The organism is Pedobacter sp. Leaf132, from assembly GCF_920984695.1.
GTDB lineage: Bacteria > Bacteroidota > Bacteroidia > Sphingobacteriales > Sphingobacteriaceae > Pedobacter.
Genome location: NZ_CAKLBO010000008.1, coordinates 1 through 57671, shown reverse-complemented (window position 1 = coordinate 57671; position 57671 = coordinate 1). Strand labels below are relative to the sequence as shown.

Genomic DNA, 57671 nt, shown 5'->3' with positions numbered 1-57671 from the left:
GATTATATTATTGATAGTTTGAAGAGTATTAATACCGATTGGAGAGATATTTTCTTCCAAAGAGGTAAATTTCAGGAACAACAGGTAAGCATCAGCGGTGGTAATGAAAACTTACGTTTCTACAATTCATTAAACTATTACAGTCAGGAAGGTGTGGCTAAGCGTACCGGTTTAGATCGTTACTCATTAAGAAGTAATTTAGATTTTAAAGATGATAAATTCAGCGGTAGCGTAAACTTATCATTGGGTTATTCTCAATCTAGCTTTACCGAAGGTGAGGGTGGAACAGGCGCCGGAACAGCAATGGCATCTGTTTATTATGCTTTACCTTATGAAAACCCTTATGCATTTGATGGAACTTTGGTGCATCCAGGAAACAGATCTCAATATTTTATTTTAGATCAGCGAGAAGGCAGTCAGGCTTTAGAGCGTTTGTTAAATTCTTCTGATAAAACAGATCAGTTAAAATCTATTATTAGTACTGCTTTTGTGTACCAGATTTTACCGGAATTAAAAATTAGTACCAGAGCTGGTATCGATTATCGCCAATCTACAGACCAGCAGTTTATCAATCCTGATTCTTATTACGGCTCTAGAAGTGTGGCAAATACTTTAGGCGGAAAAGGTCGTTTAACAGATGCAAGTCGCAGAAACTTTAATATCATTTCAACTACCGGATTAACCTTTGCTAAAAAGTTTAACGGCGTTCATGATTTAGAAGCTTCTGCATTTTACGAATACGTTTACAACAATTATAACTCTTTTGGCTTTAGTGCTTATGGTATTGATGGTCGTTTGCCAGAAACACCGGCAGGCGCTACCAACAGCGCAGTTTTCTTACCATCAACAACAGGTGGGAAAACAAAAAGTGCTTTAGCATCATTTATGGGCGTAGCCAGATATACGTACAACGATAAGTATACAGCAACGGCAAGTTACCGTTACGATGGTTCGACAAGAGTAGCACCAGAAAATAAATGGCATGGTTTCTACTCGTTCGGTGCTAACTGGAATGCCAAGGCTGAAGAGTTTTTAAAGAATAATGATTTTGTTAATGATTTGCGGGTTAGAGCAAGTTATGGTATTACTGCAAGTCCTTTTGGTGGCGATTTTACTTACTTGCCAACTTACACAGTCGGAACTTCTTATGGTGGTGTGGCGGCAATCAGACCATCGGCTGCGGGTAACGCAGATTACGATTGGGAATACGTTAAAGAATCTAACGCAGGTTTTGATTTAGCGATATTGAAAAACCGTTTGCGTATTTCTGCAGATTATTACTATCGTTTAACCACCAATATGTTTATCGATCAACCACCTTCGGCAACATCTGGTTTCTCTTTATTAAGCTTAAGTTCTGGAAAAATGAGAAACAGAGGTATCGAATTTGAAGTTAATGGAGATATTATCAAAACCGGAAATTTCTTATGGTCTGTAGGTGTTAACGCTGGTTATAATAAGAATAAAATCCTTCATGTTACTGATGTTACAGATTCTTATCCGGATGGAGATTCTCGTATTTTAAAAGTTGGTTTGCCTTACGGAACTTATTTTGCGCCAGATTGGGCAGGTGTTAATCCTAAAACAGGAGAAGCACAATATTATAATTTGGACGGAAGCATTACCACAACTTACAATGTAAATACTCAAAGCACTACAAACTCTGGTGGCTTATACCCAACATTTACAGGTGGTTTTAATACCTCATTAAGTTACAAAGGAATTACTGCTTCAGCTTTATTCTCTTTTGTCTCTAATGTTATGCGTTGGAATAATGAAGATTTTTATAATGAAAATCAGCGTTATGCAACCAGTAACCAGAGCGTAAGAATGTTAGAAAACAGATGGCAGGTTCCGGGCGATTCTGGTAATGATGCAATTCTTCAAAGATTCGATATCCCTAGAAACTTTACTTCTAAAGAAATTCAGGATGCATCTTTCTTAAGGTTAAGAAATGTAAATATCGGCTATTCTATTCCTAAATCAATTTTAGAAAAAACTAAAATTATTAAAGGCGTAAAAATCTTTGTCCAGGGTCAGAATTTATTTACATGGACAAAATGGAGAGGCTTAGATCCTGAAAACAATGCTGTGTATGGTCGTTTTCAATACCCGAATACTAGAACTTATACGGCTGGTTTAAATGTTAACTTTTAATAATTATAGCAATGATTAATAAAATATATAAAAAATACGTACTTATATTTTCGTTGTTAGTATTGGCATCATCATGTACAAAACTTGATTTAGCGCCAACGGATACAATATCGCCTGATAAGGCTTTTAGAAATATAAGTGATATAAACTTAGGTTTATTAGGCGCTTACGCATTATTAGATTATACGCCAATAAGTTTGGTTTCAACAGTTTCTGATGAAGCAACATTCCCAACAGAAAATACGGTTGGGAATAGCGATGCTTTCAGATGGCTTTATACTGCCGGAAGTGGTTCAGTAACCTCGCTTTATGCAAGTTATTACACCGCGATTGATAGAGTTAACAGAACAATTGCAGGTTTAGATGCCTTAACATTAAGTGGGGCAGATGCAACTACAGGTGCAAGATACCGCGGTGAACTTTTAGCCTTACGTGCATATTTTCATTTTGAATTGTTGAGAAACTATGCATCTGCTTATCAAACCGGAGCATTAGGCGTTCCATACATGAAAACATCAACAATTTCTTATCCTGCAAGAGATAATTTTGAAGTGGTTGTAGCAAATGCAAAAGCTGATTTAATCTCAGCCAAAGGCTTAATTCCGACAACTTTTACAGATAGAACCCGAATTACAAAAACTGCGGTTTCTGCTATTCAAGCCAGGTTGGCATTGTATGAAAAAAATTGGAGCGACGCTATTTCTTACGCTAATGAAGTGATTGCGGTGAATCCTTTAGCAACAAAAGCACAGTTTCCGGGTATATGGACAGATGCTAATGATAACGAAGTTATCTGGAAAGCAAAACGTGTTGGAACAACTGATTCGAGAATAGGAGATTTTTATTTCCGCCAAACTGGTGGCATTGTTTTATATGCGCCTGCTTTTAAGTTGATTAATACTTTTGATAAGGTTAACGATTTGCGTTATACTTCGTACATCAGATTTGATGCAACAAGAACTGGAACAAGATCTCAATATCTGGTAAATAAATATATTGGTGGTACCTCAACAGCTCCAGGTTTAACCGATATTAAATTATTCCGCACGGGCGAGATGTATTTAATTAAAGCTGAAGCAGAAGCGGAATCAACCGGAGATGCAGCTGGCGATTTAAACGCATTGCGTAATGCTCGTATCAATAATTATGTTAGCGCAACCTTTGCTGATAAAGCAACGCTTATCAATGCCATCATTGAAGAAAGATTTAAAGAACTTGCTTTTGAAGGTCATCGTTTTTACGATCTAAAGAGGAGAAATTTACCGGTAGTTAGATTGGCAGCTGATGCTGTAAACGCATCTGGAGCGGTAACACTACCCGTTACTCAGGCTCAATACTCGCTTCCTTTACCTGCTTTGGAAATTTCGGTAAATAAAAATACCGTTCAAAATCCGGGCTATTAATTATTTGGTGGTTTTACAAGAGATGCCTTTGTCATGTTGAGCTTGTCGAAACGAAAATACATATTTCTATTAACCTTCAACAAGCTCGGGCTGGCAAAATGAATTTTGATAAAGCCCATTAATATTTTAAATATGAAACAAACATTCTTTATCCTGCTGATGGCTTATTGCGTTTCGGTTATGGCTTGCAGTAAAACTACGGTTTCGCCTGCAACACCAACAACTGGAGGCGGAGGGACAACAACGCCAGTCGCGAAACCCAGACCTGCATCAATTGGTTTGGTTGGCGATAGCAGTAACGTAGTTAAAGCAACCAATGGCGGTATGGTTTTAATGGGTGGCGGAACGGATGTTGATGCCGCTTTTAAATGGATGATTGATAGAAGCGGTGGAGGAGATGTTGTGATTTTGCGTGCTTCAGGAACTGATGCCTATAACCCGTACATTAATGGTTTGGGTACGGTAAATTCTGTAGAAACTTTATTAATCAATACAAAAGAATTAGCAAATAATGATTCGGTAGCTTACATAATCCGGAATGCTGAGATGGTTTTTATTGCCGGTGGCGACCAATCTGATTACATGAGGTATTGGAAAGGAACGAAAACCGAACAAGCTTTAAATTATCTTTTGAATGATAAAAAAGCTCCGGTTGGCGGTACCAGCGCTGGTTGCGCAATTTTAGGTGGCTTTTACTATAGTGGTGAAACCGGCGGTTTAACCTCGGTACAGGCTTTGGCAAATCCATACGATTCAAACGTAACCTTATACAATAACGATTTTTTAAAAGCACCTTATTTACAAAATGTAATTACCGACCAACATTATTTAACCAGAGATAGAGAAGGGCGCTCGGTTATTTTTTTAGGTAGGATAAAAAAGGATTGGAATATAGCCGCAAAAGCTATTGCTGCCGATGAAAGAACGGCCGTTTGTATTGATAAGGATGGAAAGGCGCAGGTTTTTGGAGACTATTCTGCAAGCCGACCTTACAGTTATGCATATTTTATAAGTTCTGATGAAGGCAAACAACCCGAACAACTGGAGGCAAACAAGAAAGTTATCTGGATTAATAACGAAAAAGCCATCTCAGTTTATGAAATTCCTGCATCGGTAAATGGTGGTGGTAATTTTAATGTTGCTAACTTTAAGGCAAGTGAAGCCACAGGTGGCAAATGGTATTGGTGGTGGATAGATAATGGAGTTTTAAACAAAAAAGTTCAATAAAATAAGGATGAAAACATTAAAATTATTTTTGGTTTTTGCGTTTGCAATTTTTACAGCAAACGTTTCTGCGCAGCAGAAAAAATATGTTATGGTTATTCACGGTGGTGCAGGTACAATCTTGAAAAAGAATATGACACCGGAAAAAGAAGCTGAATATGTAAAGGTTTTAACCGAAGCTTTAAAAGCGGGTTATGCAAAAATTAAGGATGGAAAATCGAGTTTGGATGCAGTAGAGGCGACTATTCATGTTTTAGAAAACGACCCACATTTTAATGCCGGTAAAGGCGCTGTTTTTACTCACGATGGCAGAAACGAAATGGATGCCGCCATAATGGAGGGGAAAACTTTAATGGCGGGTGCGGTTGCGGGTGTTACAACCGTTAAAAATCCAATATCTGCAGCAAGAGCTGTGATGGAAAAATCAGAACATGTGATGATGGTTGGTGCAGGCGCCGATTTATTTGCTAAAGATGCTGGTTTGGAAATTGTAGACCCAAAATATTTCTGGACTAAAGAACGGTGGGATGGTTTACAACAAGCCATTAAAGAGGATTCTACAAAAGCAGTTTTAGATCACGGCAGCAAAAAATCTGAACTTTTAGGCAGCAAAAACCACGATTATAAGTTTGGTACTGTTGGCTGCGTAGCTTTGGATAAAGCTGGTAATTTAGCTGCCGGAACATCTACAGGCGGTATGACGAATAAAAAATACGGTCGCGTTGGTGATGCACCTATTATTGGTTCGGGAACATATTGTAATAACGAAACAGCAGGTATTTCTTGTACGGGTTGGGGCGAGTTCTACATTCGTAATGTAGTGGCCAAAACCATTTCCGATTTAATGGAATATAAAGGTTTGTCGGTAGATGCTGCATCTAAAATTGCCATCGAAAAAGTTGGCAAAATGGGTGGCGATGGCGGTTTAATCGCTTTAGATAAAAAAGGAAATATGTCTATGCCGTTTAATACAGAAGGTATGTACCGAGGTGCAATTACCGCTGACGGTAAAATTGAAGTAAGCATTTATAAATAATGAAACCATCATGATTTTCAGGTCACACAGTGGAATGAAAATCTGATAGCTTTATCATCATTAAAACAATTACATACAGATGAAAAGAATCTTTTTATCGCTGATTTTTATAGCCAATGCATTTATTTCAAATGCCCAAAATAAAGGTAGCCTGTTTATTATCGGTGGTGGAAATCGCTCAGATGCTTTGATGCAGAAAATGCTTCAAACGGCAAAACTAAGTCCAACAGATTACATCATTGTATTGCCAATGTCGAGCGAAGCGCCAGATGCTGGCTTTGATTTTCTTGCTAAGCAAATAATAAAGTTGGATAATCGGGTTATCAGAAACTTCAACTTTGCAAAGCATGATGTAAATGATAAAGCCTGGACGGATTCTTTAGCAAATGCAAAGCTGATTTACATACTAGGCGGCGACCAAAGCCGTTTCATGAATGTGGTTTTAAATACGCCTGTTTATGATGCAATCCACAAAGCCTATAAAAATGGCTCAACAATAGCCGGAACCAGTGCCGGAGCTGCCGTAATGAGCAAATATATGATTACCGGTAAACAGCTTTTAGATACTGTTTACAAAGAAACCTTTAATAAACTTTGGGATAAAAACATTGAATTTTCTAAAGGATTGGGCTTATTAGAAAATACAATTATTGATCAGCATTTTTTAAAACGTAACCGATATAACCGTTTAATTTCTGCTTTGGCAGCTAACCCAAGCATGGTTGGTATCGGTATTGACGAAAGTACGGCAATTATTGTAAATGGTAATAAAGCTACGGTTGCAGGCGAAAGCCAGGTGATTAGGATTGCTAATCCGCAAAATTTAAAATATACCGATAGTGGATTGCTCAAATTTTCAAAAGCCGAATTTGGCATTTTTACCGATGGTGATGTAATAGATATTAAACCGTAAATATTTTAGTTTTACTTTTCTAGGCTGTGCCTCGCAATGACGACCATTTCATGAAGGCTATTGGAAAGGGTCTCTCCTGCACAAACCTTTGTAACTAAACCCCTGCCTGCGGTAGGCAGGCGACATGAATGAGTAAAGTATTTGGCGAGGCCGAAAGTGCCATGAAATTAGTTCATTCATTTCCAAATATTTCGATTTCCAGTTTATATCTAGTTATTTGAATGAGTTGGTTCTCATTAAAAATTCCAACATCGAAAAAAAATAACCTATATTTCAGTCTTCAAAACATATAGATGAAATCAATCCTTTCCAATTTAACCTTTCAGGTAATTGTAGCTATTATTATTGGAATATTTGTAGGCACCTACTTTCCTGAATTTGCTTCAACTGCAAAACTGATAAGTCAGGGTTTTATTAACCTGATTAGCATGCTCATCGCACCTATCATTTTCTTTACCATTGTGTTGGGCATTGCACACATGGGCGATATGAAAAAGGTGGGAAGGGTAGGTGGAAAAGCACTATTGTATTTCGAAATTGTAAGTACAGTAGCCATAGCAGTTGGTTTATTGGTGGCAAATGTTTTAAAACCTGGTGTTGGCGTTGCGGCTAAAGTTAGCGATGCAGGTAAAATCTCTGATTATGCCGATAAAGCCAAGGATATGAATTGGGCAGAATTTTTCCTTCATATTATTCCGCACAACGTTATAGCTGCTTTTGCCGAAGGAAATATTCTACAAATTTTATTATTCGCCATTCTTTTTGGCTATGGTTTAAATAAATTAGGTGGCGAAGGAACCTCAGTTTTAAATGCTTTTGATAAAATATCGAAAGTGCTGTTTAAAATTATGAAAGTGATTATGCGCCTTGCTCCAATCGGTGCATTTGGTGGGATGGCATTCAGCATTGGTACTCACGGCTTACAAAGTGTTGTGGGTATGGCAAAATTAATGGGTTCGGTATATTTAACCTGCTTTCTATTTATTTTTGTGATTTTGAATGGCATCTGCAGATACTATAACTTCAGCCTTTGGCAATATCTTAAATTCATTCGTCAGGAAATTTTAATTGTTTTAGGTACTTCATCTTCAGAATCGGCTTTGCCTAGTATGATGCAGAAAATGGAAGCCATTGGCTGCGATAAATCGGTTGTTGGTTTAGTTATCCCGACAGGTTATTCTTTTAATTTAGATGGAACAGCAATTTATTTGGCAATGGCCGTAATATTTCTTTGCCAGGTTTTTCATGTCGATTTAACCCTCGGACAGCAAATTACTGTTTTAGGTGTGTTGATGGTAACTTCTAAAGGTGCTGCGGGTGTTACAGGAAGTGGTTTTATTGTATTGGTTTCTACCTTAACGGCGCTTAAAATTATGCCAATTGAACATATTTCTATCTTAATTGGTGTAGATAGATTTATGAGTGAAGCCAGGGCAATAACCAACGTGATTGGCAATGGTGTTGCAACAATTGTAATCGCTAAAAGCGAAAACCAGTTTGATGAAGCGAAATATCTAAAGGCAATTCAGCCGGCAATGATTGAGAAAAACGAAGAAAGTTAGGTTTGACGAGTCGCCGGTTTCCTGTTTTCGGATGCATTTATGGATTTTTAGTTAGTTGCGCTTAAAACTTTAGTGGATTATCTATAAAATTTGCTTGGTTGGCACCACGACTGGTAACGGAACAACTGACAACCGATAAGCCAATTAATTATCCTACCTTTGTGGCAGAAACAGGCAACACAGCATGTTTAGTTAACCCAAATTACATTGGCAGAACAAGAACAAAATAACCGCAAAGAAAAAAGCGAGTTACACCCACGCAACAAACACCGTTCGCGATACAATTTCAAACAACTTACAGCTTCTTCAAAAGAATTGAAACGTTTCGTTTTTAAGAACGAGCATAACGATGATTCTATCGATTTTGCAGACCAAAGCGCAGTTAAAGCACTGAACAGGGCTTTGCTTAAACAATATTATAATATCTCACAATGGGATATTCCTAAAGATTTTCTTTGTCCGCCGATTCCGGGTAGAGCAGATTATATTCACTACGTAGCCGATTTATTAGGCTCAAGTAATAAAGGTAAAAACCCGAAAGGCTCAAACGTAAATGTATTGGATATTGGTGTTGGCGCAAATTGCATCTATCCGATAATTGGTCACCAGGAATACGGCTGGAGCTTTGTAGGTTCTGAAATAGATCCATTATCTGTAGAATCGGCGAAGCGCATAATTGAAGCAAATAAACCATTGCAAGGTAAAATCGAAATTCGCCAACAAGGTTCAAAAATGGGTATTTTTAGAGGTATTGTTGGCCGAACTGAACGTTTTGATGCCATTGTTTGCAACCCACCATTTCACTCGTCGCTTAAAGAAGCCGAGCAAGGTACGCGTCAAAAATGGCGTAATTTGGGTGGTAACGAAAAAGAAGTAAAACACGTTTTAAACTTCGGTGGAAACAAGGCTGAGCTTTGGTGCCCGGGCGGCGAACGTGCTTTTGTAGAGCAAATGATTATTCAAAGCGAGCAAATTAAAAACCAGGTTTTGTGGTTTACCTCACTGGTTTCGAAAAGCGCTAACTTAAAAAGTATTTACAGCACATTAATAAAAGCTAATGCATTTGAAGTTCGTACTGTGCAAATGAGTCAGGGGCAAAAAATAAGCCGTTTTGTAGCCTGGACTTACAAAGACGATGCTGCACAAGCGGAGTGGGCAAAGGGATGGAAAAGTGAAAGTGCTAAGCCTGAAGTTAAAAACGCTTAGTTTTAAAATAATTAGAAAAGCAAAGCCGGATGAACTGTTTAAGTTTTTCCGGCTTTTTATTTGTATCTTTTTGCAGCGCAGTACCATTCCTACATTCGTCATTGCGAGGAGGAACGACGTGGCAATCTTTTGCGCTAATGCTTCAAAAAGGATATCACTTCAATCCGGTTTATTTAACACGGGTTGGTGCTACTATTTAAGGTTTTTAAAACCCACTGTTAAAATTTATGTGATAAATTAATTACTACTTTTTTTCGTAAACTATCATAATTACCAAATCATTATCAGCATTTGGAGCAATACCATGCGAACTTCCTGGCCGGGTTAAAATTGCATCTCCAGGCTTTACGTTAAAGGTTTTGCCGTTCATTTTCATTATTCCATAGCCGCTCAATACATAATAAATTTCATCCTCCTTTTGTAAATGATAACCAATAGAAGAGCCGGGTTGTAGTACTCTTTTTCTGAAAGCAGTTTTAAGGTTTCTAGCATCGGCAAAGAAGTTATAGCCAATGGTTTCTCCGCCGCCTTTATGTGTGCCAGGTTCCTTTTTTGATACCTCAATATCGTTTTGTAAAATATATTTGCTGGTATCCGTTTGCGCCTTAGTACCAAAAGCAGTTATTGATAAAAGAAATAATATTAGTAAAGGTTTATCTTTCATACCCTAAATTTTTAAATGCTAATGTTAATCACTAGGTTTTACCGATGCTAAATTTAAGCTTTTGGCTGTATGTATTCTTTGAAAATTTAAGTATTAAAGCCTGGTTTTCGGCTTTCAAGCGAAACAAACATTCAAAAAACCTTCTGCAATTGCTTTTCAAAGCAAAAATATATATCTTTCAAAATAAAATTTTAATATTTATCTATCTGATAATCAGCTATTAAAAATTTATTTTAACATTCATTTAACTTTTTTTCATCTCCTATGCAACCAATGTTTGTAATCTGCCATCTTCTATATACAAACACACAATGAAATTGACGCGAAGCTATACGATAAACGATTTGATGGAAGGCTGCAAAGCAGGAGACCGGAAGATGCAGGAGCTGCTTTACAAGCAAACTGCATCGAAAATGATGGCTGTTTGTATGCGCTATGCTAAAGATAGAATGGAGGCTGAAGATGTTTTGCAAATGGGCTACATCAAGGTTTTTCAGAAAATTAAAGAGTATAGAGGCGATGGTTCTTTTGAAGGATGGATTAGAAGGGTAATGGTTAATACTGCAATTGAGAGTTACCGAAAAAATTTACGCAGCTTAAATGTTGTTGAAATTGATGAAGCTTACGAGCAGCCATCAACCGGATTTGATTTTGGAACTTTAGGCATGCAGGATTTGATGAAGGTGATACAGAAATTGGCTGATGGTTACAGAATGGTTTTCAATATGTATGTGATTGAAGGCTATTCTCACAAAGAAATTGGAGAAACCTTAGGTATCTCAGAAGGCGCTAGTAAATCTCAATTATCGAGAGCACGAGCAATATTAAAAGAAGAAATTATAAAAATGGAGGGCTTTGGTTATGCAACCTATACAGGATAAAGATTTTGATAAGTTATTTAAAAATGCTTTCGAAGATGCTGAAATTGAGCCATCAAGAGATTTGTGGAGCAGCATAGAAAGCGAAATCGAACCAAAAAGAAAAAGGATTATTCCAATTTATTGGTTATCGGCAGCGGCAGTTTTATTAGTGGTAACTGTAGGTTTTTTGATTTACAAACAACAAGATGTTACACCAAAACAATATGCCAGTAATGTTACTCCAAAGGTTGAAACGCCAGTTGTAACGGAACAGCCAACTAAAGATTCGTCGGTTTTAGTTATTAGCCCGGTTGAAAAAGCAACACAAGTTTTGCCTGTAAGTGCTAAACCAGTTACGAGTTTGGCTAAAGTTAAAACTAAAGTAACTGTAAAACCTATAGAGACATATAAGGTGGTTACGGCTCCAGAAATGCAAAAACAGGAACAGGTTATTGTTAGAGTAGAAACTCCGCAGAAGGATATCAAAACCAAAATAGAAGAGGCAATTTTACAACCTAAAGAAGAAACGATTATTGCAGCCAATCCAAGTGCAATTAAAATGGATAATGTTGATAATGAGAACAGTCAGGCTGAAACTAAAGGCATTAGAAATGTTGGCGATGTTGTAAACTTAATTGTAAACAAAGTTGATAAAAGGAAAGATAAATTTATTCAGTTCCGTACGGATGATGATGATTCTTCACTTTCGTCGATAAATATTGGTCCGTTTAAAATTGGTAAAAAGAAAAAATAGAAGAATTTATTAAGATTTAACGATGGGGTTTAATAACATTCGCTCATTCAAAAATCAATCATTCAAAATTTAGAAAATAAACACACACAAAATATGAAACGTTTAATTTTAACAGCACTTTTGGTAAGCGGACTTGCCGGTGCTATTGCTCCAAGTGTTTTTGCACAGCAAGATACGGTCGCTAAAGACTCTGTAACCAGAAAGAAGGCAAAATATACCATCAGAATTGGCGGCGGTCCGATAGTAACAAAAGGAACCGACTCTACGGATAACGCAAAGAAAGGTCGCTTTGTTGGTGGCGTTACCTTTACCAGAGTAGATTTAGGTTTCTCGAGATTAATTGATAACGGAAGTTTTAATCTATCACCAAACAACGAGTTTTTAGATTATAAAGGCGGAAAAACAAGTACATTCTCATTCGATATCCTACAATTCGGTTATCGCTTTAACTCAAACTTTAAAGTTTATGTTGCCGGTGGTTTCGATTGGACTTTAATCAGATTGAGAAGAGATATAACAATCGCTAAAAACTCAAATGAGTTTGTGTACACGGAGCAACCTGTTCATTTCTCTAAAAACAGATTTTCGAGCAGCTACGTTCACATTCCTTTAAACTTTGAATTTCGTACAAGTGAAAATAATAAAGGCAAAAGGTTTTATTTAGTGCTTGGACCAGAAGTAAGCTTCTTACTGAATGGAAAGATTAAACAAATTAGCGATGAGCGAGGCAAAGAAAAACAATATGATAACTACCACTTCCAATCTGTTCGTTACGGTGGTACTGTTAGGTTTGGCTACGGTGGTTTAGGTTTGTTTACCAAATATTATTTCAACGATATGTTTACAACTGCACAACAGGCCGGTTTAAAAAATATGAGCTTTGGCGTAACCTTCGGTTTAAACTAAAATATTACAACACACAAATTGTAAATCCTGTTTCGGTTAGACGGAACAGGATTTTTTTTATCTCTATTATTTAGCCTAATCCTTTTACCTTAAAACCCTCAAGCTTTATTATCTTTACCATGTGAGCGATAAGATAATCAGTGTAAAAAATCTAACGAAACAATACCAGATAGAACAAGCTGGAGGTATTAAAAACATTAGTTTCGATATAAATAGAGGCGACGTAGTAGCCATCATCGGCGAAAGCGGTAGCGGTAAATCAACCTTGTTAAAATCTATTTATGGTTTGCTAAAAACCGATGAAGGCGATATTTTCTTTGAAGATAAACGTGTTTTAGGCCCTGATGAGCAACTGATACCTGGGCACAAGCAGATGAAAATGGTTACCCAGGATTTTTCATTGAATATATATGCAAAGGTTTATGATAACATCGCTTCTCAACTTTCTAATTCGGATTTAAAAACCAAGGCTGAAAAAACTTTGGCGATTATGGAGCATCTGCGAATTCTGCCGCTACAAAACAAAAAAATTATTGAATTAAGTGGTGGGGAGCAACAACGTGTGGCGATTGCTAAAGCAATGGTTGCTGATACTAAGGTTTTGTTATTAGATGAACCTTTTAGTCAGGTGGATGCCCTGCTCAAAAACCAACTTAGAGCCGATATTAAACGTGTTGCCGCTGAAACTGGTGTTACGGTGATTTTGGTTTCCCACGACCCAGCCGATGGATTATTTTTGGCCGACCAGCTTTTGATTTTAAGAAATGGCGAACTTTTGCAAACGGGTAAACCAGTAGAAATTTATCAAAAGCCGAAGCATATTTACACCGCACAAATTTTAGGCAATGCGGTAGTTTTATCTCGTGGTGATGCGGAGAAAATTGGTTTAAAAACTTTTGCTGCTCATGTGGTTTTTTATCCCGAATGGGCAGAAATAAATAACGGCTGGAGTAGTAGGCGTTTTGAAGTAAAAGATGTTTACTACAAGGGTTTTTATGATGAACTTTTACTGGAAAGAAACGGTGTAACCGTTCGGGCTCTACAATTGAATAGGGGCGAACACAAAAAAAACGACCACGTTCAATTGAACATTAGTCGTTTTTTAGAGTTTTACTAAGAAATTATAAATCGTTTCCGACCAATACTATTTTAATTCTAACTGTTGAGGTTGGCTTTCTCGTTTGAAGCTGAAAGTCAGCGCTTTGAACATCAATTGCAACACCACCTTTATAAACTTCGTAGCTAAAAGCATCAATATTATAAACAAAAGGTAGGGCAATGTAACTTGCTCCACTGTTATAAGAAATGTAAACTAAAGTTCCTTCGTTATCGATGTGATATTGGTCAATTTCAGGAACAGGAATTTCGGCTGTATAAGTTTTGCTGTCGCTACTAAGCGTCCAGGCATTTGTAGAAACATCTCTAACAACCGTTAAAATTGCATTTGGGCTTTGTACGATTGTTTCTTTTTTGCAGGATGCCAAACCTAGTGTGACAATGCAAAGCATTAGGATAGTAAGTTTTTTCATGTCGATATTGTTTAATTTGTGTGTGTGCTTTGTGTAATACAAAACAACTGCCAAAAAATCAGTAAAACACAATGTGGATTAATAATTGTTTGGTTGATGTAACACAACATTGAAAATTGAATTTATTTAAGTTGAAATGAGAGTAGTTTTTAGAGTTTTACCCTGGCTGATTTTATTGATTGCAGGATACTTTTTTATCTCAAAAAAGTTTAGCATTAACACCTCTGTTGAAAGTAAACATCAGCTTTTAGTAGAAAAAATTGAGGCTATTGGTAAACTGGAGTTGGTTCGTTACCAAATTAGTGATGTTTTGGAACATAAAAACAAAACTGATTTTTTACCTGAAGCGAGTGTTTTGCTAATTGTAAAAGCAGAGGCTGTTGGTTGCATCGATTTAACAAAAGTTTCCAGAGATAATATTGAAATTGATGGAGATACTGCTGTAGTAAATTTACCACAGCCAGAAATTTGTTATGTAAAAATTGACCACAAAAACTCCAAAGTTTACGATACTAAAATGGCTTTCTTCCGCGAAGCGGGATTGGTTGATGAGGCTTATAAGGCTGCCGAAAAACATGTAGCTACCGAAGTGAAAAAATCAGATATTTTATCGCAAACTAAAAATAATGCTGCAAATGTTTTAAAGCCCTTAATTGAAGGTTTGGGTTATAAAAACGTGAGGCTGACTTTTGATTAGGAAATTTTATTTTAACATTTTCATAAATCTCAGTTTCAAAGCAAATGGTTTAGTTGTATTTGGTGGTGATAAATATTATAAAAAATCTTCGCGGTGCGGGTTAAAAATATCAATCAACAAACCATCTTCAAGGCAAACCACTCCGTGAAAAATCATGGTTGGGGCAAAAAATAGATCGCCTTCATTTAGTGTTTTCTTATTATCGCCCATAGTTACTTCAAAACTCCCTTTAGCCACGTAACTTAATTGTAAATGCGGATGGTTATGTAACGTTCCAACTGCATCTTTTTCAAAAGCAACTTTTACCAGCATTAAATTGTCATCAAAAGGCATTACTTTGCGCTTTACGCCAGCGCCTAAATCATCCCAATCCAAATCGCTATCGGTTATTAAGGTTTGGTTTTTTAGATCTTTAAAATTCATTTTTTTTACGAGATTTTGTCACGCTAAGTATATTAAACCCTGTTCTTCGGTATTTTCAGGACGACAAATTTAAAAATTGTCATTTCTTTTTCTGCAAAAAAACTTTCCGTTCTTTGCGGTTAATTAATCGAAACCTTATACCAAATACTCAAACAAAGTTTGGTCCTGGTTCAACTCAATAATTTCGAATTTAAAATCTTTCATACGCTGCAGCAAACTCGCATAATCGTCTTTATTGGTTAACTCAATTCCAACCAATGCCGGTCCGTTTTCTTTATTGGTTTTTTTAATAAACTCAAAACGGGTAATATCATCATGCGGGCCTAAAACCTCGTTTACAAATAATTTTAAGGCACCTGGTCTTTGCGGAAAGCGAACAATGAAATAATGCTTTAAACCTTCAAAAAGTAACGACTTCTCTTTGATTTCTTGCATGCGTTCAATGTCGTTATTACCACCACTGATTACACAAACAATATTTTTACCTACAATTTGGTCTTTAACCTGTTCTAAGGCGGCTACAGATAATGCACCTGCTGGCTCTACAACAATTGCATCTTCATTATACAGCTTTAAAATAGTTGTGCAAATTTGCCCTTCAGGAATCAAATAGGTAGAACTTAAAAGCTCCTGACAATATTGATAAGTTATCCAGCCCATTCTTTTTACAGCGGCGCCGTCAACAAAACGTTCAATATTTTCAACCGTAACCGGACCACCGTTTTTTAAAGCTTCACTTAATGATGGCGCACCCATCGGTTCTACGCCAAATATTTTAACATCAGGTTTTACGGTTTGCAGATATGCACTCACGCCAGATGCTAAACCGCCACCACCAACTGGTACAATTATGGCATCCAAAGAAGGCAAATCCTGATAAATTTCCATCGCTACTGTTGCCTGCCCCTCAATCACTTTTTCATCATCAAAAGGAGGAATAAATGTCGAAGATTTTTCTTCGCAGTAAATCAAAGCTTCCTTTAAACAATCATCAAAAGTATCGCCAACTAAAATAATTTCAATATTGGCGCCGCCAAACATATTTACCTGCTTAATTTTTTGCTTTGGCGTTATCTCAGGCATAAAAATTACACCTTTGATATTCAACTTTTTGCAAGAATAAGCTACGCCCTGCGCATGGTTACCCGCACTTGCGCATACAATACCGTTTTTTAACGATTCTGGATTTAAAGCACTTATTTTATTGTATGCGCCACGTAATTTGTAAGACCTTACAATTTGTAAATCTTCTCTTTTAAGGTAAATATTAGCATTATACTTAAGCGATAATCCTTCATTATACTCTAATGGTGTGCGTTTAACAACACCTTCTAAAGTTTTAAATGCACCGCCGAAATCAAAAGTATTGTTTATTGTATCATTCATTTTTTCAGTATCAAATACTAATATTTACTCAATTATTTTTTTGAAAAGCAGGTTTCTGTTCTTTTCGGTCATTTCTGCCCCGCCATTCCTGCCTGTCTGGCAGGCGGGCGTTGCAATCCTTTTTTTACTTCTGTTATTTCCTCCTTCGTTTCGTCATTGCCTGCCTGCAGTAGGCAGGCGAAGAGGAACGATGTGGTAATCTTTTTTGCTAACCACCAAAATGTATTTCCACTGCTGTCGGGTTTATAAAAACTTGGTTTGTGCTGGTTAGTAAAAAAAACACCCCGCCTTTCAGGCAACCCTCTAAAAGAGGGGAATTCCCCTCAAAACGTTCAACTTAGCTGCAAATCTACATTCTGTCAGTCTGAGCTTGTCGAAGACCATTTGTAAAAAATTGTTGTCCTTCGACAAGCTCAGGATGACATTATGCCCTCTGTCCGTCATTGCGAGGCACAGCCTGCCCCGACAATTCGGGGAAGCAATCTTATTACTTTAGTTTCTTGCTTTAAGATACCTCGCAATGACGAAGCGGCTTTTCTTTTCGCTTTAACTTTTAGTCTTTAATCTTTAGTTTTTCAGCTCTAATCTTTCAGCTTTAAACTTTCTGCTATCAACCTTCCGCTTCCCTACAAAAACTTATTAATCGCATCTAAATATGCGTTAGCAGATGCTTTCACAATATCCGTGCTGAAACCAAATCCTACAAAAGATTTGCCTTCATAATCTACTTTCATATTTACTTTGCTCACGTCATCACTTCCACCGTGCATCGCCTGTATGGTAAACTCTTTAAGTGTGATGTTTTTATCTATAATGCTCACAATAGCATTAATGGTTGCATCAACCGGGCCATTACCTTCTGCTTTTGCTTCTTTCTCTACACCTTCATATTGCAACTTAATATTGGCTGTTGGATTTGCCTGGTCGCCGCAAACTACTTGCAGTAAGTTTAATTTATAACCATTTTTGTATGATTCCGTTTCTCCATTACTCATCAAGAAAAGTAAATCATCATCTGTAATGTCTTTTTTCTCATCAGCCAATACTAAAAAACGCTCGTAAACATCATCAATATTGATTTTTTCTATATCATAATCCAAACGCTCTAAATGGTGTTTCAAAGCGTGGCGACCGCTACGAGCCGTCAAAATAATATCAGCGCTGTTTAAACCAACATCTTCAGGATTAATGATTTCGTAATTTTCCCTGTGTTTTAAAAATCCATCCTGATGAATTCCCGAGCTGTGTGCAAAAGCATTTTTACCAACAATTGCCTTGTTTGGCTGTACCGGCATGTGCATCATACGGCTAACCATTCCGCTAATTTCTGTGAAATGTTTGCTATTGATGCCGGTATGCAAGCCCAAACTATGCGTTTTTAAAATCATCGCAACTTCTTCCAAAGCCGTATTCCCAGCTCTCTCCCCGATACCGTTTATGGTACATTCAATTTGGCGGGCGCCATTAACTACACCGGCAATACTGTTTGCTGTTGCCAAACCTAAATCATTATGGCAATGAACCGATATAATTGCATTATCAATATTTTTAACGTTTTCCTTTAAATAAAGAATTTTAGAACCGTATTGGTCTGGCATGCAATAACCGTTTGTATCGGGAATGTTTACTACGGTTGCACCCGCTGCAATAACCGCTTCAATCATTTGGGCTAAAAATTCATTATCAGCTCTGCCGGCATCTTCTGCGTAAAACTCAACATCTTCCACAAACTTTTTAGCATATTTAACCGCTTCAACCGCTCTTTCTAAAATCTTTTCGCGGGTACTGTTAAATTTGTATTTAATGTGCATATCCGATGAGCCAATGCCGGTATGGATACGTGGATGCTTAGCATATTGTAATGATTCTGCAGCTACATCGATATCGCCTTTAATCGCTCTGGTTAATGCGCAAATGGTAGGGTTTTTAATCGCTTTTGATAACTCCACAACACTTTGAAAATCGCCAGGACTCGAAATCGGGAATCCGGCTTCAATCACATCAACACCTAATAATTCTAGAGCTTTGGCAATTTCAATTTTCTGATTGGTATCTAATTGGCAGCCTGGAACTTGTTCGCCATCTCGTAATGTAGTGTCGAAAATATATACTTTATTTGGGTCGTGTATCATTAGTTTTGTGTTGTAGTTAATTTTTGTGATAAGAATTTTAATACCAATTTGCCCATTTCGGCAGTGCCTAAAACTTTAAATCGGTTAGTGGTTTGGTCGGCAATGTCGTGTGTTCTAAAACCTTCTTTTAAAACGGCATCAACAGTATCAACCAGCAATTTTGCTTCTTCTTTCAATCCGAAGCCGATTTCGAGCATTAACGCCGCAGATAGGATAGAGGCTAGCGGATTCGCTAAATCTTTTCCGGTAATATCGTGAGCCGAACCATGTATTGGCTCAAAGAATCCGGTGCTTTCGCCAACAGAAGCTGATGCCAGCATTCCCATCGAGCCTGCAATTTGCGAAGCTTCATCGGTTAAAATATCTCCAAATAAATTCGCCGTTAAAACCACATCAAATTTCTTAGGATTTTTAATTAATTGCATCGCCGCGTTATCAATAAACATGTGCTCGGTTTCTACATCAGGGTATTGTTTTGCAATTTCCTGAACGGTTTCTCGCCATAGGCGAGAGCTTTCTAAAACGTTCGCTTTATCTACAGAACACAACCTTTTGCTACGTTGCTGGGCAGCTTGATAAGCCTTATGTGCAATGCGTTCAACTTCGTAGCGGTGGTAAATCATTAAATCTGAAGCAGTATTTCTATCTTCTGAACGAGTTTTTTCTCCGAAGTAAACATCGCCTGTTAATTCGCGAAAGAATAAAATATCTGTTCCTCTTAATATTTCGGGTTTAATGCTTGATGCCTGAAGAAGTTCATCAAATAGTAATATCGGGCGGAGGTTGGCGAACAAACCAAGTTCTTTGCGGATTTTTAATAAACCTTGCTCTGGCCTAACTTTTAAACTTGGGTCGTTGTCGTATTTGGCATGGCCGATGGCACCAAAAAGAATGGCATCACTTTTCCTCGCCTTTTCTAAAGTTTCATCAGGTAATGGTTCGCCAGTTACTTCAATTGCCACGTGACCCATCAAAGCTTCATCAAACTCAAATTCATGACCAAAAATTTCGGCAATTTTTTCGAGTGCTGCTTTTCCCCATGTGGTTACTTCGGGTCCGATACCATCTCCAGGTATTACTAAAATGTTCTTCTTCATTGTATTATATTTTGCCGCCATTGCGAGGTACGAAGCAATTTCATTTAGAAGGTACTGTGCAAAAATTGCTTGGTACCTCGCTATGACGAGTTTGGGTGTTTAAATTTTCGACAACTTTAACCTCGCCATTTTCTAATAGTATTCTCTTCTCTAAGCAGGCGGGCAAAGCCGATTCAAAATGACCAACATATATCAAAGTCATGCCGTTGCTACACAATTCATCAATCATGTGGTTAAATTGTTTTGTTTGCTGTTGGTCTAATCCCTGGCATGGCTCATCCAAAATCAACAATTCTGGATTTTTAATAATTGTTCTGGCTAATAAAACCAAACGCTGCTTTCCTAGTGGGAGTGATGTTAATAATTCGTTTTTGCTGGCTGATAAATTAAAATATTCAACCAGCTCATCAACCTGTAAACTTTTTGAATAAGGCAGTTGCTGGAATAATCCAACAGTATCATAAAAGCCGGATGCGATGCTTTGCCAAACGGTAGCTGAGGCATCAAAATACCAGTGAAATTCTGGTGAAATTAAACCGATGTGTTCTTTGATATCCCAAATACTTTCTCCACTTCCACGTCTGTTGCCAAATAGATAAAGCTCGTTGGCATAAGATTGCGGATGGTCGCCATTTACTAAACTCAACAAAGTTGATTTGCCTGAGCCATTATGTCCTTGTAATAACCACTTTTCGCCGGCTTTTATTTCCCAATTGATGTTTTTTAACACGTGCTTATTACCATAACTGATATTAACATCAACCATTTTAACTATATCTTTTGACGAATAAACCGGCGATTCTTTCAGAAAATCTGGTATGTCTTTTAAATTTTGCTCAATAGAAAAGGTTGCAAGTACTTTTGATTTTGAAACAGAAACTTGCCCGTCTTTTATTTCTGCGAAGCGATTAATTGATTCAGGTAACTCATCATCATTGCAAATTAAAATCAACTGAACACCTGCTTCTGTAACTTCATCTAATAGAATATTCAGATTTTTACGAGATGCAGCATCTAGACCGGTATATGGCTGATCGATGATTAACAATTGCGGTTGTAACCACAATGCTTTAACCAATTGAAGTTTTTTGTGTTCTCCGCTTGATAATTCTATTAACTGAGCGCTTGCGAATGTTGTAAAGTTAAATGCTTCTAAAATTGGTTCTACTTTATCAAAATGTAGTCCTTTTTCTTTGCCAAAACTTACTAACTCTGCATGAACAGTTAAGGTATCTTTGGTTTGCTGGCTGGTATAACGCTGTTGATAATAGAAATTAGCAACACCTTCTAAGTTTTTAAATTGGTACCAGCTTTCTACAAATAAAACTTCGGCAGGCAAATCAGTTTCTGTATTAAAATTGATTTTTACATCGCCGGCAGCACTTTGTAAACCAGCGATAATTTTGCCTAAAGATGTTTTTCCACTACCACTTTCGCCAAATAAAACGTATTGTTCGCCAGTATGGATGGTCCAATTCAAATCCATTAACACCGATTTCTGCTGGTGTTTTAGGTTTAGGTTTAGGTTTTGAATACTGACGAAACTTTCTTTCACTGTTTTATTATTTTTACCATCTTAGAAATCTAAGCTGGGTATTGATGTTTTTTGAACTATGGTTTTTCAGCGGTCGTCATTGCGAGGCACGAAGCAATCTTAAGAAGCAGATTGCTTCGTGCCTCGCAATGACGATTGTGTTAGCTTGCGGTTAAAAATTTAGCTTCTAGCCCTTTTCAAATTCTTCAATCAAATCTTTCTGTGCTAAAATGAAATCAATATCATCATAGCCATTAATCAGGCAGGATTTCTTGTAAAGATTAATTTCGAAGTTCTCAGCCCCACCTAAATCCTCCCCAGAAGGGAGGACTTTACCCTCGATTGCTACTGTTTGATTTTCTAAATCAACAGTTAAAGTAATTTCTGGGTTATTCTCCACAGCTGTGAAAATTTGTTTTAAAAATTCTTCACTCACTTGTATCGGCAACAAACCGTTGTTTAAGGCATTGCCTTTAAAAATATCGGCAAAAAAACTACTAATCACTACATCAAAACCGGCATCTTGTATTGCCCATGCCGCATGCTCACGGCTACTACCGCAACCAAAATTTTTACCTGCGACTAAAATTTGTCCGCTATAGGTTGGATTATTCATCACAAATTCTGGTTTTGGCGTATTATCACTATTATATCGCCAATCGCGGAATAAATTTTCGCCAAAGCCTTCACGCGTAGTTGCTTTTAAAAACCTTGCCGGAATTATCTGGTCGGTATCTATGTTCTCTATATTTAAAGGCACTACGGCCGATGTTAATTTTGTGAATTTTTTCATTTTATTAGTATCAAGTAGCGAGTATCAAGTATCAAGACTCGATTTTTGCATTTTTTATATCACCTTTAGCTTTTATTTTTCAGCTTTTTATCGCTTTAACTCTCAATCTTCTGTAATCCGCCATCCATTCTCCGTTGATGAAATAATTAGGTTTTAAGATTTCAACAGCCAAATTTTTAATGTCTTGAGCTTCTTTTTCTGTAAAGTTTTTTAATGCGTGCTGTGCAAATTGGTTAATCCATACGTACATCCCTTCCTCACCAATAAGCTTTGTTGGTCGGTCGAATAACCAAATCTGCTCTACTTCAAAACCTTTCGATTCTAACAATTTACTGTATTCACTAACTGATGGAAAAAACCAAAAGTTAGTGAGCACTTTATCTGCAATGCCCAATTTTTCTGAAGCACCTTTTATGGCATCTGTTATGCTTTTTACGTTTCCTTTTCCACCAAACTCTGCCACCAATCTGCCGCCAGTTTTTAAGCTTTTAAATAAGCCTTCAACTAAAGCATTTTGGTTTTCTATCCAATGGAAAGTAGCATTGCTAAAAATTGCATCGAACTTTTCCTGGTAAGGAAGTTTAGTTCCATCAACCACTTCAAAGTTTAAATTTGGATAGGAAGCTTTCGCTTTTAAAACCATCTCTTCCGAAGCATCGCTGCCTAAAACTACTGCACCACTTTCTGCAATTTGTGCAGCCAGCTGACCAGTTCCGCAACCAACATCTAAAATGTATTCTCCGGGCTGAGGCGCTAACCACTGCAAAACATCCGCACCGAAATCAGATACGAAGTGATGTTGCTTATCGTATAATGTTGCATCCCAAACTATTTCTGGCATCTTGCTTTAATTTTTAATCCATAGTTTGTGTCTCCACCAACCATTTATTTTTACTATTTAAGAAATTGAAGCATATCTAAGTTCTTTTTTTATTATCGTCATTGCGAGGCACGAAGCAATCTATTTCGTAGGAAACATTGCTTCGTTCCTGGCAATTATGAGTATATTAGCATTATGCTTTAGTCTTTATTCTTTCAGCTTTATTCTTCTGCTTTAAGCTTTTTCCAACAATTCTCTCACATCTGTAATCACACCTGTAACAGCAGCTGCGGCGGCAGTTAACGGGCTGGCCAATAGTGTTCTGGCATTTTGCCCTTGTCTACCTTCAAAATTTCTGTTTGATGTAGAAACACAATATTTTCCTGCCGGGATTTTATCCTCATTCATGCCTAAACAAGCGCTGCAACCAGGTTCACGTAATTGGAAACCAGCGGCTTCGAAAATTTTATCTAAACCTTCATTTTTTGCTTGCTGCTCCACTTGTTTCGAACCCGGAACTATCCACACCGTAACATTATCCGCTTTGCGTTTATCTTTAACAAAATCTGCAACCTCACGTAAATCTTCAATTCGAGAATTTGTACAGCTTCCAATAAAAACATAATCAACCGGTTTTCCAATTAACGATGCATCATCATCAAAACCCATGTAATCCAACGCTTTTTGGTAAGAAAGTTGTTCTTTCTCAGGCTGGGCGTTGGTTGCCGGAATATTTTCCTGAATGCCCATTCCCATTCCGGGGTTGGTTCCATAGGTTATCATTGGTGCAATATCTGCAGCATCGAAAGTTAAAACACTATCGAATTTTGCATCAGCATCGCTGTATAGCGTTTTCCAATAAGCTAAAGCTTTATCCCAATCTTGGCCTGCCGGAGCAAATTTTCTACCTTTAATATAATCGAAAGTAATCTGGTCAGGCGCAATTAAGCCACCTCTCGCACCCATTTCAATACTCATATTGCATATCGTCATTCGGGCTTCCATGCTTAAACTTTCGATTGCCGAGCCTGCATACTCAATAAAATATCCTGTACCACCAGCGGCAGAAATTTGCGCAATGATGTAAAGAATAATGTCTTTTGCGCCAACACCTTTTCCAAGTTCACCATTAACCTCAATCTTCATGGTTTTAGGCTTCGATTGCAATAAGCATTGCGTTGCAAAAACCTGCTCTACCTGCGATGTGCCAATACCGAAAGCGATTGCTCCGAAAGCACCATGGGTAGAAGTATGGCTATCGCCACAAACCATCGTTTTTCCCGGTAGGGTAATACCCAATTCCGGACCGATTACGTGTACAATGCCCTGAAGTGGGTGACCTAAGCCATAAAGTTCAATTCCAAATTCTGCACAATTTTTGGTGAGCATATCTACCTGATAACGGGAGAGCTCTTCCTTAATCGGTAATAATTGGTTTAAAGTTGGTACGTTATGGTCGGCAGTTGCCACCGTTTGCTGCGGACGAAAAACCGGCAAACCACGTTTGCGCAAACCATCAAATGCTTGCGGCGAAGTTACTTCGTGTATTAAGTGCGTATCTATGTATAAAATATCAGGAAATCCTTCTTCGCTTTTTACAACGTGTGCATCCCAAATTTTTTCTACTAATGTTTTTGACATTTTAGCCCCTCCCAACCCTCCCCGGAGGGGAGGGCTTTGCATAGTTATAAGTATTGTTTACCTCATTAGGGCAAACGTTTTAATATTAATTTTTTTTCTCTCAATTCTTATCTATGATTGAGATGTTTCGCTCCATGTCTCCTCCCCTCTGGGGAGGTAGGGTGGGGCTTTATGCAGTCTTAATCGCCTTCATTGCAGTCATCGCTTTGCGTAAAGTAGCACCAATTTGTTCTACTTCGTGCGAGCGGATGGCTTCGTTAACATCAATTAGTTTTCTGTTATCTACTGCTCCATCTTTGCCTTCGTTAAAGTTTTTACCTACTAAATCTGTATCCACTTTTTTCATGAAATCAGCTAATAATGGTTTACAAGCCTGATCAAATAAATAACAACCATATTCTGCTGTATCAGAAATTACTCGGTTCATTTCGAATAATTTTTTACGGGCAATGGTGTTCGCAATTAGTGGCGTTTCATGTAACGATTCGTAGTAAGCACTCTCTGGTTTGATACCAGCTTGTACCATTGTTTCGAAAGCTAACTCTACACCAGCCCGAACGAAAGCAACCATCAATAAATAGTTATCGAAATATTCTTGTTCTCCAATTTTAACATCGCCAGCCGGAGTTTTTTCAAAAGCAGTTTCGCCGGTTTCAGCTCTCCATTTCAATAAATTTTTATCGCCATTGGCCCAATCTTCCATCATGGTACGGCTAAATTCGCCACTCATAATATCATCCTGGTGTTTTTGGAACAACGGACGCATAATATCTTTTAACTCTTCAGAAATCTCGAAAGCCTTGATTTTTGCAACATTGCTCAAGCGGTCCATCATTGCCGTAATACCACCTTGCTTTAAAGCTTCGGTAATTACTTCAACGCCATATTGAACCAATTTAGAGGCATAACCTGCATCAATTCCTTTTTCAACCATTTTATCGAAAGATAAGATTGAACCCGTTTGTAATAAACCGCAAAGAATGGTTTGCTCGCCCATTAAATCAGATTTAACCTCAGCAACAAAAGATGATTTTAAAACACCAGCTCTGTGTCCGCCAGTGCCTACACAATAAGCTTTAGCTTGTGCTAAGCCTTTAGCTTGAGGGTCGTTTTCTGGGTGAACCGCAATTAAAGTTGGCACACCAAAACCACGAACATATTCTGCTCTAACTTCGCTTCCAGGACATTTAGGCGCAACCATAATCACGGTTAAATCTTTACGGATTTGCATACCCTCTTCAACAATATTAAAACCGTGAGAATACAATAAAGTAGCGCCATCTTTCATTAAAGGCATAATTGCATTCACAACCGCAGTATGTTGTTTATCAGGCGTAAGGTTAATTACCACATCAGCAGTAGGAATTAATTCTTCGTAAGTACCAACTTTGAAATTGTTTTCTGTTGCATTTTTCCACGAATCTCTCTTACCTTCAATTGCCTCTTTGCGCAACGTGTAGCTTACATCTAAACCACTATCCCTTAAATTTAAACCCTGATTTAAACCCTGAGCTCCACAGCCTACAATCACTAGTTTTTTGCCTTTTAATGCGCTAACGCCATCTAAAAATTCGTTGCTATCCATGAAATCGCAAACACCAAGTTGGTTTAATTTTTCTCTAAGAGGTAATGTGTTAAAATAATTTGACATCGTTTTTATTGGTTAATTTCTATTTATTTATCGGTTCAATTATCAAGATTAAAGTTCATTTATCTTGATGGTTAATATTTTATTTTATTTGAAATTCAGGTATCTGCTTTTTGGTTACTTCAGCCCCGCTTTTCCTACCCGTCCGGCAGGCGGGCGTTTCAATCTTTTTAACTCCTGTCATTCCGTCCATTTTCGTCATTGCCTGCCTGCGGTAGGCAGGCGAGGTGGAATGACGTGGCAATCTTTTTAGTAAAGCCATTAAAAAAGTATTTCCTCTTCAATCGGGTTTAAAAAAACTTCTGTTCGGTGTTTCAAACCATCATCCGTTTTCCGCCTCACATCTTCCATTTTTAAACTAATTTTTTCAATGCTAAGGCATATCCAAAATGCAGGTTGTCATGTCCTATGGTTGTAATTAAAATTTCTTCAATACTATGTAGTTGCGCACCGAAAGTTGCAGTTGAATAGGGGATGGTGTTTGCAAACAGACCCTTCGCATAATCTTCCTTTATTTTTTCGACACTTTCTAGTGCAATTGCCTTTAATTCGGCAACTTCTTCTTCGGTAACAGTATAGGTTGGTTTAGTATCCTTCCTGTAAAACTCGTTGTATTTCACTGAACTGGTATCGGCTAAAACTCCAGTGCGCACATAACAAAGCGTTTGCGTGCTAACCACAATATGCCCGAAATTCCAGATGATGTTATTATTAAATCCATCAGGAATTTTATTCAGTTGCTCAATGCTTAAGCCATCAATTAGTTTAATAAATGCCTTTCTCGAGTTAATTATAAATTCAAATACTTCGTTCATTGTTTTAATGTTTTAGGTTGTAAGTTATACGTTTTACGACCTTTACGTATAACTTACCACTTATCACGTATTACTGATTACATGGTAAATATCTTCTCGCCTTTATCTAAGAATTCATTTTCTATTAATTCCTCGCCAGGTTCAAAAGCTTCAAATTCTTTTAATTTTTCATGGAAACCAGCGCTGTCTTTAATAATTGCAACTCTGGCAGAACGTACAAATTCAATCAATTCATAAGGTTCTAATGCTTTTACCAGGGCATCGGTTTCTTCTCTGTGCCCGGTAACTGCAAAAACAGTATAATCTTTACGAATAACAACCGCACTTGCGCCGTATTGTCTAAGCAAACGCTCAACGGTTACTTTTTCGGCAATTTCATCAGTAGAAACTTTATACAAAGCCAATTCCTGCCAAATTATTTCATCATTGGTGTTGAAATATACTTTTAAAACTTCAACCTGTTTTTCAATCTGACGGGCAAGTTTACGCACCACATCATAGCTTTCCGTAATCACAATATTGAAACGATGTATGCCATCAATTTCAGATGGAGAAGTATTTAAACTTTCGATATTGATTTTTCTTTTCGAAAAGATAATCGCTATTCTGTTTAATAAACCAATACGATTTTCAGCATAAACCGTGATGGTATATTCCTGCTTACCTTCGTAATCGGCTTTTGCTATTTTATGTTCTAATGTATTTTCAGTAGTCATGATATTTTTTTTTGTGTTGCCGTCATTTCGACCTTGTGGAGAAATCTTTGTCAAATCCCGCTCTCCCGAAAGTTAGGGACTGCGCTCCAGTCTAGATGACGAATGGGTCAGGTTTTAATTATTAGCCTTTAATTACTTTAATCTAATTTCGCTTACGCTCATACCTTGCGGAACCATGGGGAAAACGTTGTTTTCTCTTCCAACCATTACTTCTAATAAGTAAGAACCTTCATGGTTAATCATCGTTTCTAAAGCAGTTCTTAGGTTAGTACGTTCTTCAACCTTATCGGCTTCAATGTAATACGCTTTAGCCAAAGCCACAAAATCCGGACTAGTAATGTTTACCGAAGAGTAACGCTTATCGTTAAACAATTCCTGCCACTGGCGAACCATTCCTAAAAAGCGGTTATTTAAAATCAGGATTTTAACGGCCGCACCAAATTGCATAATCGTACCTAACTCTTGTGGCGTCATTTGAAAACCACCATCGCCAATAATAGCAATAACCGTTTTATTTGACGCACCATACTTAGCACCTATTGCTGCCGGTAAACCAAAACCCATTGTACCTAAACCACCGGAGGTAATGTTACTACGGGTGTTATTAAATTTTGCATAACGACAGGCTACCATTTGGTGCTGACCAACATCAGTAACAATAACGGCATCGCCACCGCAAATTTCGTTGATGTTGCGCAATACTTCACCCATTGTCATTTCATCGCCTTGCGGATAAAGCTCTGGTGTGATAACCTGGTCTATTTCTTTCTGATTATATTCTCTGAATTTTGAAACCCAGTCATTGTGTTGTTTCTCATCAACTAAATTGGTTAAAAGCGGTAAAGTTTCTTTGCAATCGCCCCAAACACCAACATCTGCTTTTACATTTTTGTCAATTTCGGCCGGATCTATATCAAAATGAATAACTTTTGCCTGTTTTGCATATTTATCCAAGCGACCTGTCACGCGGTCATCAAAACGCATTCCAATGGCAATTAAAACATCACATTCATTGGTTAAAACATTGGGTCCGTAATTTCCATGCATTCCTAACATACCAACATTTAATGGGTGCGAAGTTGGAATGGCACCTTCGCCCATAATTGTCCAGGCTGCAGGAATGCCGCTTTTTTCTATAAAGGCTTTAAATTCTTGTTCTGCAGTGCCTAAAACAACACCTTGTCCAAACAATATAAATGGTTTCTTCGCCTCGTTTATTAATTTAGCTGCTTGCTCGATGTATTCTACTCTAACTTTTGGTTTCGGGCGATAAGAACGGATATGATTGCACTTAACATATTCAGGAAATTCCTCAATTTGTATTTGAGCATTTTTAGTTATATCGATTAAAACTGGTCCTGGTCTACCGCTTTTTGCAATGTAAAAGGCCTTCGCTAAAACTTCCGGAATTTCTTTTGCATCGGTAACCTGATAATTCCACTTAGTAACCGGCGTAGTAATGTTAATTACATCCGTTTCCTGAAATGCATCAGTCCCTAATAAATGTGCAAAAACCTGGCCTGTGATACAAACTAAAGGTGTGCTATCGATTTGAGCATCAGCTAATCCTGTTACCAGGTTGGTTGCACCAGGGCCACTTGTAGCGAAACAAACACCTACTTTACCGCTTGCTCTGGCAAAACCCTGAGCGGCATGGATACCACCTTGCTCGTGGCGTACCAAGATATGTTGCAATTTATCAGTGTAATCATAAAGTGCATCGTAAATTGGCATAATTGCCCCACCAGGATAACCAAAAATGGTTGTTACGCCTTCTTCAATTAATCCATTTAACAAAACCTGAGAGCCCGTTCCTTTAAAAGTGCGCTTTGTTTCAGCCTTTGCTTCGGTTTGTAATGTATCTTGTGCAGTTTCCATAATTACGTTTTTGCTGTTCTATTATTCTTTTATTTTAAATCCGATTCGCTCCCTATCTTTCCATTTCAACTGTGCAATTTTTTCATCTAAAAGATTATCCATTGCATCATAAAGCTCATTTAGTTGAACATCGTGTTCTCCAAGTCGCTCTTTAATTTCTAAGAGCTGCTCGTTTAAGTTATTTTGTTTGAGTATGATTTTTCTTACATCAACAAAAGCTCTCATTATGGCAATATTCATGTTAATTGCCTTTTCGCTTCTTAAAATTCCGCTTAACATTGCTACGCCTTGCTCTGTGAAAGCATAGGGCATTTTTCTAATCCCTCCATAACTTGATATCACAATTTGTGATATCAAGTTCGGATTCTATGTCATCACAGTTTGTGATGACATACCTTGATTGCTGTTCTCTAATTTCAAATTTTCAAACTCCAGCTTAGTAAGTTGAAACATAAAATCATCTGGAAAACGTTGAATATTACGCTTCACGGCTTGATTTAAAACCCTTGTTTCAACTTCATAAAGTACTGCCAAATCGAAATCCAACATTACTCTTACACCCCGAATTTCATAAATTCTATTTTGAATACTTTTGATTATTTGCATAGTAATTCATTTTATTATTTAGTCGGGATGACTAATGGTCAAGGTTTACATCCGCAAACCTGAACTTATTTTAATATTCGTCAGTTACGCAACCACTTGCGGCATCTGAAACGGTTTTAGCATATTTATAAAGCACGCCTTTAGTTACTTTTAACTCTGGCTGCACATATTTCTTTCTTCGCTCTGCGATGACATCATCGCTTACCTGCAATTCTATGATGTTATTAACAGCATCAATTAGGATTGGATCTTCATCTTCTACCAAACCGATTAAACCACCTTTGTATGATTCGGGAGTGATGTGCCCAACCACAAAACCGTGGGTTCCGCCAGAGAAACGACCATCGGTAATTAAAGCCACCGATTTACCCAAACCAGCACCAATAATTGCTGAAGTTGGTTTTAACATTTCCGGCATGCCCGGTGCACCAACAGGGCCAGAGTTTTTAATTACAATTACATCACCTGGCTTTACGCGACCGCTAGAAATACCCGCAATTAAATCATGCTCGCCATCAAAAACTCTAGCCGGACCTTCAAATTTTTCGCCTTCTTTACCGCTTATTTTTGCTACAGAACCTTTCTCGGCTAAATTTCCATAAAGAATTTGCAAGTGACCAGTTGCTTTAATCGGCTCACTCAGTTTTTGAATGATTTTCTGGTCGTAATCCATAATAGATTTTACATCGGCCAAATTTTCTGCAACAGTTTTTCCGGTTACGGTTAAGCAGTCGCCATGTAATAAACCTTCGTTTAATAAAAACTTTAATACTGCAGGGATACCTCCATATTGATGCAAATCTTGCATTAAGTATTTTCCGCTTGGTTTAAAATCGGCTAACACAGGCGTTACATCACTCATGCGTTGAAAATCATCTTGAGTAATTTCTACACCAATAGCTTTACCCATGGCAATAAAATGTAATACTGCATTGGTACTTCCACCTAATATAATGATTGACCGAATTGCATTCTCAAACGCTTTTCTTGTCATGATATCAGATGGTTTAATATCTTTTTCTAATAGAATTTTGATGTATTTTCCAGCATCCAAACATTCTTGTTTTTTCTCCGGACTAACCGCAGGATTTGAAGAGGAATAGGGTAAACTCATTCCTAATGCTTCAATAGCAGATGCCATTGTGTTTGCTGTGTACATACCGCCACAGGCGCCGGCACCCGGACAAGTGTGTTTTATGATGCCCTGATAATCTTCATCAGATAAATTGCCACAGATTTTTTGTCCCAATGCTTCAAAAGCCGAAACGATATTTAATTCTTCCCCTTTGTAATGACCTGGTGCAATTGTACCACCATAAACCATAATTGATGGACGATCTAAACGAGCCATTGCCATAATAGCACCCGGCATATTTTTATCGCAGCCTGGTATAGAAATAATTCCATCATAGTATTGACCGCCACAAATAGTTTCGATACTATCAGCGATTACGTCGCGGCTAACCAATGAATAACGCATACCATCAGTACCGTTACTCATACCATCACTAACGCCAATTGTATTAAAAATCAAACCCACTAAATCATTTTTCCAAACGCCTGCTTTAACATCTTTTGCAAGATCGTTAAGGTGCATGTTGCAGGTGTTGCCATCATAACCCATGCTTGCAATACCAACTTGAGCTTTTGCCATATCTGCATCGGTTAAGCCGATTCCGTAAAGCATCGCCTGCGCCGCCGGTTGTGTTGGGTCTTGTGTAAATGTTTTACTGTATTTGTTTAATTCGCTCATTGATTAGTTTATTAGTTCAGTTGTTCATTAGTTTTAGAGGTTGGTAGTTGAAAATTTTTTCTCAAATCTCAATCTCAAAACTCATATCTATATAATCACTTCGTAGTTCACTTTTTCTAGCACAAGGTTTTTATAAGCCCGTTGTATGGTATAACCGATCGATTCTCTCCATAATGAACGGAAAACGATATCATCAATTGAAGCAATACCAGCAATCTCTGTAGCTGTTCCACATAAGAAAGCGCTATCTGCATTTCTCAAATCTTCAACAGTCAATTTCTGCTCGATGCACTCGATATCTAAAACCGTACAAAGTTCTTTAACCGTTGCTCTGGTAATTCCAGGTAAAATATTTCCTAAAGATGGCGTGTAAAGTTTACCATCTTTTTCTATAAAGATGTTTGCACCTGATGCTTCGGCTACAAAGCCGTTCATATCCAAAAGCAAAGCTTCATCATAACCTTTAATATTGGCTGCGGTTGTAGCCAAAATTGAGTTTACATAGTTTCCGCTCAATTTAGCTTCCATTGGTGTAGATTTTGGATTTGGCCGCTCGTAATCTGAAATGGTTAACTTTAATAACTTATTGCCAGAATAAGCATCCCAATCCCATGCACAGATTAAAATTGAAACACCGGTTGGACCATTCAATTTCATGTTGGGGTGGCAAAAAACTAATGGACGGATGTATGCATCCTTTAGCTTATTCAGCGTAAGCAACTTATAAGTTTCTTTTATTAATTCCTGTTTATCCCAAGGGAAAGGAATATTTGCCAATTGGCAAGAACGCTCCAGGCGGTCGAAATGGGCAGCTGCTTTAAATATGCGATTGCCGTTGTGTGTTTTATATGCTCTAATACCCTCAAAAGCAGCGTAACCATAATGCAATGATTGGCCGTAAAGATCAGTGCTGCTATTTACAGCCTTTTCAAATTTTCCATCAAGGTATATAATCGTATTAGAATTATAGTATTTCATAATACTGTGTTTTATTATTTAAAAAAAAGCGCCCTGTTTTTGTCAGGACGCTTTAAGTATATTTAGTTTATATCTATTAAAAGCAACCCATCTTCTTTCCTGGTAAAATATTTAGGAGTAGTAGATTGAGCATAATGACAGGTATGAAAACAACATTACCAGCTGCAATTGCAGTAGCCTGATTTGAAATTGTGTTACTTTGATAGATCATTATTTCCTGATTGTTTATAAATACCAATTTAGTTTTTGGTTCATTAATATCCAAAGGAAATTAAAAAAAAGTGAAATTAGAATTATATTCCTTTTTTAAGTCAAATTAACGAATATTATTTCGTTTGCCGGAGCTTTTGGTGATTATATGCTGATGACCGCATACCAAATATCAAAACGGTATACGGTATGTTTGTTATGCTTGCATTGTAAATTCACCTTTTTTCTTCTTAAAACTTCTGTATTTAATCAAAAAGTGAAAATTTTTGTAGTTTTTTTATAGAACTAATCTTTACAGAAATGTCCATAAAAACAAAATGCCAATGAATTTTGCATTGGCATTAGTATATTAATTTATGTGATACTATTCTTCTTCCTTCGAAAGAACTCTTGATGCTACTTTTCCAACTGTAAGTCCTTGAACGATAATAGAAAATACAACAACAAAATAGGTAGCCGCAATTAATGTAGGTTTATATGGTCCCTCATCCATTGATAAGGCTAAAGCAATAGAAACTCCTCCGCGTAAACCACCCCAAACCAAAACTTTAATTGTTCCGTTACTAAATTTATTTTTAAATGGAATGAGTAAAACCGGAATATATATGGATAAAAATCTCGAGAATAAAACAATAACGATACTTGCAGTTCCGATTATCCAATATGATGTGATGTTTTGAATAATCAATAATTCGAAACCGATAAAAAGAAACAAAACTGCATTGAGGATTTCGTCAATAAGCTCCCAGAATTTATTCAGGTAATCTTTTGTAATGGCAGACATTGCTGTTCGCTTACCATAATTTCCAATCACAATACCAGCTGCAACCATGGTTAAGGGTCCTGATATGTGCATGGAATGTGCAATCAGGTATCCGCCCATTACTACCGAAAGTGTTATTAAAACTGAAACTTTATAATCGTCGATTTTCCGCATAGCGTTAGATGCACCTAAGCCTAAAAGCGCACCGAGGATAAATCCTCCGAAAGCTTCTTTAATCAATAACCAGGATATACTAAAAAATGAAATTTCTACTTCACTGGTTTGTGTAAGTTGAAGAATAACTGCAAATACCACAACGGCAACACCATCGTTAAAAAGTGATTCTCCGGCTACTTTTGTTTCTAATGATTTTTTAACTTTTGCCTCTTTTAAAACGCCCATCACGGCAATTGGGTCGGTAGGGGATATCAAAGAGCCAAAAAGTAAGCAGTAAATGAATGGAATATGAATGCCTAATATCGGCCCGAGAAAAAATAATATTCCTCCTACAGCAAATGTAGAAATGACAACACTAACCGTTGAGAAGATGATAACAGGTCCCCGTTGTTCTTTTAAATCTTTTAAATTAATATGGATGGCACCGGCAAACAGCAAAAAGTTTAGCATGGCGCCCATTAATACTTCGGTAAAATCTACATCAGTAAGTAATGTAGAAAAATGATTAAAGGCTTTTGGAAATAGACTTCCGGTGATAACCAATATAACTGAGGCGAGCATCGCGATAATCATGATGCCAATGGTTGAGGGTAATTTTAGATAACGTAAATTGAGATAAGCAAAGAATGACGCGATAACAATGAGTACTGAGAATGAGTAATATAATTCCATTTAAAAATTTATTGTAAAAAAAAATATAATTTGGGTATTCTGGTAATATACTCAATTCAAATTTTTGACTGGAATATATACTCGGGCTTATTGTAAATTTTTACCCAAAAAGGAGTTTAAAATGAAACTTGTAATATTAACACAAAAAAGCCTTTCTGAAATTAATCAAAAAGGCTTTTTTAAGTTCCAAAGATAAATTTAGAACTATATAATAAATTGATTAAGCAATACCTTCTGCTAAGACAACAATTTTATTATTTAAGGCTTCAACAACTCCACCTTTAATAAAAAAACGTTGCTCGTCATTTTGGTTTGCTTTTATAATAACTTCTCCATCCTCTAAAGTAGAAATGATAGCAGCATGGTCTTTTAAAATCTGAAAAGAACCTGACGTTCCGGGAACGGTAACAGCTGTTACTTCGCCTTCGAAAACTTTTTTATCCGGAGTTAATATTTCTAAATTCATTTTTAAAGTTTTACGTTTTACGTTTTAAGTTTTAAGTCAGCCGACTTGCACTTAAACGTATAACTTATTACGTACAACGTATTAGTTCGCTTCTGCTAATAATTTTTTACCTTTTTCAATAGCATCTTCAATGCTACCAACTAAGTTAAATGCAGCTTCAGGATATTCATCAACTTCACCATCCATAATCATGTTGAAACCTTTGATGGTATCTTTAATATCTACCAACACACCTTTTAAGCCTGTAAATTGCTCAGCTACGTGGAATGGTTGTGATAAGAAACGTTGAACACGACGAGCTCTTGATACTACTAATTTATCTTCTTCAGATAATTCGTCCATACCTAAAATCGCGATGATATCTTGTAATTCTTTATAACGTTGTAAAGTTTCTTTAACGCGTTGTGCTGTGTTGTAATGCTCATCGCCTAAAACCGCAGGCGAAAGGATACGTGAAGTAGAATCTAATGGATCTACCGCTGGATAAATACCTAACTCAGCAATTTTACGAGAAAGTACTGTAGTTGCATCTAAGTGGGCGAAAGTTGTAGCCGGAGCCGGGTCAGTTAAATCATCTGCAGGTACATATACAGCTTGTACAGAAGTAATTGAACCGCGTTTTGTTGAAGTAATACGCTCCTGCATTAACCCCATTTCAGTTGCCAATGTTGGTTGGTAACCTACTGCAGATGGCATACGACCTAATAAAGCCGATACCTCAGAACCTGCCTGAGTAAAACGGAAGATGTTATCAACGAAGAAAAGGATATCTTTTCCAGCGCCTTCACCATCACCATCACGGAAATATTCTGCAACTGTTAATCCTGATAATGCTACACGAGCACGTGCACCAGGAGGCTCGTTCATTTGACCGAAAACCAATGTTGCTTTAGATTCTTTTAATTTTTCAGTATCAACTGACTTCAAATCCCATCCACCTTTTTCCATTGAGTGCAAGAAATCATCGCCGTAGTTGATTACGCCTGATTCGATAAACTCACGAAGTAAATCGTTACCTTCACGAGTACGCTCACCAACACCTGCGAATACTGATAAACCTGCATAAGCTTTAGCGATGTTGTTAACCAACTCCATAATTAATACCGTTTTACCTACACCAGCACCACCAAACAAACCAATTTTACCACCTTTTGCATAAGGCTCTAATAAATCGATTACTTTAATCCCTGTAAAAAGTACTTCAGTTTCTGTTGATAAATCTTCGAACTTAGGAGGAGTAGCGTGAATCGGGCGACCGTCAGCTTTATCTACTGCAGTGATTCCGTCAATTGCGTCACCTACTACATTAAATAAACGACCTTTAATTTGGTCGCCAACTGGCATTTTAATCGCTGAACCAGTATCAACTACTTTCATTCCACGAACTAAACCATCAGTAGAGTCCATAGAGATTGCACGTACACGGTCTTCACCTAAGTGCTGTTGAACTTCTAAAACAATTTTTTGTCCATTTTCTTTTGTTATCTCTAACGCATCGAAAATTTTAGGTAGATGGGCATCATCAGCAAAGCTAACGTCAACCACTGGGCCGATAATTTGTGCTATTTTTCCTAAGTTAGGCATATCTGTTGTGAGTAAATTTATTATAGTCAACGAATTAAAGCTGTTTGTAAGGGCTCCAATTCGGTTGGCAAAGTTAAGTTATTATTAGCGAATTTTAAATATATATTACAAATTTTTCTTAGACGATTTTAATAGGTAATTTAGGGGCATATAACCACATAATGAAAACCGTTTTAACTACAGGGAGTAATGGCCTTTTGGGGCAAAAAATAACCGAAAAAGTATTAGCCGAGGGTCGGGTAAGATTGGTTGCCACGTCAAAGGGCACAAATCGCTATCCTATTAGCGAAGGCTACGAATATGCCGAAATGGATATTCTGGATGCTGAGCAGGTTGGGGAAGTTATTCTAAAATATAAGCCTGACGCTATTATTCACACGGCCGCTATGACAAACGTTGATACCAGCGAAGCCAATAAAGAACTTTGCCATCAGCTAAATGTTGATGCAACTCAGCATCTGGTATCGCTTTGCGAAGAATTAAATGTTTATTTTATACACTTAAGTACTGATTTCATTTTTGATGGTGCTGATGGACCTTACAAAGAAGAAGATGTGCCGAATCCATTAAGCTATTACGGCGAAACAAAACTTCTGTCCGAACGTGCTGTTAAAGCATCAAAAGCAAATTGGGCAATTTTACGCACCATTTTAGTTTATGGCATCACCAATGATATGAGCCGCAGTAATATAGTGCTTTGGGCGAAAGGTGCTTTAGAAAAAGGTCAGCCTATTAATGTAGTAAACGACCAATGGCGTATGCCCACACTTGCTGAAGATTTAGCCGAAGCTTGCTTATTAGCAGTAGAGAAAAATGCGCAGGGTGTTTATCATGTTTCGGGTAAAGATTACATGAGTATTGCAGATTTAGTGAAAAAAGTTGCCGATTATTGGTCATTAAATAAATCAATTCTTTCAGAAATTAGCTCAGAAAGTTTAAATCAATCTGCAAAGCGCCCGGTTAAAACGGGTTTTGTGTTAGATAAAACAATAAAAGATTTAGATTATAAACCGCATAGCTTTGAAGAAGGGTTGAAGATTGTGGATGAGCAGATGAAAAGTAGAAAGTAGAAAGTAGAAAGTAGAAAGTGAAAAGTATCAAGTAGCTAGTATTAAGTATAAAGACTATACGGATATTGAAAATGGACAAATAGGCTAATTCTTTCCTTTTGAAACTTTGCTATGAAATTAACCAATTAACCAATAACAACAATAATAATATGGCACTACAAATTGGCGATAACGCCCCGGATTTTAAATTATACAGTTCAGATTTAACTGAAGTTTCTTTAGAAGCATTTAAAGGCAAAAAGGTGATTATTCACTTTTTCCCGATGGCTTTTACCGGAACTTGTACAGAACAACTTTGTACAATGAGAGATAATTTTAGCTTTTACGAAGGCATCAATGCAGAAGTTTTAGGTATTTCTGTAGATTCTCCTTTCTCTTTGGCGAAGTTTAAAGAAGTTCAAAACTATCAGTTTCCGCTATTATCTGATTTTAATAAAGAAGTATCTGAAGCTTATGGTTCGCTTTATCCAGAATTTGTATTCGGATTAAAGGGTGTATCGAAAAGAGCAGCTTTTGTTATAGATGAAGAAGGAAAAATTATATATGCTGAAGTTTTAGAAGATGCAAAGGATTTGCCTGATTTTAAAGCAATTGATGATGCTGTAAAAGCTTAAAGAAAGCGAGAGCGAAGATTTTTGAATATTTTTTTCAAATAATATTTTGAATTTAATTATCAAATCTTACCTTTGCAGTCCGTTAACAAACGGAAATGCATTTGTAGCTCAATTGGATAGAGCATCTCACTACGGATGAGAAGGTTTGGGGTTCGAATCCCTACAAGTGCACTTGAAGGGATGATTTTTAAATCATTCCTTTTTTTGTCTACAATCATTACTCCTAACTCTCTCATTTTTAGGTAATTGATTGATAAAAGGCTCAGCATTGTAGGTGTTCGATAGATACCGTTTTCATAGTAAAGGTTTGAGTCGAACACTAGGTTTATAAATTCTCGCTTTTCTAGAGTATCAAATTTGTTAAAGACTGATTTTACGTCTGTTAATACATCCAACTGTTTGTTTAGTATTTCGAAAGCCTCGCGATGACTCGCATTTAACCTTTCTATTGCTATCTTCAGGTTGTCTATATTATCTTTGTATCTATTACACCATCTTTGATAGGTATCCCTGTCAATTTCACTTTTTATCCATTTTTCTTCTACAGCATATAGTAGTTCTTGTTTTTTTCTAAGTTCCAATTGTTTTTCTGCCAGACCCTTCTTGTTATTTTCAAGTTCTTTTTCAATCTGTAGTGCTGCGCCGTCTTTGATTTTTTTTACTAATCTGACAGGTAGGCTCATCAGTTCGAGCGCTGTGTCAAACTGCATATGCGCTTTTTTTGCGCTAATATTATTGTGTTTGGAAAACCTGCATTTATAATAATAAAAATATTGTCCGGACTTGCCGCGTGAAGGCGCTCCGGTCAAAAAATTACCACAGTGGCATTTTAAAATACCTCTCAGTGGAAGCGAATCATCGATGATGGTACGCGCTTTACATACTCTCTTAATTTTGCTGTTTACCATTTTCCATGAGATCATATCAATGATCGGCTCATGAATGGCTGGAAAGAGTCCTCCAGGATGCTCTTTATAGGCTTTAGCTTCTACTAACCCGGCATATACTGCATTCGTTAAAATCCTTTCAATAGCCATATTACCCTTTCTGTCAAATCCAAGTTCTGCAGCCTTTTGTTTAATGAGGTAGAGTGGTACATTCTTTAAGTAAGCTTCGTAGATAAACCGGACGATTTTAGCTTCAGGTTCATTGATAACTAACCTGCGGTCTCGTGGCTCGCCTATTTTTTGGTATCCGTATGGTGTAATCCGGAAAACAAATTTTCCTTCTTTTGTTTTTTTGGAATATATGCCTGATCTTATTTTGATGCTCCTATTGATGTTGTCTTCTTCCGCCAACAGTAGTTGTAGACCAGCTCTGAAGAAACTCCCAGGTTTATCGTAGTCAAATTCAATGCCCTCAGAAACGCTTATGATCTGTATCCCATATTTCGATTGTAAGGTTTTAACCATGCCCATGGCTTCACCTGCATCGCGGCTAAACCTGTCCATTTGATCAACTAATAGGTAATCAACGTTTTTATGGTAAAGGCCTATAAATTCCTGTAATTTAATAAAATCGGGTCTGTCAAATGTTTTGGCGCTTTTCCCACGATCGATAAAGGTATCTATCAGATTAATTTTATTCAATTGTATATAATGATCAGTTACAACCCGCTGACGCTCTATTGAATTTTCACTTTGTTTTTTATCGCTGAACCTTAAATATCTAATTGCCTTCTTTTCCATATAATTCCTTTAATGTCGATTTAACAATGATTTTGACTATTAAATTTAGCAATTTTTCTTCTCTACTCTCATATATTTTGTCAATATTATTGTCAGTTTTCTTTAAATATTCTCTTTCATGTAAAGTGTACTTTGAACATTCTTTGGATATGAAATCCTTTGGCTTAGTCGGTACTATTTTACCGGTTTTCTTCGTTTGATCTTCAGAACTAAAGTTTTCAAGGTTACTGATTGGCAACCTTGTTTTAAGTCTTTTTTTTTGTGTTCGGACATTAGGCTTTTGTTTGTTGATCTTCATACGGTTGATACTTAAACTCGGAAGAGTCATTTGATTTATTATTGATTTAGTTAAGCATCAATGGTCGTAAGAAAATCTGAAATCAAAAGGGTATACCGTTAGGAAGTACGACCGAAATTTGAACGTTTGAGCATTTTTGTCGTTAAACCCGAATCATATGGTTCAGTAAGCCATATCTCTAACAAGTGGTCGTCTATATCCACAAAAATATATTGTAGAAATGGAAAAGTTGAAGTGTCAATCTATCTATACTCAATTTCCTCTGATAAAACGTTCGATTATGGTAAATTCGTTCGTTTTTTGAGACGAAATTTAATCTATAGATCTTTAGGGCTATCACAAATCCACCTTCTTTGATAATGAAAAACTTTGGCCTATTATTGGTTTAAATAGATTTTTAAAGGATTTGATGAAACAGATTCATTAGAATAGCAGAACAGAGCGAACAGATCCAATAGTTTGTTGATTTTATAACTAAGTATTTTAGATTAATTCATAGCATTACCAATCTAATTGTCACCTAAATGCTTCAGCCCAACACCATGCCTTTAAATTGTAGTGGCTACACTTCTAAGAAATATTATTAATGGATCATTTGGCGAAATATACACTATCAGGTACGACTCCGAGCCAAACTGCAGGCCCTTTGTCGCGACTGCTTATTGCAACTTGTACAAACTTTGAATCGGAACTTGCCCCATGCCAGTGAGGAAGATTTGGAGGGCATTTAACAATATCCCCTTTATACAGAATCATCTTTTTTTTGCCTTTTTCCTGGTAATAGCCGACGCCTTCGGTAGCTAAAATTATCTGACCCGCGGGATGCGAATGCCAGTTAGTTCTTGCTCCTGGAGAAAAAGTAACGTTTCCTACCGTATTGCCATTTAAAGTATCTGCATCGACAAGTGACTTTAGCCATACTTCGCCTGTAAAGTTTTTACTTGTGTTTTTATTTCCCTGTGGAAATAAGGGCTGACTTTCTGACTCTTTTTTTTGATTACTGCATGAGGAAATAGCAATAACCATTGCCAGAATTAGATATTTACCATTACATTTCATAGCCATATTAAAGATTGGTTTTATAAAAATCGGTTAATTTATTAACAGCTTTACTCACGTACTCAGGCCTCCAATAAGTTTGTATGTGCGTAGCGCCTTCTATCAAGAATAGTTCCTTCTTTTTCGAGTTGGTAACTTTTGCAAATGCTTCATCTGTCATGTATTTAGTATCTGCCTTGCTCCCTGCCATCATTAACAATGGTTGATCGATTAAAGCAATTTGGTCTGTAGCATCCCAGGTCATTAAATCCAATAAACTGCTTGTCGTATATAAGAACGTTGAATTGGGATGGGCATGACTCCTGTAATAATACTCGTATCCTTCACGATATAAATCAGTTGAGGTCTTGGCGATTTCTTCATCGGTTATACTTGCCACCCCTGAAAAAATTGATTTTCCACCTGTCTCTATCCGTCCATCTTCAGGGATTTTACTACTTTCTTTTTCTAGGGTGCGAGCATCTGAAGCCTGTTTCAATCTTTCCTGAATGGTTTTAACCTGTGAGTTTTGAAAGCCGTTGCGTCTTACCTCTCCTGAATTGAACATACTCAAAGTTGCAACCGCTTTAAAACGTTTGTCTGATTGAGCTGCTTTTAAAGTATAACCACCACCTCCACAGATGCCCAAAACACCTAGGCGGTCTGCCTCAACGCCAGGATACTGGGTAAGATAATCCGCCGCTCCATGTATATCTTCAGTGCGGTATTGAGGCTTATCAGTATGACGGGGCTCGCCACCACTTGACCCCTGATACGCGGCATCGAAGGCAAGGGTAACATAGCCTGCTTCTGCCAGATGCTGTGCATATAATCCTGCTGTCTGTTCTTTGATTCCGCCATTTGGATGAGCGACTACCACAGAGGGATATTTTTCTGATGGATTATAATTGGCCGGGGTATAAACATTGGCAGCGATATTAATCCCATTGATCTTATATTTTACAGGATGAATATTGACCTTTCCTGTTTCATTTTTAGTTATAGCTCCTTTGTATACCAGTGTATAAGGGTTTGTATTCCCTGTCTTTTTTAATGATTGTGCAAGCACTGGCGATACCATAATTGTAATGCTTAGTGTTATTAATAAACCGAGTTCTTTTAAAGCTTTCATATTATTCTTTCTTTTTACTGTCTAAAACGACGTTGAGGACTTTTTGCGCTGCCTTAGATTTCTTTTTGCCGACAATTGGTTTGATCACCCTAACAAATTCTTCTAACTGAGCTGGCGTGAGCCCCACATTCATGCAAATATTCAGGTGTGAGGACAACATTGGTTCAGCCTCACCGATGCTGGCAATAACTGATACGGTCAATAGTTCACGATCTTTGAATGTTAGTACATCCCTTTCGAAAATATCTGCAAACAAATGTTCCTTCAGGAACACTTCTATAATAGGCGAGAACGCTGCATAACCTTCTTTTTGTCCGGTCTCTTTTATGCCTGTAAGCTTTTCCAGTACTATCTTTCCCCGCTCATACTTGTTAGCATTGGTGCTTACCGGAGATGCTTCCAAACCTAATGGATCGTTAAGTCCTTTAGCTTTCCGCTCGTCCAATACAGACATAAAGGTTTGTAATGCCCTGATGCTACGTGGAAACCCGCAGTATGCATAAAAGTGTACAATGGCTTCCTTGATTTCATTGATGGTAAGGCCGGAGGTTAAACCCAGGGTCAGGTTTTCTTTCAAACCCTCCAAATCCCCATTTGCGGTCTGCGCTGCAATTGCGATGAGGCTCCGTTGCTTTGCATCCAATGAACTTACCATTATATTTTCTTGTGCAGACATTTTTGAAATCAGAAAAAATACACTGCCAAGAAATATTGCCAGAAACTTAATGTTAAATATTCTCATTGCTGTTCTTAATTTTTAAACTTGATTTTTTCCAACCATTTGATGATTTCTTCTTTCGCCTTTTTTTCTTTTTCGCCTTGCATGACAAAATATACACCATCCCTTTCTTTTCCGCCCTGAATGGAAAAGCCTTCTAAGATAGTGCTCGACGGCGCCAGTTCTTTTACCGTCTGAAAAGTACTTCCTATACCATAGCCGGCATTGGTGTTGAAGGGAATAAGGGTCTTTCCTTTAAGATCGTGTTGCCTTAAAAAACTTTTCAAAGGAGGCGGGAGCTGCATGCCCCATGTTGGAAATCCCAAAAATATCACATCAAACTTTTCTATGCTATCTATTTTGGTTTTAAGAGGGGGCAGGTAACCATCAGCGTTTTCTTTTGCTACCTGATCTACAATTGCCTGATAGTTTTCCGGGTAAGGCTTTTGTAACTCCAATGAAACCAACTTGCCACCAACTTCCTTTTGAATCAATTCGGCAATAGCTTTGGTGTTATTTGTTCTAGAAAGATAAACGATCAAAATGTTTTTTCCATCTAAATTTTTCTCCGTTGCGGAAGAAGGGGCCTGGGCTTTTGTACAGCTTGAAAGCATGCTAATCACTATAGTGATCACCATGAAGGGATGAATTATTGTTTTCATAAGCGATTTCTTTGACAACAAATTTCCCCAATTTTAATGCTTCGAGGGTATATGAATTACGGAGATTGCTACCAATTTTACTTATCCAGACCTTTCTCTTTTAGCCAGGCAGATAAAAGATCTGCAATCTCAATATTGTTTAAGTCAGAAAAGGCAAAATGGGTATTGCCTTTTATCCCGATCTCCGGGAGATGCACAACTTTAGCATCTCCACCATATTTATTTATCGTTGCAGCCCATATCCTGGCCATCTCCAGGCCTGAGCGCCAATGGTCACTATTCCATACCTTGGATGGATTTTTAGCAATGTTATCACCATAATAAATAATGATTGGCAGCATTGTCAGTTTTTTAAAATCATCCAGTGGTATTTCGGTACCTACTAGTTCTCCGAACAAACCTGAGGACTTGATCGGTTTTGGCAATTCATTTTTTGGAAAAACGAAACCACTGTATGGCTCGTAGGCAACTATGGCCTTAATATTTTTATTTTGAATTGCGGTCATCCAGCCCGGGCCACCACCCTGGGAATGGGTGACCAATATACTTTCGCCGATTTTATCAAACAGGCTCGAAACAGCATTGGCAATAACCTTGCCGTCAAACGGGCCGGTATTTGGGGTCATCTGCCGATAAAACTGTTCGAGTGAAGCAGGATCTTTTGGAAATTGTACACCATTGAAATATTGCGGATAGTTGCCAATCCTAAACTGGGTGAACCAGAACTGTTCGTCAGCGAGTGGAGAAACGGTGGCTTGGACCATACTTTTACCCGCTTCGCCGCGGCGTGGCTGGTCCAAGAGATAAACGCTATAACCTTTTCGAAGAAACAGATTTTGAAATCCTTCACGTCCGTCTGGAGTAGTCTCCCAGGTTTTTTTTGACTGACCGGCGCCATGGAGTAATACCATTGGATATTTCCTTGATTGCTCGGGGATCTGGTAGAATGCGTAGGCATGGTCGCCATGAAAGGTTTGCCCCGCAGAATCGAGGGCATTACTCACGTTAAACTCCCCGGGTACAGTCTTTTTTGTGCCTCCGATAGAAAAGCTTCCCTGCTCCCTGATCACCAGGGATTGTGACATCTCATTTTGCCTATCTGACTTACATGCTGAGAAAATAAAGGGAATGAAAAATAGGAGAAATATTGATTTACTTTTTACCATAATACTCATCGTCTGAAACCTTATTTAACCAGATGGTTTTTCCTTTTGCTGCAGGGGAAGTAGCTATATAAGTTACGCCAGTTTTTGGTGTAGCACCATGCCAGTGTTCAACACCTGGCAAACACTTAATTACTTCACCCTTTTTAACTGTTCTTTTTTCTTTACCTTTTTCCTGATAATAGCCTTCACCTTCGGTGATGATTAGGATCTGGCCACCCGGATGGATGTGCCAGTTCAGGCGTGCATCGGGGTCAGATATTGCAACAGAAGTTCCATAAGAGAATACACTGTCGGGCGCATTAAGCTCGGTGAGCCATACGTTGCCCGTATGATGCACATTTGGAGATTTTTCTCCTTTTGGAAATATCGGAGTATTCTGGGCAAATGTAACTTGCGCCATTAGGCCACCCAGAAGACACGTTAAAAAAAATAACTTTTTCATATCTGATTTATTAGTCGTTTTTATTATTTATTAATCATTTGCTGTGCCTGCGCTGTATATCGATGTCCCTGAATTTGGATGTTGGACACTGCGGTCTCGATTTCCTGAAGATCGTTAGAAGATAGCTCAACATTTGCCGCTCCAATATTTTCTTGAAGACGGTTCAGTTTTGTGGTTCCCGGAATTGGGGCTATCCATGGTTTTTGCGCCAGGAGCCAGGCCAATGCGATCTGCGCATTGGTCGCATTTTGTTTTGTGGCAATTTTGCCGAGCAGATCAACCAATACCTGGTTTGCTTTTCGGTTTTCTTCAGAAAATCTTGGAACGGTATTGCGAAAATCGGATTTATCGAAACTTGTTTTTTCATCAATCTTACCCGTTAGGAATCCTTTGCCAAGAGGGCTAAATGGAACAAAGCCAATTTCGAGTTCTTCAAGCAAGGGGAGAATTTCCAGTTCTGGCTCTCTCCACCATAACGAATATTCGCTCTGCAAAGCCGTTACCGATAATACTTCATTGGCTTGCCGTATAGCAAAAACCCCCGCCTCCGAAAGCCCGAAATTTTTTACTTTTCCCTCAGCGATCAGATCTTTTACAGTACCGGCCACATCTTCCATTGGAACATTTGGATCAACACGGTGCTGATAGAAAAGGTCGATTCGATCTGTGCGCAGTCTTTTAAGCGATGCTTCAGCCACCGCTCTTATGGTTTCCGGGCGGCTATCCAGGCCTTCAGTGGTCCTGGCATTTTTAAAGCCGAATTTAGTCGCGACTACCACTTCGTTTCTGAAGGGTTGAATCGCCTCGCCCAAAAGCTCCTCATTCGTATAGGGTCCGTATACCTCAGCGGTATCAAAAAATGTTATTCCCTGTTCATATGCTGATCTAATCAGTTCGATCGCTTTACTTTTTTCTGTTGCCGGTCCGTAACCGAAACTAAGGCCCATACATCCAAGGCCCAGGGCTGATACTTCCAGCCCGTTTTTGCCCAATATTCTTTTTTCCATATTGGTAATTTTATTATTGATTTAATTTTCGCTCGCCCAACCATTTTACCATTGCCGGATCACGGTGGTCGAAGAAACTGCTGGTACCGGAATCAAGCGTTTTGATGGTTTCCATTTCTTCGGCGCTTAATTGAAAGTCGAAAATGTTGATGTTTTCCTGCATACGCTCTTTACGAACAGACTTTGGAATGGCTACGATACCGCGTTGGGTAAGCCAGCGCAATACAACCTGGGCAATCGATTTATTGTATTTCTTCCCAATGCTACCAAGTACCTCATTTTTGAACATATCGTTTTTACCTTCTGCAAAAGGCCCCCAAGATTCAATCTGCACCTTATTGTCGTCCATAAACTGATGTGCATCTATCTGCTGATGGAAAGGATGCGTCTCTACCTGATTTACAGCAGGTACAACCTCGTTATGGATGATAAGATCAATTAGTCGGTCGGACTGAAAATTGCTGACGCCGATGGCCTTTAATTTTCCTTCTTTATACAGTTCTTCCATTGCCCGCCATTCGCCATACACATCACCATAAGGCTGATGGATAAGATAAAGGTCAAGATAATCGAGTTTTAATTTTTTAAGGGAGTTCTCAAAAGCCGTCTTGGCACCTTGATAACCATTTGAATTTATCCATAATTTCGTGGTCACAAAGAGCTCTTCTCTATCGATCCCGCTCGCCTTTATTGCTTTTCCAACAGCTTCTTCATTCATATAAGATTCTGCTGTGTCGAGCAAACGGTATCCGCTTTCTATCGCATCGATTACGCTTCTTTCACATTCCTTAAGATCAGTCACCTGAAATACCCCAAATCCCAATATAGGCATCTCGAGGCCGTTGTTTAATGTTACTGTTTCCATAGATAATTTATTAATTCTAAATACAGAATACAAATATCTGCCTGGATGTAGGCTTCATAGGTATACAGATTCCTGATTTCGCTACCAATTTTACGGATTGCCTATCTGCTATCATCATAACACTATTGAAATTGTTAAGTTTGTTTAAGCAAAGCGAAAATACCATGGAAAAGGAATATAACTTTAAGTCAATCAGTGACTACAATGATTTCAATAATCATGAAACCCATCATCCGCTGGTTAGCGTGATTGACTTTTCGAAGGCAAGGGAACGCTCAGGAAGTAAAATGGATTTTGAGCTGTATTGTATATTTTTAAAGGATGTGAAATGCGGCGATCTTAAATATGGGCGCCATAACTACGATTACCAGGAAGGTACATTGGTTTTCATTGCTCCCGGTCAAACAGTCGATGTAGAAAATAAAATAGATATTTATCAGCCTAAAGGCCACGGCCTGGTATTTCATCCGGATCTGATCCGGGGTACTTCGCTGGGAAAGGCATTGGCCGATTATCATTTCTTCAGCTATCATACCAGTGAGGCTTTGCATCTTTCTGCAATAGAAAGGAAGCTGGTGTTGGATCTTTTTGCAAAGATCGATGCCGAACTTCGCAATGCGATTGATAAGCATAGCAAAAAACTGATTGCATCCACTATAGAACTTTTGCTGAATTATTGTGAGCGTTTTTATGACCGGCAATTCATTACTAGGGATACTGTAAATAAAGGCGTTCTGGAAAATTTTGAGGCCTTGATCAACAGCTATTTCCTGTCGGAAAAACCTTATTCTATCGGTCTCCCTTCAGTGGCCTACTGTGCCGAAGAACTGCATTTTTCTGCAAATTATTTTGGCGACCTTATTAAAAAGGAAACAGGTAAAACCGCACAGGATTTTATCCAGGAAAAAATTATTGACGTTGCAAAAGACAAAATATTTGAAACTGATAAATCTGTTAGCGAAATTGCTTATGAGCTTGGTTTTAAATACCCACAGCATTTCATCAGGCTATTCAAAAAACGTGTTGGCAACACCCCAAATGAGTTTCGGAATCTTAATTGATTTGTTCGTAGTACCCTTTTATTTGATCTGGAAAGAAGCAATTTTTATTTAACAAGAAATATATGAGAACCACAATTTTTAGCTTTTTGATGCTAATAACCATGCTCAAAATGGCTAACGCACAATCGACTACGACAGCTGCGCCGACAAAATCAGAACAGGAGGTCCTAGACCTATCCAGGAAAAAATGGGTCTGGATGGCAGATAAAAATGTTGACTCTTTAGAAAAGCTGTTTGATGCAAAGGCGATGTTCGTACATATGGGAGGCAGTTGGGGAACCGAAAGAGAACTCAATGTGATTAAATCAGGGGGCATTCATTACAAGAAAGCAGAAGTATATTCCGCATCGGTAAATATCATTGGCAATACCGCTATTTTATTGAATGATATTGATCTGGTTGCCGTACTTGGCAGCAATGAGGTCATCAATCCGTTTATGGTTACAGAAGTGTATGTAAAAGAAAATGGCAAATGGAAAATGGGTTCGTTGACGTTTTCAAAACTGTCAAGGGCAGTAAAACTGGCTGTCAAACCAAATTAATTTCAGCACAGAAACTTTTATATTTATGGGAGATCAGGATAACAACAAATTCTCACAGAGCTTCAATAGAAGGAGTTTCTTGAAAGGAGACTTGCGCTTGCGGGACTTTCCATGATGCAAGGCATTATACAGGCAGCTATGCTAATTCTGAATTTACGCCCTGAGTAGTAGGACTAAGGAAAAAGGATGTTGGTAAACTGCAGGTTTCTAATATCGGTAGTGACTAATTGTATCAGTATTTTAGATTATAACAGAACATATATATGATTGAAAAAACAAATAAAGACATTAAATACCATGGAGCTTTAAGATCATTATTCGTGCTCACCATATTATCTTCATTTGTGATTTTAATGGCCTTTGGAGTAGACTCTCCAATAGCCGCTAGTCGGCCAAACGAGGTTAAGCCCATTATCGTTAAGGACAGCATTGCATCGGTGACTGCTTTCAAACAGGTTTATGCCGTATTGATGAGTCCGCGATGCATGAATTGTCATCCATCAGGTGATATTCCCTTGCAGGGTGATGATAGTCACATCCACGCCATGTTACCAAAAAGGGGTGTAGATGGTAAAGGTGTGTACGCGATGAAATGTTCAAACTGCCACCAGCCCACCAATACGCTAGGTTTGCATACACCTCCAGGAAATCCTGAATGGCATTTACCTCCTGCAAACATGAGAATGGTTTTTCAGGGCAGGAGCCAGAACCAACTGGCCAGGCAGCTCATGGACCCTAAGCAGAATGGCAACAAGGATATGAAAAAACTTATTGCCCATGCAGACGATGGTCTTGTTCTTGCCGGATGGAATCCTGGCGAGGGACGTACATTGCCGCCACTTTCCCATGCAGATTTCAAAAAAGCCTGGATTACATGGCTAACCACTGGCGCTTATGCACCAAAAGAAAAATAACTGACTATATAGCATCAAACTTTTTTAGATGGAAAACAATCAAACCCCAAATAGCAGGCGTACCTTTTTAAAAACATCCCTTCTTGCAGGAGGTGGACTGATGATTCATTTCAGTGGGCTGGCCAAGTTTGCTTTACCTCATACAGATGAAAGTGTCCCAGCCGTGGTTTTATCGGGGATCAACGGCTATGTTAAAATATCGGCAGACAATATCATCACGCTGGTTTGCCCAAATCCAGAATTTGGGCAGAATGTAATGACTTCTCTTCCCATGATGGTGGCCGAAGAACTTGAAGTGGATTGGAAAAAGGTTGTTGTGGAGATGGGGCCTCACGATAATGTCAAACTCGGACCTCAATTTACCGGGGGAAGCAATTCAATGAGAATGTATTGGAAGCCATTGAGGGAGGCGGGTGCTACCGCAAGAAACATGTTGATGCTTGCAGCTGCAGATACCTGGAAAGTGCCGGTGGAAGAACTTTCCACTAAACTCGGCATCATAAAACATGAAAAGAGTGGAAAAGAAGCAACTTATGGCGATTTTGCAGCTAAGGCGTCAGGCATTCCTGTTCCGAAAGGAATAAAGCTTAAAAATGTTAAAGACTTTACCGTTGTCAGAAAATCGCAAAAGAACGTAGAGGGCGCCAAATTGGTGAGTGGGAAGCCGCTTTTTGGTCTTGATTATAAACATGAAGGCATGCTTATCGCAATGATACAGCATCCACCAGCATTTGGTTTGAAACTAAAATCTTTTGATGCTGCTTCCGCTTTGAAAATGCCTGGTATCAAAGACGTTTTTAAACTGCAGTTATATGATGATGGTTTTGAACAGGGTGGCTTTGATGTAAGGACTTTCAATGAAATCCTGGTTGTGGTTGGTAAAACGACCTGGGAGGTGATGAATGCCAGAAAGAAATTGATTGTGGAATGGATTCCCGCTGGTGATGAAAAAGATACCATGGCTGCCAGGGGTGGGAAAAGAGAAGTAGTGGTGCCAGGAGAATTAGAAACCACTGCCGTGCAACACCAGAAAATGCTGGAATATGCTAAAAAACCTGCTCAACAACTAAGAAAAGATGGAGATCCGGAAACGGCATTTAAAAACGCAGCCGAAATTATTGAGCGTACTTATAACGCTCCTTTTCTGGCTCATAATTGTATGGAGCCCATGAATTTCTTTGCCAATGTAACTCAAGAAAAAGCATTATTGGTTGGGCCGTTGCAAGCGCCGGGCTGGACAGAGCCAACATTGATGAAAGTGTTGAACCTTCCGGCTGATAAAATAGAAATTCAGATGACCCGTATGGGCGGTGGGTTTGGAAGAAGAGCCTATGGACACTATTTAATAGAGGCAGCACTGATCTCAAGAAGAGCAAAGGCGCCGATCAAGCTAATTTATAGCCGTGAGGATGATTCAACATATGGAATTTATCGCCCGATGTATACCGCAACTTACCGTGCAGCCCTTGATTCGGAGAAAAAGTTGCTTGCTTTCCATGTTAAGGGAGGCGGGATTCCTGAACACGCCATTCACGCCAACCGATTTCCAGCTGGTGCAATCGACAATTATTTGGCCGAAGGATGGGCAATTCCATCTAATATTACGATAGGTGCATTTAGGGCACCGAGATCTAACTTTAATGCGGCAGCAGAACAGTCATTCCTCGATGAGTTGGCAGAAGCCATGGGAAAGGACCCGATCGACTTTCGTTTGGAACTTTTACATAGGGCAAAAGAAAATCCCGTTGGCAAGAACAATGAATATGATCCCAGCCGATATGCCGGGGTATTGAAACTGGTTAAAGAAAAATCTGCATGGAATGGGACTAAAGATTCTAAATATAGCCGTGGCGTTGCTGCCTATTTTTGCCATAATTCTTATGCGGCGCATGTTGTTGACTTAACCCTAAAAGATGGAGAACCCTATGTGGAAAGAGTTTTTAGCGCTATTGATTGCGGAATCGTAATTAATCCTGATGCTGCGATAAACATGGTTCAAGGTGCAGTGGTGGATGGAATAGGAAATAGTTTGTACGGAGGACTTACACATAAGAATGGCGTAGTAGAAGAGAACAACTTCCATAAATACAGGATTATCAGAATGCATGAAGCGCCGAAAAAAATCGATGTTTCATTTGTGCAGAATGATATTGACCCAACAGGCTTAGGCGAACCACCTTTTCCACCGGTATTTGGCGCCGTAGCAAATGCGTTATACAAAGCCACCGGAAAACGACATTATCAGCAGCCTTTCGCCTTGCCACAACCCGAACCCAAAAGTGTCTAATTTAAATTGGCTAACTATACTATCATGATTACTTTAAATATAAATAAGAAAAACTATAAACTCGATGCTGATCCTGAAACGCCACTTTTGTGGATATTAAGGGATCACGTCGGCCTTGTTGGAACTAAATTCGGATGCGGCGTTGCACAGTGCGGCGCTTGTGTTGTGCATCTGGATGGTGAGGCTGTTCGTTCCTGCGTAACAAAGGCAAGTCGGGCCCAGGGTAAAAGAGTGGTCACAATCGAGGGTTTATCAGAAAAAAATGATCATCCCCTACAGAAAGCGTGGCTGGAACTTGATGTGTCTCAATGCGGTTACTGTCAGGCTGGGCAAATAATGTCTGCAGCAGTTTTGCTTAAAGAAAATAAAAACCCAACAACTGAGGATATCAACGATGCTATGGCTGGAAATATTTGTCGGTGTGGAACTTACTTACGAATTAGAGATGCCATCAAGTTAGCAGCAAAAGAAAAATTATCAAAATAGGTAGTGTCCTAATACCAGGATAATCTGTGATTGCGGTATATTGATTTAACATTTGTTCCAGTTACAGTATTTGATGCAAGTAAACTTACAGCTGAAAGAGAAATATACAGTAGGGGATTGATACCTTCGTTTGTTGAGAGATTTTTTTTATTTGCCGTAATTTGTACAATTAAACTTTCAGCTGAAAGATAAGCAGTAGGGGATGAATACTTTGGTTTTTTGAGACAATAATTTAAAAGGAAATTTAACATCCTATATAAAATCTGCCTTTTTTTGGTAAATAAATGATTGATTTATTTTATAATAACAATATGAGGTGGATATTGTTTATTGCTAAATAGTTGTGAGGATGTACTCTAATAAAATTTGATAAGCTTCATCGAGATGATAGTTAATAAGTGTTATAAAACATTGTGTAGTAGTCTAGTAACGTCAGTCTTGATAGTCCTGATATATCCGAATAGTTTATATTCCCAAACCAAGATTGAGCGGGAGTATGGAATGAAGCCAGGGAACGTTCCCAAATCTGCTTTGAATTATGTTTCGCAGCTTTTTCCTGCCGGCAAGATCAAATGGTATGTTGAGAAAAGCGAAAGTGGAGAAAGTATAGAGGCTAAAATAAAAAATAATGGGAATTTTTACAGTATTGAGTTTGATTTCACGGGCAAACTTCAGGATATAGAAACCATTGTTGGATTCAATTCATTATCAGAAATGTTACAGAAATCCATTAGCGAGGCTTTGAAAGCGAAGTTTAGGCGTATTAAAATTCTGAAGGTTCAGCGTCAATGGAGTGGATCACCAGAAGCCATGCAATTTCTGGTTGCAGGGAAAAATTCCTCAAAAAATTATATGACAAGATATGAAATTGTATTCAGAGGTATCAAAAATAAAAGCACATCGGACTATGAAGTATTGTTCGACGATCAAGGGAAACTAATAAAAATGTTAAAAATTATAAATCAAAATAATCCACATTTACTTTACTAGATATGATGAAGGAATACTTATTACTTTTTCTTTTATCTGGCTTAAGCCTAATCTGTTCAGCCCAAAACCAGTTTGGAATATCTCCTGTTATCAATACATCCTTTAAACTTAAAAATGATTGGAACATCAACTCAAAACTAGAAGGCCGCCAGCTATTAAAGCAGAATCCTTTTCCAGAGGATAAAAAAGAGCAAATATTTGAACGGCTTGACCTTGAGGTAGTGCTAGATAAAGCCCTCAACTCTTCAAATGACTTAGGCGTAGGCTATTTGGTGAGATCGGAGGAAGGGAAATTTATTCATCGTTTTATTCAACAATATGCCTACACCAAGAAACTGTATAGCTCGCAAATAAGTCACCGTTTTCGAATTGATCAGACTTTAGAAGATGCTAAGGCTCTTCAGTTCCGCTTGCGCTACCGGGTAAGTTGGGAAAAGCCACTCAGCGGATTGCAGGTAGACTCCGAGGAATTTTACTTGAAACTCAATAATGAATACTTAGGTGTTTTGCAAGATTCGAAGACAAATATGGAAATTCGTGGACTTGCAATTGTTGGCTATACAATTGGCAAGAAGAATAGAATCGAAACTGGTGGCGACTATCGACTTGAAGAAATTTTTGGAAATCTAACTCACAAAATATTTTTAAATATTGGCTTTTACCAAAATTTCTGATAATCTATTTGTTTTCAACGGTTTTGGACACAAACATAAAGTGGCGAGTAGTACTCCATATTTAAGGAAAGTGATTGTAAACTAACACGTTGCGTATAGACTGACATTGCTGATGATCTAAATTCTGTTCCATAAAGTTTTATTACGGGCATCTATACATCAAAAGAGACCGCAAGATCAATTTTATAGCAAGCAGGAAATTTCAGGCTGCTAAAGTAATTCTAAACTATTAGGGATACTACCTGTGTTGCAACGTTGTGCCAATCCCATGGTATACCCAGCGGAACTTCACACTTGGCAAACACATTTTATTACAGCGCATAGTTTTCCATAGTTATTTTTTTGTCTGCGAACCTATAAAGACTGACTTTAATTCGTCAATGGTTTATAAACGGTTTAATAAACCGCCATTGACAAATTGTCAATCTTTATTAAATGGTGCAAAAAAAAATAAATAATGGAAAACTACCAAGTGCATCAAAAACAATTTTCAAATATTTGTGTGATCGAAATTGCCTACAATCCACCATTCAAGATCTCAAACCTCCCATTAGCAAATAGTAGTAGTGAATTATATTCAATTCTACAGGATAATTGGAATTTGAATCAACCATCATTGCGCGAAGAATTCAAAATTATTTTATTAAATACGAAATTAAGAATCTTAGGTATTTCTACTATTGCAGTAGGTGGTACATCATCCGTAGCAATTGATAACAAATTAATATTTTCGACTGCACTTTTGGCTAATGCCAGGGGAATAATATTAGCGCACAACCATCCATCAGGTAATCTGAAACCAAGCCAAACTGATATCAAAATCACCAATAGGATTATAGAAGGTGCTAACTTGTTAGACTTAGAAGTTTTTGATCACATTATTATTACCAAAGACAATGGCTATTATTCATTTGCTGACGAGGGGATGTTATGATCCCTCAAATTATGTAAATTAAAGTGTTTGAATATTTATAACAATTTTTTTTTGCTTGTTATGCGTAAAGGTAAATTTTGATTTATTTCTGTTTTGAATGGTTTTTAATGAAACAAATGGTACACCTTTAGAAATATGAAAAATGAATTTCCCCCAAATACCTACAATTGTACCCATAATAACTATGCCTGCACGATAGGTCTATATTTCACTCAAAAGATGAGATTAATGAGTTCGTTTTGTAAAACATTGAAGAGAACGGATAGGTGTCTATACTTGGTATAGCGTCATTGTTTTTATAAGATTGCTTCCCGCAGACTTGAACTCAAAAAAATATGCGAAGTGAGTAATGCCTATAGAATCATCCAAATAGCCATTGCAAGCTCCAAATTTACCATGCGATAAGATCTGGTTGATTGTTATAGTTGTAGGTCTACTTTGTTTTTTTAAGAGTTCCTTTAGATCTTTCTTATTATTTATTGCTGGTTTATTTATCCGCTGGTATATGAAACTTTCATTGACGTTCTCCAGGAAGTTGTCGTAATTACCTGTGTAAAGGTTAATCAATAGATCTTTCACGACCCTTCTTTTAGGTGAGTTATCACAATCATTTGGAGCTATGATCTTCATATCAAACATTTTTCAATTAACTTCTAATATAGCAAACATAAGATAGAACCAAAGAGAGGCGCCTGGCATATAATAGGTAACTCTTTTTTTTATGAGACAATTCTGATAATTTCTTACCTTTTCTGCAAGACAAAGCAAGAATAGTTACAACTAAAAAAGTGATGGGAAGAATTGAGCGTCTAAAATTCATTATCTAAAATTGTATTAAAAATAATATATAATCAAATCGTTAAATTTTAGAAATTTTTAAACCCTACGCTGGTAATACAAGAAAAAATCTGATTTTGTAGAAAGTTGGTTGAACATGATTTAGTTACAAAGCAACATTGTTACCAACGGGATTTTCCCATGTAATTTGTAATAGAATTTTCGTTACTTTTTGCACCTTAATTTAAGTATGATGGAGTTACCTAAAAAAAAACAATTAAAAAGTAATGGCGTGACCCGTTATATATTTCTGGCTCTAGCCATTGCGCTAGGGATTTGGATTATTAGTTCTAGGTTGAGTGCTTTTTTAAGTTTATACAAAAGCACGGCAGTAGTTAAAAAGATGCCACAAATATCGGATACATATAAAGAAGTCTTTCCAAATTATGATAATTCGGAAATCACCCCTTCGTACACCTTCTATTCTGCTTATCGAGCCCCAAGGGCCACCTTTAAAATCAATCATGAAACAGAAAATATTTTGGTCTATGAATTATCGGTAAATAAACCTACTGCAAGGTTAGCAGACGTTATAAAAATCAATTGGAATACGAACATATCAAATTCCTACAATTATATTTATGACGGGAGTTATAGAAGTGCCAATTTCGTATTCAGCGAGCTAGAGAAGAATCCAACAGGCGACAAAAATTTGTTTATAAATATATCTGGTAAGCTATTGCATGAGGGAATTTCGAATGATACTATTCAATGTCGAACTATAGATATAACCCAACTCGGAGGGCGCTACACTACTAATGGAGCTTACGACTTTCTGTACAAAAAAACTGATAGACTGTTGGGACGAGAATTTTCCATAGAGCTTGCGTTCATAAAAAAGAATTCCAAATTTTATATGCTGATATTGTCACCAACAACGACTATTCATCATCCAAAACAAACATCTACCTTATTTAACCTATTAACTAAAAATAAATAAAACGCACACTTTACCTAATATTAATTTCAATTTCGGTCTTTGTATCTTGTTCCATCACTAGTCCCGAGAAGGACCAACAGGCTTACATTGATACAGCTTTTATTGTTAATGGAGTCATTCTATGATTCTCTCTCAAAAAAGGGTTACTCTAACATCCATCGTTTTTTTAGACATTTTGGAGTTGCTACATTTGACTGGAGGAATTTAGTCGTCAGATTTAGAAAGAAACTTTTAAATTTGATTATATGAGCAGACGAATGTTTGATGAATCCTTCAGGAAGATGGCAGTAGAGCTTTCTTACA

Annotated in this window: 54 protein-coding genes, 1 tRNA gene and 2 pseudogenes (1 of these 57 running past the window's edge); 24 read left to right on the top strand and 33 right to left on the bottom strand. The window is 37.7% G+C overall.

Annotated features, from left to right (window positions below; all coding sequences use genetic code 11):
- The 7 genes from LUA86_RS14445 to rlmF all read left to right on the top strand — a co-directional run.
- Positions 1-2157, top strand: the 3' portion of a protein-coding gene (locus LUA86_RS14445; protein ID WP_231463939.1) for a SusC/RagA family TonB-linked outer membrane protein. Its footprint begins 1152 nt before the window's first position; 2157 of the gene's 3309 nt are visible here — the last part of the coding sequence; its start codon lies beyond the left edge, outside the window; it ends in the stop codon at positions 2155-2157.
- An 11-nt stretch (positions 2158-2168) separates the two neighbouring features.
- Positions 2169-3560, top strand: coding sequence for a RagB/SusD family nutrient uptake outer membrane protein (locus LUA86_RS14440; protein WP_231463936.1), 1392 nt, complete (start codon positions 2169-2171; stop codon positions 3558-3560).
- Between the two features lie 132 nt (positions 3561-3692).
- The gene (locus LUA86_RS14435; protein WP_231463934.1) at positions 3693-4787 is read left to right on the top strand and encodes a cyanophycinase; all 1095 of its coding nucleotides are present in this window, start codon (positions 3693-3695) and stop codon (positions 4785-4787) included.
- Positions 4788-4794: 7 nt separating this feature from the next.
- The gene (locus LUA86_RS14430; RefSeq protein WP_231463932.1) at positions 4795-5820 is read left to right on the top strand and encodes an isoaspartyl peptidase/L-asparaginase family protein; all 1026 of its coding nucleotides are present in this window, start codon (positions 4795-4797) and stop codon (positions 5818-5820) included.
- Positions 5821-5899: 79 nt separating this feature from the next.
- On the top strand, positions 5900-6733 hold the full coding sequence (locus LUA86_RS14425) for a cyanophycinase (protein WP_231463930.1): 834 nt from the start codon (positions 5900-5902) through the stop codon (positions 6731-6733).
- A gap of 293 nt (positions 6734-7026) precedes the next feature.
- Positions 7027-8295 carry a C4-dicarboxylate transporter DctA gene (gene dctA / locus LUA86_RS14420; RefSeq protein ID WP_231463929.1) on the top strand — a complete coding sequence of 423 codons (1269 nt, stop codon included), beginning with the start codon at positions 7027-7029 and terminating at the stop codon, positions 8293-8295.
- A gap of 207 nt (positions 8296-8502) precedes the next feature.
- The gene (gene rlmF, locus LUA86_RS14415) at positions 8503-9501 is read left to right on the top strand and encodes a 23S rRNA (adenine(1618)-N(6))-methyltransferase RlmF (protein WP_231463927.1); all 999 of its coding nucleotides are present in this window, start codon (positions 8503-8505) and stop codon (positions 9499-9501) included.
- A 244-nt stretch (positions 9502-9745) separates the two neighbouring features.
- On the opposite strand, the gene LUA86_RS14410 is transcribed toward rlmF, so the two are convergent.
- A complete protein-coding gene (locus tag LUA86_RS14410) occupies positions 9746-10165 on the bottom strand; it encodes a cupin domain-containing protein (protein WP_231463925.1) in 420 nt (139 codons plus the stop codon).
- Positions 10166-10476: 311 nt separating this feature from the next.
- Between LUA86_RS14410 and LUA86_RS14405 the strand changes: the two genes are divergently transcribed.
- The 4 genes from LUA86_RS14405 (at position 10477) to LUA86_RS14390 (ending at position 13802) form a co-directional block, all read left to right on the top strand.
- Positions 10477-11046 carry an RNA polymerase sigma factor gene (locus tag LUA86_RS14405; protein ID WP_231463922.1) on the top strand — a complete coding sequence of 190 codons (570 nt, stop codon included), beginning with the start codon at positions 10477-10479 and terminating at the stop codon, positions 11044-11046.
- Positions 11027-11779 carry a hypothetical protein gene (locus LUA86_RS14400; RefSeq protein ID WP_231463920.1) on the top strand — a complete coding sequence of 251 codons (753 nt, stop codon included), beginning with the start codon at positions 11027-11029 and terminating at the stop codon, positions 11777-11779. The genes LUA86_RS14405 and LUA86_RS14400 overlap by 20 nt, the downstream gene beginning before the upstream one ends.
- 93 nt (positions 11780-11872) lie before the next feature.
- Positions 11873-12685: an outer membrane beta-barrel protein gene (locus LUA86_RS14395; RefSeq protein WP_231463918.1), complete on the top strand. Its 813-nt coding sequence runs from the start codon at positions 11873-11875 to the stop codon at positions 12683-12685.
- 121 nt (positions 12686-12806) lie between these two features.
- The gene (locus LUA86_RS14390) at positions 12807-13802 is read left to right on the top strand and encodes an ABC transporter ATP-binding protein (protein WP_231463916.1); all 996 of its coding nucleotides are present in this window, start codon (positions 12807-12809) and stop codon (positions 13800-13802) included.
- A gap of 4 nt (positions 13803-13806) precedes the next feature.
- On the opposite strand, the gene LUA86_RS14385 is transcribed toward LUA86_RS14390, so the two are convergent.
- Positions 13807-14214 (bottom strand): hypothetical protein, encoded by a 408-nt coding sequence (locus tag LUA86_RS14385; RefSeq protein ID WP_231463914.1) that lies wholly within the window; start codon positions 14212-14214, stop codon positions 13807-13809.
- 136 nt (positions 14215-14350) lie between these two features.
- On the opposite strand from LUA86_RS14385, the gene LUA86_RS14380 reads away from it, so the two are divergent.
- Positions 14351-14911: a DUF4230 domain-containing protein gene (locus tag LUA86_RS14380; protein ID WP_231463912.1), complete on the top strand. Its 561-nt coding sequence runs from the start codon at positions 14351-14353 to the stop codon at positions 14909-14911.
- A 75-nt stretch (positions 14912-14986) separates the two neighbouring features.
- Here the strand turns inward: LUA86_RS14380 and LUA86_RS14375 are convergent, their stop codons facing one another.
- The 20 genes and pseudogenes from LUA86_RS14375 to atpD form a co-directional block, all read right to left on the bottom strand.
- A complete protein-coding gene (locus LUA86_RS14375; RefSeq protein ID WP_231463910.1) occupies positions 14987-15334 on the bottom strand; it encodes a cupin domain-containing protein in 348 nt (115 codons plus the stop codon).
- Positions 15335-15469: 135 nt separating this feature from the next.
- Complete coding sequence (gene ilvA, locus LUA86_RS14370) at positions 15470-16720, bottom strand: threonine ammonia-lyase IlvA (RefSeq protein WP_231463908.1); 1251 nt, start codon at positions 16718-16720, stop codon at positions 15470-15472.
- Positions 16721-17346: 626 nt separating this feature from the next.
- On the bottom strand, positions 17347-18852 hold the full coding sequence (locus tag LUA86_RS14365; RefSeq protein WP_231463906.1) for a 2-isopropylmalate synthase: 1506 nt from the start codon (positions 18850-18852) through the stop codon (positions 17347-17349).
- Positions 18852-19949 (bottom strand): 3-isopropylmalate dehydrogenase, encoded by a 1098-nt coding sequence (gene leuB, locus LUA86_RS14360; protein WP_231463904.1) that lies wholly within the window; start codon positions 19947-19949, stop codon positions 18852-18854. The genes LUA86_RS14365 and leuB overlap by 1 nt, the downstream gene beginning before the upstream one ends.
- A 40-nt stretch (positions 19950-19989) precedes the next feature.
- Positions 19990-21435: an ATP-binding cassette domain-containing protein gene (locus LUA86_RS14355; RefSeq protein WP_231464182.1), complete on the bottom strand. Its 1446-nt coding sequence runs from the start codon at positions 21433-21435 to the stop codon at positions 19990-19992.
- A 235-nt stretch (positions 21436-21670) separates the two neighbouring features.
- Positions 21671-22276 carry a 3-isopropylmalate dehydratase small subunit gene (gene leuD, locus LUA86_RS14350; RefSeq protein ID WP_231463902.1) on the bottom strand — a complete coding sequence of 202 codons (606 nt, stop codon included), beginning with the start codon at positions 22274-22276 and terminating at the stop codon, positions 21671-21673.
- Positions 22277-22355: 79 nt separating this feature from the next.
- Positions 22356-23117: a class I SAM-dependent methyltransferase gene (locus tag LUA86_RS14345; protein WP_231463899.1), complete on the bottom strand. Its 762-nt coding sequence runs from the start codon at positions 23115-23117 to the stop codon at positions 22356-22358.
- A 213-nt stretch (positions 23118-23330) separates the two neighbouring features.
- Positions 23331-24737: a 3-isopropylmalate dehydratase large subunit gene (gene leuC, locus LUA86_RS14340; protein WP_231463897.1), complete on the bottom strand. Its 1407-nt coding sequence runs from the start codon at positions 24735-24737 to the stop codon at positions 23331-23333.
- 169 nt (positions 24738-24906) lie between these two features.
- Complete coding sequence (gene ilvC / locus LUA86_RS14335; RefSeq protein ID WP_231463895.1) at positions 24907-26388, bottom strand: ketol-acid reductoisomerase; 1482 nt, start codon at positions 26386-26388, stop codon at positions 24907-24909.
- A gap of 79 nt (positions 26389-26467) precedes the next feature.
- The gene (locus LUA86_RS14330; protein ID WP_231463893.1) at positions 26468-26647 is read right to left on the bottom strand and encodes a hypothetical protein; all 180 of its coding nucleotides are present in this window, start codon (positions 26645-26647) and stop codon (positions 26468-26470) included.
- 91 nt (positions 26648-26738) lie between these two features.
- The gene (locus LUA86_RS14325; protein WP_231463891.1) at positions 26739-27200 is read right to left on the bottom strand and encodes a DinB family protein; all 462 of its coding nucleotides are present in this window, start codon (positions 27198-27200) and stop codon (positions 26739-26741) included.
- A gap of 77 nt (positions 27201-27277) precedes the next feature.
- Entirely contained in the window at positions 27278-27916 is a 639-nt protein-coding gene (gene ilvN / locus LUA86_RS14320; protein WP_231463889.1) for an acetolactate synthase small subunit, read from the bottom strand.
- A gap of 132 nt (positions 27917-28048) precedes the next feature.
- Complete coding sequence (gene ilvB / locus LUA86_RS14315; RefSeq protein ID WP_231463887.1) at positions 28049-29794, bottom strand: biosynthetic-type acetolactate synthase large subunit; 1746 nt, start codon at positions 29792-29794, stop codon at positions 28049-28051.
- 21 nt (positions 29795-29815) lie between these two features.
- Positions 29816-30106 carry an ORF6N domain-containing protein gene (locus LUA86_RS14310; RefSeq protein WP_231463885.1) on the bottom strand — a complete coding sequence of 97 codons (291 nt, stop codon included), beginning with the start codon at positions 30104-30106 and terminating at the stop codon, positions 29816-29818.
- 12 nt (positions 30107-30118) lie between these two features.
- A pseudogene (locus LUA86_RS14305) lies at positions 30119-30343 on the bottom strand (ORF6N domain-containing protein); the annotation flags it as partial.
- Between the two features lie 127 nt (positions 30344-30470).
- Positions 30471-32153 carry a dihydroxy-acid dehydratase gene (gene ilvD, locus LUA86_RS14300; RefSeq protein ID WP_231463881.1) on the bottom strand — a complete coding sequence of 561 codons (1683 nt, stop codon included), beginning with the start codon at positions 32151-32153 and terminating at the stop codon, positions 30471-30473.
- Positions 32154-32240: 87 nt separating this feature from the next.
- Entirely contained in the window at positions 32241-33131 is an 891-nt protein-coding gene (gene ilvE / locus LUA86_RS14295) for a branched-chain-amino-acid transaminase (RefSeq protein WP_231463879.1), read from the bottom strand.
- 574 nt (positions 33132-33705) lie between these two features.
- The gene (locus tag LUA86_RS14290; RefSeq protein ID WP_231463878.1) at positions 33706-34953 is read right to left on the bottom strand and encodes a sodium:proton antiporter; all 1248 of its coding nucleotides are present in this window, start codon (positions 34951-34953) and stop codon (positions 33706-33708) included.
- A 220-nt stretch (positions 34954-35173) separates the two neighbouring features.
- A complete protein-coding gene (gene atpC / locus LUA86_RS14285; protein ID WP_231463876.1) occupies positions 35174-35419 on the bottom strand; it encodes an ATP synthase F1 subunit epsilon in 246 nt (81 codons plus the stop codon).
- A gap of 81 nt (positions 35420-35500) precedes the next feature.
- The gene (gene atpD / locus LUA86_RS14280) at positions 35501-37003 is read right to left on the bottom strand and encodes a F0F1 ATP synthase subunit beta (RefSeq protein WP_231464180.1); all 1503 of its coding nucleotides are present in this window, start codon (positions 37001-37003) and stop codon (positions 35501-35503) included.
- A 161-nt stretch (positions 37004-37164) separates the two neighbouring features.
- Between atpD and LUA86_RS14275 the strand changes: the two genes are divergently transcribed.
- From LUA86_RS14275 to LUA86_RS14265, 3 genes are all read left to right on the top strand, one after another.
- Positions 37165-38073, top strand: a complete 909-nt coding sequence (locus tag LUA86_RS14275) for an NAD(P)-dependent oxidoreductase (protein WP_231463874.1) — start codon at positions 37165-37167, stop codon at positions 38071-38073.
- A gap of 149 nt (positions 38074-38222) precedes the next feature.
- A complete protein-coding gene (locus tag LUA86_RS14270; protein ID WP_231463872.1) occupies positions 38223-38687 on the top strand; it encodes a redoxin domain-containing protein in 465 nt (154 codons plus the stop codon).
- Positions 38688-38784: 97 nt separating this feature from the next.
- Positions 38785-38858: transfer RNA gene (locus tag LUA86_RS14265), tRNA-Arg, on the top strand.
- Positions 38859-39583: 725 nt separating this feature from the next.
- Here the strand turns inward: LUA86_RS14265 and LUA86_RS19355 are convergent.
- The 10 genes and pseudogenes from LUA86_RS19355 to LUA86_RS14220 all read right to left on the bottom strand — a co-directional run.
- Positions 39584-40375, bottom strand: a pseudogene (locus LUA86_RS19355) (recombinase family protein); the annotation flags it as partial.
- Positions 40356-40673, bottom strand: a complete 318-nt coding sequence (locus tag LUA86_RS14260) for a hypothetical protein (protein ID WP_231463869.1) — start codon at positions 40671-40673, stop codon at positions 40356-40358. The pseudogene LUA86_RS19355 and the gene LUA86_RS14260, both read right to left, overlap by 20 nt.
- A gap of 591 nt (positions 40674-41264) precedes the next feature.
- On the bottom strand, positions 41265-41738 hold the full coding sequence (locus tag LUA86_RS14255) for a cupin domain-containing protein (protein WP_231463868.1): 474 nt from the start codon (positions 41736-41738) through the stop codon (positions 41265-41267).
- Position 41739: 1 nt separating this feature from the next.
- Positions 41740-42843, bottom strand: coding sequence for an alpha/beta hydrolase (locus LUA86_RS14250; protein ID WP_231463866.1), 1104 nt, complete (start codon positions 42841-42843; stop codon positions 41740-41742).
- 1 nt (position 42844) lies between these two features.
- Positions 42845-43585: a carboxymuconolactone decarboxylase family protein gene (locus LUA86_RS14245; protein ID WP_231463864.1), complete on the bottom strand. Its 741-nt coding sequence runs from the start codon at positions 43583-43585 to the stop codon at positions 42845-42847.
- Positions 43586-43593: 8 nt separating this feature from the next.
- A complete protein-coding gene (locus tag LUA86_RS14240; RefSeq protein WP_231463863.1) occupies positions 43594-44223 on the bottom strand; it encodes a flavodoxin in 630 nt (209 codons plus the stop codon).
- A 77-nt stretch (positions 44224-44300) separates the two neighbouring features.
- Positions 44301-45398 (bottom strand): alpha/beta fold hydrolase, encoded by a 1098-nt coding sequence (locus LUA86_RS14235; protein WP_231463861.1) that lies wholly within the window; start codon positions 45396-45398, stop codon positions 44301-44303.
- Positions 45376-45831: a cupin domain-containing protein gene (locus tag LUA86_RS14230; RefSeq protein ID WP_231463859.1), complete on the bottom strand. Its 456-nt coding sequence runs from the start codon at positions 45829-45831 to the stop codon at positions 45376-45378. Before LUA86_RS14230 ends, LUA86_RS14235 begins: the two co-directional genes overlap by 23 nt.
- Before the next feature lie 23 nt (positions 45832-45854).
- Complete coding sequence (locus tag LUA86_RS14225; RefSeq protein WP_231463857.1) at positions 45855-46838, bottom strand: aldo/keto reductase; 984 nt, start codon at positions 46836-46838, stop codon at positions 45855-45857.
- A 13-nt stretch (positions 46839-46851) separates the two neighbouring features.
- The gene (locus tag LUA86_RS14220) at positions 46852-47703 is read right to left on the bottom strand and encodes an aldo/keto reductase (RefSeq protein ID WP_231463855.1); all 852 of its coding nucleotides are present in this window, start codon (positions 47701-47703) and stop codon (positions 46852-46854) included.
- A gap of 164 nt (positions 47704-47867) precedes the next feature.
- On the opposite strand from LUA86_RS14220, the gene LUA86_RS14215 reads away from it, so the two are divergent.
- From LUA86_RS14215 to LUA86_RS14180, 8 genes are all read left to right on the top strand, one after another.
- Positions 47868-48764 carry an AraC family transcriptional regulator gene (locus LUA86_RS14215; RefSeq protein WP_231463853.1) on the top strand — a complete coding sequence of 299 codons (897 nt, stop codon included), beginning with the start codon at positions 47868-47870 and terminating at the stop codon, positions 48762-48764.
- A gap of 62 nt (positions 48765-48826) precedes the next feature.
- Positions 48827-49306 (top strand): nuclear transport factor 2 family protein, encoded by a 480-nt coding sequence (locus tag LUA86_RS14210; protein WP_231463851.1) that lies wholly within the window; start codon positions 48827-48829, stop codon positions 49304-49306.
- Positions 49307-49569: 263 nt separating this feature from the next.
- Complete coding sequence (locus LUA86_RS14205) at positions 49570-50220, top strand: hypothetical protein (protein WP_231463849.1); 651 nt, start codon at positions 49570-49572, stop codon at positions 50218-50220.
- A gap of 28 nt (positions 50221-50248) precedes the next feature.
- Complete coding sequence (locus tag LUA86_RS14200; protein WP_231463847.1) at positions 50249-52507, top strand: xanthine dehydrogenase family protein molybdopterin-binding subunit; 2259 nt, start codon at positions 50249-50251, stop codon at positions 52505-52507.
- A 24-nt stretch (positions 52508-52531) separates the two neighbouring features.
- Positions 52532-52993 (top strand): (2Fe-2S)-binding protein, encoded by a 462-nt coding sequence (locus tag LUA86_RS14195; RefSeq protein ID WP_231463845.1) that lies wholly within the window; start codon positions 52532-52534, stop codon positions 52991-52993.
- A gap of 501 nt (positions 52994-53494) precedes the next feature.
- The gene (locus LUA86_RS14190) at positions 53495-53983 is read left to right on the top strand and encodes a hypothetical protein (RefSeq protein WP_231463844.1); all 489 of its coding nucleotides are present in this window, start codon (positions 53495-53497) and stop codon (positions 53981-53983) included.
- A gap of 2 nt (positions 53984-53985) precedes the next feature.
- A complete protein-coding gene (locus LUA86_RS14185) occupies positions 53986-54657 on the top strand; it encodes a DUF2490 domain-containing protein (protein WP_231463842.1) in 672 nt (223 codons plus the stop codon).
- Positions 54658-55114: 457 nt separating this feature from the next.
- Entirely contained in the window at positions 55115-55591 is a 477-nt protein-coding gene (locus LUA86_RS14180) for a JAB domain-containing protein (protein WP_231463840.1), read from the top strand.
- Positions 55592-55861: 270 nt separating this feature from the next.
- Here the strand turns inward: LUA86_RS14180 and LUA86_RS14175 are convergent, their stop codons facing one another.
- Positions 55862-56221 (bottom strand): hypothetical protein, encoded by a 360-nt coding sequence (locus tag LUA86_RS14175; protein WP_231463837.1) that lies wholly within the window; start codon positions 56219-56221, stop codon positions 55862-55864.
- Positions 56222-56618: 397 nt separating this feature from the next.
- Between LUA86_RS14175 and LUA86_RS14170 the strand changes: the two genes are divergently transcribed.
- Complete coding sequence (locus LUA86_RS14170) at positions 56619-57368, top strand: hypothetical protein (protein WP_231463836.1); 750 nt, start codon at positions 56619-56621, stop codon at positions 57366-57368.
- The last annotated feature ends 303 nt before the right edge of the window (positions 57369-57671 follow it).

Bases quoted from the DNA above. Each gene is read 5' to 3' on its own strand.
- LUA86_RS14440 (WP_231463936.1), top strand. From the start codon at position 2,169: ATGATTAATAAAATATATAAAAAATACGTACTTATATTTTCGTTGTTA.
- LUA86_RS14435 (WP_231463934.1), top strand. From the start codon at position 3,693: ATGAAACAAACATTCTTTATCCTGCTGATGGCTTATTGCGTTTCGGTT.
- LUA86_RS14430 (WP_231463932.1), top strand. From the start codon at position 4,795: ATGAAAACATTAAAATTATTTTTGGTTTTTGCGTTTGCAATTTTTACA.
- LUA86_RS14425 (WP_231463930.1), top strand. From the start codon at position 5,900: ATGAAAAGAATCTTTTTATCGCTGATTTTTATAGCCAATGCATTTATT.
- dctA (WP_231463929.1), top strand. From the start codon at position 7,027: ATGAAATCAATCCTTTCCAATTTAACCTTTCAGGTAATTGTAGCTATT.
- LUA86_RS14410 (WP_231463925.1), bottom strand. From the start codon at position 10,165: ATGAAAGATAAACCTTTACTAATATTATTTCTTTTATCAATAACTGCT.
- LUA86_RS14405 (WP_231463922.1), top strand. From the start codon at position 10,477: ATGAAATTGACGCGAAGCTATACGATAAACGATTTGATGGAAGGCTGC.
- LUA86_RS14400 (WP_231463920.1), top strand. From the start codon at position 11,027: ATGCAACCTATACAGGATAAAGATTTTGATAAGTTATTTAAAAATGCT.
- LUA86_RS14395 (WP_231463918.1), top strand. From the start codon at position 11,873: ATGAAACGTTTAATTTTAACAGCACTTTTGGTAAGCGGACTTGCCGGT.
- LUA86_RS14385 (WP_231463914.1), bottom strand. From the start codon at position 14,214: ATGAAAAAACTTACTATCCTAATGCTTTGCATTGTCACACTAGGTTTG.
- LUA86_RS14380 (WP_231463912.1), top strand. From the start codon at position 14,351: ATGAGAGTAGTTTTTAGAGTTTTACCCTGGCTGATTTTATTGATTGCA.
- LUA86_RS14375 (WP_231463910.1), bottom strand. From the start codon at position 15,334: ATGAATTTTAAAGATCTAAAAAACCAAACCTTAATAACCGATAGCGAT.
- ilvA (WP_231463908.1), bottom strand. From the start codon at position 16,720: ATGAATGATACAATAAACAATACTTTTGATTTCGGCGGTGCATTTAAA.
- LUA86_RS14365 (WP_231463906.1), bottom strand. From the start codon at position 18,852: ATGATACACGACCCAAATAAAGTATATATTTTCGACACTACATTACGA.
- leuB (WP_231463904.1), bottom strand. From the start codon at position 19,949: ATGAAGAAGAACATTTTAGTAATACCTGGAGATGGTATCGGACCCGAA.
- LUA86_RS14355 (WP_231464182.1), bottom strand. From the start codon at position 21,435: ATGGATTTGAATTGGACCATCCATACTGGCGAACAATACGTTTTATTT.
- leuD (WP_231463902.1), bottom strand. From the start codon at position 22,276: ATGAAAAAATTCACAAAATTAACATCGGCCGTAGTGCCTTTAAATATA.
- LUA86_RS14345 (WP_231463899.1), bottom strand. From the start codon at position 23,117: ATGCCAGAAATAGTTTGGGATGCAACATTATACGATAAGCAACATCAC.
- leuC (WP_231463897.1), bottom strand. From the start codon at position 24,737: ATGTCAAAAACATTAGTAGAAAAAATTTGGGATGCACACGTTGTAAAA.
- ilvC (WP_231463895.1), bottom strand. From the start codon at position 26,388: ATGTCAAATTATTTTAACACATTACCTCTTAGAGAAAAATTAAACCAA.
- LUA86_RS14330 (WP_231463893.1), bottom strand. From the start codon at position 26,647: ATGGCTTTACTAAAAAGATTGCCACGTCATTCCACCTCGCCTGCCTAC.
- LUA86_RS14325 (WP_231463891.1), bottom strand. From the start codon at position 27,200: ATGAACGAAGTATTTGAATTTATAATTAACTCGAGAAAGGCATTTATT.
- ilvN (WP_231463889.1), bottom strand. From the start codon at position 27,916: ATGACTACTGAAAATACATTAGAACATAAAATAGCAAAAGCCGATTAC.
- ilvB (WP_231463887.1), bottom strand. From the start codon at position 29,794: ATGGAAACTGCACAAGATACATTACAAACCGAAGCAAAGGCTGAAACA.
- LUA86_RS14310 (WP_231463885.1), bottom strand. From the start codon at position 30,106: ATGCCCTATGCTTTCACAGAGCAAGGCGTAGCAATGTTAAGCGGAATT.
- ilvD (WP_231463881.1), bottom strand. From the start codon at position 32,153: ATGAGCGAATTAAACAAATACAGTAAAACATTTACACAAGACCCAACA.
- ilvE (WP_231463879.1), bottom strand. From the start codon at position 33,131: ATGAAATACTATAATTCTAATACGATTATATACCTTGATGGAAAATTT.
- LUA86_RS14290 (WP_231463878.1), bottom strand. From the start codon at position 34,953: ATGGAATTATATTACTCATTCTCAGTACTCATTGTTATCGCGTCATTC.
- atpC (WP_231463876.1), bottom strand. From the start codon at position 35,419: ATGAATTTAGAAATATTAACTCCGGATAAAAAAGTTTTCGAAGGCGAA.
- atpD (WP_231464180.1), bottom strand. From the start codon at position 37,003: ATGCCTAACTTAGGAAAAATAGCACAAATTATCGGCCCAGTGGTTGAC.
- LUA86_RS14275 (WP_231463874.1), top strand. From the start codon at position 37,165: ATGAAAACCGTTTTAACTACAGGGAGTAATGGCCTTTTGGGGCAAAAA.
- LUA86_RS14270 (WP_231463872.1), top strand. From the start codon at position 38,223: ATGGCACTACAAATTGGCGATAACGCCCCGGATTTTAAATTATACAGT.
- LUA86_RS14260 (WP_231463869.1), bottom strand. From the start codon at position 40,673: ATGAAGATCAACAAACAAAAGCCTAATGTCCGAACACAAAAAAAAAGA.
- LUA86_RS14255 (WP_231463868.1), bottom strand. From the start codon at position 41,738: ATGGCTATGAAATGTAATGGTAAATATCTAATTCTGGCAATGGTTATT.
- LUA86_RS14250 (WP_231463866.1), bottom strand. From the start codon at position 42,843: ATGAAAGCTTTAAAAGAACTCGGTTTATTAATAACACTAAGCATTACA.
- LUA86_RS14245 (WP_231463864.1), bottom strand. From the start codon at position 43,585: ATGAGAATATTTAACATTAAGTTTCTGGCAATATTTCTTGGCAGTGTA.
- LUA86_RS14240 (WP_231463863.1), bottom strand. From the start codon at position 44,223: ATGAAAACAATAATTCATCCCTTCATGGTGATCACTATAGTGATTAGC.
- LUA86_RS14235 (WP_231463861.1), bottom strand. From the start codon at position 45,398: ATGAGTATTATGGTAAAAAGTAAATCAATATTTCTCCTATTTTTCATT.
- LUA86_RS14230 (WP_231463859.1), bottom strand. From the start codon at position 45,831: ATGAAAAAGTTATTTTTTTTAACGTGTCTTCTGGGTGGCCTAATGGCG.
- LUA86_RS14225 (WP_231463857.1), bottom strand. From the start codon at position 46,838: ATGGAAAAAAGAATATTGGGCAAAAACGGGCTGGAAGTATCAGCCCTG.
- LUA86_RS14220 (WP_231463855.1), bottom strand. From the start codon at position 47,703: ATGGAAACAGTAACATTAAACAACGGCCTCGAGATGCCTATATTGGGA.
- LUA86_RS14215 (WP_231463853.1), top strand. From the start codon at position 47,868: ATGGAAAAGGAATATAACTTTAAGTCAATCAGTGACTACAATGATTTC.
- LUA86_RS14210 (WP_231463851.1), top strand. From the start codon at position 48,827: ATGAGAACCACAATTTTTAGCTTTTTGATGCTAATAACCATGCTCAAA.
- LUA86_RS14205 (WP_231463849.1), top strand. From the start codon at position 49,570: ATGATTGAAAAAACAAATAAAGACATTAAATACCATGGAGCTTTAAGA.
- LUA86_RS14200 (WP_231463847.1), top strand. From the start codon at position 50,249: ATGGAAAACAATCAAACCCCAAATAGCAGGCGTACCTTTTTAAAAACA.
- LUA86_RS14195 (WP_231463845.1), top strand. From the start codon at position 52,532: ATGATTACTTTAAATATAAATAAGAAAAACTATAAACTCGATGCTGAT.
- LUA86_RS14190 (WP_231463844.1), top strand. From the start codon at position 53,495: ATGAAGCCAGGGAACGTTCCCAAATCTGCTTTGAATTATGTTTCGCAG.
- LUA86_RS14185 (WP_231463842.1), top strand. From the start codon at position 53,986: ATGATGAAGGAATACTTATTACTTTTTCTTTTATCTGGCTTAAGCCTA.
- LUA86_RS14180 (WP_231463840.1), top strand. From the start codon at position 55,115: ATGGAAAACTACCAAGTGCATCAAAAACAATTTTCAAATATTTGTGTG.
- LUA86_RS14175 (WP_231463837.1), bottom strand. From the start codon at position 56,221: ATGAAGATCATAGCTCCAAATGATTGTGATAACTCACCTAAAAGAAGG.
- LUA86_RS14170 (WP_231463836.1), top strand. From the start codon at position 56,619: ATGATGGAGTTACCTAAAAAAAAACAATTAAAAAGTAATGGCGTGACC.